Annotated in this window: 55 protein-coding genes and 1 other RNA gene (1 of these 56 cut by a window edge); 23 read left to right on the forward strand and 33 right to left on the reverse strand. The window is 58.7% G+C overall.

What is annotated here, in order from left to right:
* A non-coding RNA gene (locus tag ABLX76_RS11085) (RtT sRNA) lies at positions 1–134 on the forward strand.
* Between the two features lie 87 nt (positions 135–221).
* On the opposite strand, the gene ABLX76_RS11090 is transcribed toward ABLX76_RS11085, so the two are convergent.
* The gene (locus ABLX76_RS11090; protein ID WP_032453682.1) at positions 222–1,148 is read right to left on the reverse strand and encodes a LysR family transcriptional regulator; all 927 of its coding nucleotides are present in this window, start codon (positions 1,146–1,148) and stop codon (positions 222–224) included.
* An 88-nt stretch (positions 1,149–1,236) separates the two neighbouring features.
* Between ABLX76_RS11090 and ABLX76_RS11095 the strand changes: the two genes are divergently transcribed.
* Positions 1,237–2,235 (forward strand): bile acid:sodium symporter family protein, encoded by a 999-nt coding sequence (locus ABLX76_RS11095; protein ID WP_348874522.1) that lies wholly within the window; start codon positions 1,237–1,239, stop codon positions 2,233–2,235.
* Here the strand turns inward: ABLX76_RS11095 and ABLX76_RS11100 are convergent.
* The 3 genes from ABLX76_RS11100 to zipA form a co-directional block, all read right to left on the reverse strand.
* Positions 2,232–2,450 carry a DUF3820 family protein gene (locus ABLX76_RS11100; RefSeq protein ID WP_004202007.1) on the reverse strand — a complete coding sequence of 73 codons (219 nt, stop codon included), beginning with the start codon at positions 2,448–2,450 and terminating at the stop codon, positions 2,232–2,234. The two genes, ABLX76_RS11095 and ABLX76_RS11100, sit on opposite strands and share 4 nt — an antisense overlap.
* Position 2,451: 1 nt before the next feature.
* On the reverse strand, positions 2,452–4,467 hold the full coding sequence (gene ligA, locus ABLX76_RS11105) for an NAD-dependent DNA ligase LigA (RefSeq protein WP_049013914.1): 2,016 nt from the start codon (positions 4,465–4,467) through the stop codon (positions 2,452–2,454).
* 69 nt (positions 4,468–4,536) lie between these two features.
* Complete coding sequence (gene zipA / locus ABLX76_RS11110; RefSeq protein WP_348874523.1) at positions 4,537–5,649, reverse strand: cell division protein ZipA; 1,113 nt, start codon at positions 5,647–5,649, stop codon at positions 4,537–4,539.
* Between the two features lie 230 nt (positions 5,650–5,879).
* On the opposite strand from zipA, the gene cysZ reads away from it, so the two are divergent.
* From cysZ to crr, 5 genes are all read left to right on the forward strand, one after another.
* Positions 5,880–6,641 carry a sulfate transporter CysZ gene (gene cysZ, locus ABLX76_RS11115; protein ID WP_348874524.1) on the forward strand — a complete coding sequence of 254 codons (762 nt, stop codon included), beginning with the start codon at positions 5,880–5,882 and terminating at the stop codon, positions 6,639–6,641.
* Between the two features lie 173 nt (positions 6,642–6,814).
* Complete coding sequence (gene cysK / locus ABLX76_RS11120; RefSeq protein ID WP_023290592.1) at positions 6,815–7,786, forward strand: cysteine synthase A; 972 nt, start codon at positions 6,815–6,817, stop codon at positions 7,784–7,786.
* A 380-nt stretch (positions 7,787–8,166) separates the two neighbouring features.
* Complete coding sequence (gene ptsH / locus ABLX76_RS11125; RefSeq protein WP_002913505.1) at positions 8,167–8,424, forward strand: phosphocarrier protein Hpr; 258 nt, start codon at positions 8,167–8,169, stop codon at positions 8,422–8,424.
* 44 nt (positions 8,425–8,468) lie between these two features.
* Positions 8,469–10,196: a phosphoenolpyruvate-protein phosphotransferase PtsI gene (ptsI, locus tag ABLX76_RS11130; RefSeq protein WP_004201998.1), complete on the forward strand. Its 1,728-nt coding sequence runs from the start codon at positions 8,469–8,471 to the stop codon at positions 10,194–10,196.
* Positions 10,197–10,238: 42 nt separating this feature from the next.
* The gene (gene crr, locus ABLX76_RS11135) at positions 10,239–10,748 is read left to right on the forward strand and encodes a PTS glucose transporter subunit IIA (protein WP_000522253.1); all 510 of its coding nucleotides are present in this window, start codon (positions 10,239–10,241) and stop codon (positions 10,746–10,748) included.
* Between the two features lie 40 nt (positions 10,749–10,788).
* On the opposite strand, the gene ABLX76_RS11140 is transcribed toward crr, so the two are convergent.
* Both ABLX76_RS11140 and pdxK read right to left on the reverse strand, forming a co-directional pair.
* A complete protein-coding gene (locus tag ABLX76_RS11140) occupies positions 10,789–11,028 on the reverse strand; it encodes a hypothetical protein (protein ID WP_044524307.1) in 240 nt (79 codons plus the stop codon).
* Positions 11,025–11,891, reverse strand: coding sequence for a pyridoxine/pyridoxal/pyridoxamine kinase (gene pdxK, locus ABLX76_RS11145; RefSeq protein WP_023290594.1), 867 nt, complete (start codon positions 11,889–11,891; stop codon positions 11,025–11,027). Before pdxK ends, ABLX76_RS11140 begins: the two co-directional genes overlap by 4 nt.
* Positions 11,892–11,973: 82 nt before the next feature.
* Between pdxK and ptsJ the strand changes: the two genes are divergently transcribed.
* Positions 11,974–13,272 carry a transcriptional regulator PtsJ gene (gene ptsJ / locus ABLX76_RS11150; protein ID WP_285199248.1) on the forward strand — a complete coding sequence of 433 codons (1,299 nt, stop codon included), beginning with the start codon at positions 11,974–11,976 and terminating at the stop codon, positions 13,270–13,272.
* Positions 13,273–13,435: 163 nt separating this feature from the next.
* Positions 13,436–13,831: a nuclear transport factor 2 family protein gene (locus ABLX76_RS11155; protein ID WP_049013912.1), complete on the forward strand. Its 396-nt coding sequence runs from the start codon at positions 13,436–13,438 to the stop codon at positions 13,829–13,831.
* Here the strand turns inward: ABLX76_RS11155 and cysM are convergent.
* The 5 genes from cysM to cysP form a co-directional block, all read right to left on the reverse strand.
* Positions 13,828–14,739, reverse strand: a complete 912-nt coding sequence (gene cysM / locus ABLX76_RS11160) for a cysteine synthase CysM (RefSeq protein WP_044524311.1) — start codon at positions 14,737–14,739, stop codon at positions 13,828–13,830. The two genes, ABLX76_RS11155 and cysM, sit on opposite strands and share 4 nt — an antisense overlap.
* Positions 14,740–14,857: 118 nt before the next feature.
* Positions 14,858–15,952: a sulfate/thiosulfate ABC transporter ATP-binding protein CysA gene (gene cysA / locus ABLX76_RS11165; protein WP_004201991.1), complete on the reverse strand. Its 1,095-nt coding sequence runs from the start codon at positions 15,950–15,952 to the stop codon at positions 14,858–14,860.
* Entirely contained in the window at positions 15,942–16,817 is an 876-nt protein-coding gene (cysW, locus tag ABLX76_RS11170) for a sulfate/thiosulfate ABC transporter permease CysW (protein WP_004201990.1), read from the reverse strand. The genes cysA and cysW overlap by 11 nt, the downstream gene beginning before the upstream one ends.
* The gene (gene cysT / locus ABLX76_RS11175; protein WP_002913626.1) at positions 16,817–17,650 is read right to left on the reverse strand and encodes a sulfate/thiosulfate ABC transporter permease CysT; all 834 of its coding nucleotides are present in this window, start codon (positions 17,648–17,650) and stop codon (positions 16,817–16,819) included. The genes cysW and cysT overlap by 1 nt, the downstream gene beginning before the upstream one ends.
* Entirely contained in the window at positions 17,650–18,666 is a 1,017-nt protein-coding gene (cysP, locus tag ABLX76_RS11180) for a thiosulfate/sulfate ABC transporter substrate-binding protein CysP (protein ID WP_032444750.1), read from the reverse strand. Before cysP ends, cysT begins: the two co-directional genes overlap by 1 nt.
* Before the next feature lie 158 nt (positions 18,667–18,824).
* On the opposite strand from cysP, the gene ABLX76_RS11185 reads away from it, so the two are divergent.
* The gene (locus ABLX76_RS11185; protein WP_261902143.1) at positions 18,825–19,232 is read left to right on the forward strand and encodes a DUF559 domain-containing protein; all 408 of its coding nucleotides are present in this window, start codon (positions 18,825–18,827) and stop codon (positions 19,230–19,232) included.
* 10 nt (positions 19,233–19,242) lie between these two features.
* Here ABLX76_RS11185 and ABLX76_RS11190 read toward each other — a convergent pair whose 3' ends face one another.
* The 4 genes from ABLX76_RS11190 to ABLX76_RS11205 all read right to left on the reverse strand — a co-directional run bounded on the left by ABLX76_RS11190 (position 19,243) and on the right by ABLX76_RS11205 (position 21,735).
* Entirely contained in the window at positions 19,243–20,142 is a 900-nt protein-coding gene (locus tag ABLX76_RS11190; protein ID WP_048297987.1) for a Dyp-type peroxidase, read from the reverse strand.
* 94 nt (positions 20,143–20,236) lie between these two features.
* A complete protein-coding gene (locus ABLX76_RS11195; RefSeq protein ID WP_348874525.1) occupies positions 20,237–20,812 on the reverse strand; it encodes an RpoE-regulated lipoprotein in 576 nt (191 codons plus the stop codon).
* A gap of 61 nt (positions 20,813–20,873) precedes the next feature.
* Positions 20,874–21,323 (reverse strand): DUF2919 domain-containing protein, encoded by a 450-nt coding sequence (locus ABLX76_RS11200; RefSeq protein WP_032453690.1) that lies wholly within the window; start codon positions 21,321–21,323, stop codon positions 20,874–20,876.
* A complete protein-coding gene (locus ABLX76_RS11205) occupies positions 21,310–21,735 on the reverse strand; it encodes a GNAT family acetyltransferase (RefSeq protein WP_002913637.1) in 426 nt (141 codons plus the stop codon). Before ABLX76_RS11205 ends, ABLX76_RS11200 begins: the two co-directional genes overlap by 14 nt.
* 211 nt (positions 21,736–21,946) lie before the next feature.
* On the opposite strand from ABLX76_RS11205, the gene amiA reads away from it, so the two are divergent.
* Both amiA and hemF read left to right on the forward strand, forming a co-directional pair.
* Complete coding sequence (gene amiA / locus ABLX76_RS11210; RefSeq protein WP_004201984.1) at positions 21,947–22,819, forward strand: N-acetylmuramoyl-L-alanine amidase AmiA; 873 nt, start codon at positions 21,947–21,949, stop codon at positions 22,817–22,819.
* Positions 22,819–23,718 (forward strand): oxygen-dependent coproporphyrinogen oxidase, encoded by a 900-nt coding sequence (hemF, locus tag ABLX76_RS11215; RefSeq protein WP_032453691.1) that lies wholly within the window; start codon positions 22,819–22,821, stop codon positions 23,716–23,718. The genes amiA and hemF overlap by 1 nt, the downstream gene beginning before the upstream one ends.
* A gap of 54 nt (positions 23,719–23,772) precedes the next feature.
* Here the strand turns inward: hemF and maeB are convergent, their stop codons facing one another.
* Entirely contained in the window at positions 23,773–26,052 is a 2,280-nt protein-coding gene (maeB, locus tag ABLX76_RS11220; RefSeq protein WP_023290604.1) for an NADP-dependent oxaloacetate-decarboxylating malate dehydrogenase, read from the reverse strand.
* 294 nt (positions 26,053–26,346) lie between these two features.
* Here maeB and tal point away from each other — a divergent pair, with 294 nt between their 5' ends.
* On the forward strand, positions 26,347–27,303 hold the full coding sequence (tal, locus tag ABLX76_RS11225; RefSeq protein WP_023290605.1) for a transaldolase: 957 nt from the start codon (positions 26,347–26,349) through the stop codon (positions 27,301–27,303).
* Between the two features lie 16 nt (positions 27,304–27,319).
* Positions 27,320–29,314, forward strand: a complete 1,995-nt coding sequence (tkt, locus tag ABLX76_RS11230; protein WP_023290606.1) for a transketolase — start codon at positions 27,320–27,322, stop codon at positions 29,312–29,314.
* On the opposite strand, the gene ABLX76_RS11235 is transcribed toward tkt, so the two are convergent.
* The 3 genes from ABLX76_RS11235 to aegA form a co-directional block, all read right to left on the reverse strand.
* Positions 29,304–30,350 (reverse strand): DUF1176 domain-containing protein, encoded by a 1,047-nt coding sequence (locus ABLX76_RS11235; RefSeq protein ID WP_023290607.1) that lies wholly within the window; start codon positions 30,348–30,350, stop codon positions 29,304–29,306. The genes tkt and ABLX76_RS11235 overlap by 11 nt on opposite strands.
* A gap of 87 nt (positions 30,351–30,437) precedes the next feature.
* Entirely contained in the window at positions 30,438–31,010 is a 573-nt protein-coding gene (gene nudK / locus ABLX76_RS11240) for a GDP-mannose pyrophosphatase NudK (protein WP_132136431.1), read from the reverse strand.
* Positions 31,011–31,068: 58 nt separating this feature from the next.
* Positions 31,069–33,051, reverse strand: a complete 1,983-nt coding sequence (gene aegA / locus ABLX76_RS11245) for a formate-dependent uric acid utilization protein AegA (protein WP_348874526.1) — start codon at positions 33,049–33,051, stop codon at positions 31,069–31,071.
* Positions 33,052–33,427: 376 nt separating this feature from the next.
* On the opposite strand from aegA, the gene acrD reads away from it, so the two are divergent.
* On the forward strand, positions 33,428–36,541 hold the full coding sequence (gene acrD, locus ABLX76_RS11250) for a multidrug efflux RND transporter permease AcrD (RefSeq protein WP_032453700.1): 3,114 nt from the start codon (positions 33,428–33,430) through the stop codon (positions 36,539–36,541).
* 127 nt (positions 36,542–36,668) lie between these two features.
* Here acrD and ypfM read toward each other — a convergent pair whose 3' ends face one another.
* The gene (ypfM, locus tag ABLX76_RS11255) at positions 36,669–36,728 is read right to left on the reverse strand and encodes a protein YpfM (protein ID WP_100181659.1); all 60 of its coding nucleotides are present in this window, start codon (positions 36,726–36,728) and stop codon (positions 36,669–36,671) included.
* A 366-nt stretch (positions 36,729–37,094) separates the two neighbouring features.
* Between ypfM and ABLX76_RS11260 the strand changes: the two genes are divergently transcribed.
* From ABLX76_RS11260 to ABLX76_RS11270, 3 genes are read left to right on the forward strand one after another with little or no spacing between them, the layout of a single operon-like run.
* Positions 37,095–37,448 (forward strand): ArsC family reductase, encoded by a 354-nt coding sequence (locus ABLX76_RS11260; RefSeq protein ID WP_023290610.1) that lies wholly within the window; start codon positions 37,095–37,097, stop codon positions 37,446–37,448.
* A 3-nt stretch (positions 37,449–37,451) separates the two neighbouring features.
* Positions 37,452–38,579 (forward strand): succinyl-diaminopimelate desuccinylase, encoded by a 1,128-nt coding sequence (gene dapE / locus ABLX76_RS11265; protein ID WP_048336289.1) that lies wholly within the window; start codon positions 37,452–37,454, stop codon positions 38,577–38,579.
* A gap of 26 nt (positions 38,580–38,605) precedes the next feature.
* The gene (locus tag ABLX76_RS11270) at positions 38,606–38,809 is read left to right on the forward strand and encodes a YpfN family protein (protein WP_002913768.1); all 204 of its coding nucleotides are present in this window, start codon (positions 38,606–38,608) and stop codon (positions 38,807–38,809) included.
* 48 nt (positions 38,810–38,857) lie between these two features.
* Here ABLX76_RS11270 and ypfH read toward each other — a convergent pair whose 3' ends face one another.
* The 6 genes from ypfH to dapA all read right to left on the reverse strand — a co-directional run bounded on the left by ypfH (position 38,858) and on the right by dapA (position 45,506).
* Entirely contained in the window at positions 38,858–39,553 is a 696-nt protein-coding gene (ypfH, locus tag ABLX76_RS11275; RefSeq protein WP_023290612.1) for an esterase, read from the reverse strand.
* A 76-nt stretch (positions 39,554–39,629) separates the two neighbouring features.
* On the reverse strand, positions 39,630–41,633 hold the full coding sequence (locus ABLX76_RS11280) for a GNAT family N-acetyltransferase (protein WP_348874527.1): 2,004 nt from the start codon (positions 41,631–41,633) through the stop codon (positions 39,630–39,632).
* Between the two features lie 9 nt (positions 41,634–41,642).
* Entirely contained in the window at positions 41,643–42,515 is an 873-nt protein-coding gene (locus ABLX76_RS11285; protein ID WP_023290614.1) for a neutral zinc metallopeptidase, read from the reverse strand.
* Between the two features lie 119 nt (positions 42,516–42,634).
* The gene (purC, locus tag ABLX76_RS11290; RefSeq protein ID WP_002913801.1) at positions 42,635–43,348 is read right to left on the reverse strand and encodes a phosphoribosylaminoimidazolesuccinocarboxamide synthase; all 714 of its coding nucleotides are present in this window, start codon (positions 43,346–43,348) and stop codon (positions 42,635–42,637) included.
* Between the two features lie 228 nt (positions 43,349–43,576).
* Positions 43,577–44,611: an outer membrane protein assembly factor BamC gene (gene bamC / locus ABLX76_RS11295; RefSeq protein WP_023290615.1), complete on the reverse strand. Its 1,035-nt coding sequence runs from the start codon at positions 44,609–44,611 to the stop codon at positions 43,577–43,579.
* 16 nt (positions 44,612–44,627) lie between these two features.
* A complete protein-coding gene (gene dapA / locus ABLX76_RS11300) occupies positions 44,628–45,506 on the reverse strand; it encodes a 4-hydroxy-tetrahydrodipicolinate synthase (RefSeq protein WP_023290616.1) in 879 nt (292 codons plus the stop codon).
* A gap of 153 nt (positions 45,507–45,659) precedes the next feature.
* Between dapA and ABLX76_RS11305 the strand changes: the two genes are divergently transcribed.
* Positions 45,660–46,226: a glycine cleavage system transcriptional repressor gene (locus ABLX76_RS11305; RefSeq protein ID WP_002913804.1), complete on the forward strand. Its 567-nt coding sequence runs from the start codon at positions 45,660–45,662 to the stop codon at positions 46,224–46,226.
* Between the two features lie 3 nt (positions 46,227–46,229).
* Positions 46,230–46,700 (forward strand): thioredoxin-dependent thiol peroxidase, encoded by a 471-nt coding sequence (gene bcp, locus ABLX76_RS11310; RefSeq protein ID WP_004201935.1) that lies wholly within the window; start codon positions 46,230–46,232, stop codon positions 46,698–46,700.
* A 60-nt stretch (positions 46,701–46,760) separates the two neighbouring features.
* Here bcp and ABLX76_RS11315 read toward each other — a convergent pair whose 3' ends face one another.
* Positions 46,761–47,825, reverse strand: coding sequence for an AI-2E family transporter (locus tag ABLX76_RS11315; protein WP_004201933.1), 1,065 nt, complete (start codon positions 47,823–47,825; stop codon positions 46,761–46,763).
* A 54-nt stretch (positions 47,826–47,879) separates the two neighbouring features.
* Positions 47,880–47,996 (reverse strand): hypothetical protein, encoded by a 117-nt coding sequence (locus ABLX76_RS11320; RefSeq protein ID WP_032429201.1) that lies wholly within the window; start codon positions 47,994–47,996, stop codon positions 47,880–47,882.
* 51 nt (positions 47,997–48,047) lie between these two features.
* Here ABLX76_RS11320 and bepA point away from each other — a divergent pair, with 51 nt between their 5' ends.
* The 3 genes from bepA to ABLX76_RS11335 all read left to right on the forward strand — a co-directional run bounded on the left by bepA (position 48,048) and on the right by ABLX76_RS11335 (position 50,931).
* Positions 48,048–49,511 carry a beta-barrel assembly-enhancing protease gene (gene bepA, locus ABLX76_RS11325; RefSeq protein WP_065883051.1) on the forward strand — a complete coding sequence of 488 codons (1,464 nt, stop codon included), beginning with the start codon at positions 48,048–48,050 and terminating at the stop codon, positions 49,509–49,511.
* 9 nt (positions 49,512–49,520) lie between these two features.
* The gene (gene arsC / locus ABLX76_RS11330) at positions 49,521–49,880 is read left to right on the forward strand and encodes an arsenate reductase (glutaredoxin) (RefSeq protein WP_048297992.1); all 360 of its coding nucleotides are present in this window, start codon (positions 49,521–49,523) and stop codon (positions 49,878–49,880) included.
* A gap of 127 nt (positions 49,881–50,007) precedes the next feature.
* Complete coding sequence (locus ABLX76_RS11335; RefSeq protein WP_023290620.1) at positions 50,008–50,931, forward strand: Rpn family recombination-promoting nuclease/putative transposase; 924 nt, start codon at positions 50,008–50,010, stop codon at positions 50,929–50,931.
* Here ABLX76_RS11335 and ABLX76_RS11340 read toward each other — a convergent pair.
* The 5 genes from ABLX76_RS11340 to bglK form a co-directional block, all read right to left on the reverse strand.
* Positions 50,928–51,629, reverse strand: a complete 702-nt coding sequence (locus ABLX76_RS11340) for a DnaA inactivator Hda (protein WP_020947395.1) — start codon at positions 51,627–51,629, stop codon at positions 50,928–50,930. The genes ABLX76_RS11335 and ABLX76_RS11340 overlap by 4 nt on opposite strands.
* A gap of 98 nt (positions 51,630–51,727) precedes the next feature.
* The gene (gene uraA, locus ABLX76_RS11345) at positions 51,728–53,014 is read right to left on the reverse strand and encodes a uracil permease (protein WP_348874528.1); all 1,287 of its coding nucleotides are present in this window, start codon (positions 53,012–53,014) and stop codon (positions 51,728–51,730) included.
* Between the two features lie 86 nt (positions 53,015–53,100).
* Positions 53,101–53,727, reverse strand: coding sequence for a uracil phosphoribosyltransferase (upp, locus tag ABLX76_RS11350; protein ID WP_004201927.1), 627 nt, complete (start codon positions 53,725–53,727; stop codon positions 53,101–53,103).
* A 226-nt stretch (positions 53,728–53,953) separates the two neighbouring features.
* A complete protein-coding gene (locus ABLX76_RS11355; protein WP_023290622.1) occupies positions 53,954–55,384 on the reverse strand; it encodes a 6-phospho-beta-glucosidase in 1,431 nt (476 codons plus the stop codon).
* 9 nt (positions 55,385–55,393) lie between these two features.
* Positions 55,394–55,576: the end of a beta-glucoside kinase BglK gene (bglK, locus tag ABLX76_RS11360; protein WP_348874529.1), read on the reverse strand. 711 nt of this gene lie beyond the right edge of the window; the window shows 183 of its 894 coding nt (coding positions 712–894); its start codon lies off the right edge, out of view — the gene reads right to left on this strand; the stop codon is at positions 55,394–55,396.

Here is a 55,576-nt window from a genome sequence, read left to right on the forward strand (position 1 = left end):
CCTTTTTGCTATGCGCGGAACTCAACGATTCGAACCTGCAGCAGGTTCGGGTCGAACGCAGTGAGACAACGGAGCCGCTTGCGGCGACGGCCCGAAGGGCGAGGTGAAGCCGAGTCATCCTGCACGACCCACCAATGTAAAAAGGCGCCCTAAAGGCGCCTTTTTGCTATGCGCGGAACGCACGCTCTGGCCACGAGCCTCCCCGTGGCGATAAACCGCTATCAACGCTGATACAGCGGATCTTCAACCCTGGCGGCGGTGAGATTCTCCCCTTCTTCTCGCACGATTTCCCATAACGCCTGGGCGGCGGTCGACAGCGAGCGATTTTTCCGGCATGCCAGCATCAGCTGCCGCTCCATTATCGGAGTGAGTCGCTTCACCGCCAGATGGCTTCCCTGCGGTAACGGTAGCGCCAGCGCCGGCAGTACGCTGATGCCAATTCCCGACTCCACCATCGGAAACAGCGTTGCCGGATGGCCAATCTCCTGCACAATGTTCGCCCGGACAGCCAGCCTGCTGAGAGCCGCATCAATCAGCGGACGGCTGCCGGAGGCATAGTCCTGCAGGATCAGTCTCTCATCCTGTAGCGCCTGCCATGGCACTTCAGTCAGGCTGGCAAAAGGATGATCCTCCCGGCAGAGCAGCAAAAAAGGTTCCGCCAGGACCACTTCACATTGCAGGTCCGCCGCCGGGCCAGGATCAATCACAATGCCGAAATCCACTTCCCCCTGGCGAATACTCTCCAGCACCCACTGCTGAGGCCGGTCGTGCAGCACGAAATCGATATCAGGATAGCGACGATTGCTGTGGGCAATACACTGGGGAATAAGGTGGGCGGAAATCGTCTGACTGGCGGCAACCTTGACGGTGCCGCTCAGCTGCTGGCCTACCCGACCGGCATCGCGCAGCGTCACCGCCAGCTCATCGAGCAAACGCTCCAGCCTGCCTGCCAGCTGCTGACCCGCCTCGGTGAGGACCACCTCCCGGGTGGTACGGTCGAGGAGACGGACCCCGGTCTGATGCTCCAGCTCCTTGACGCTGTGGCTGACGGCCGACTGGCTTAAGCCAATCATCTCCCCCGCCCGGCTAAAGCTCCTGGCGCGGGCGACGGTAACAAATACTTTTAACTGACGCAGAGAGTAATTCATCTTTTTTATTCATGAATAGATGCAATAAATCAATTTTATTTCTCAAATCAAAAAAAGCACAATAACGCATCTCTTTTCAGGAGCGTTTATGAAACTTTTCCGCATTCTCGATCCGTTTACGGCAACCCTGGTCACCGTTGTCCTGTTGGCCTCATTCTTCCCGGCCCGTGGCGCTTTCGTCCCCTTCTTTGAACATCTGACCACCGCCGCCATCGCCCTGCTGTTCTTTATGCACGGCGCCAAACTCTCCCGGGAGGCAATTATCGCCGGCGGCAGCCACTGGCGTTTGCATCTCTGGGTGATGTGCAGCACCTTTATTCTCTTCCCGGTGCTGGGGGTCCTGTTTGCCTGGTGGGCGCCGGTGAAGGTCGATCCGATGCTCTACAGCGGCTTTATTTATTTGTGCATTCTGCCGGCCACCGTGCAATCCGCCATCGCCTTCACCTCGCTGGCCGGAGGCAACGTCGCGGCGGCGGTCTGCTCAGCCTCGGCCTCCAGCCTGCTGGGCATCTTTGTTTCACCGCTGCTGGTGGGTGCCCTGATGAACCTTCATGGCGCAGGCGGTAGCCTCGAGCAGGTCGGAAAGATCATGCTGCAGCTGCTGTTGCCTTTCGTGCTCGGCCATTTATCGCGGCCGTGGATCGGCAACTGGGTGGCGAAGCATAAGAAGTGGATTGGTAAGACCGACCAGACCTCGATTCTGCTGGTGGTTTACTCCGCCTTTAGCGAGGCGGTGGTGAACGGCATCTGGCATAAAGTGGGTCTGGGATCGCTGCTGTTTATCGTGGTGGTCAGCCTGGTGCTGCTGGCCATCGTCATGGCGGTCAATGTGTTCGTCGCCCGCCGCTGCGGCTTTAACAAAGCCGATGAAATTACCATCGTCTTCTGCGGTTCGAAAAAGAGCCTGGCCAACGGCATCCCGATGGCCAATATTCTCTTTCCGACCTCCATCCTCGGCATCATGGTGCTGCCGCTGATGATCTTCCATCAAATCCAGCTGATGGTCTGCGCGGTGCTGGCGCGGCGCTATAAACAGCAAACCGATGCGCGTCTCGCTCAGGAAAAGGCCAACGCCGCCAAAGCTTAACGCGCTTTCTTCAGGGGCTGGACCAGATCGCTCAGCCCCTCGCTTTTAATCAGCAGGGTCAGCGCCATCAGCTCGCCGAGATGGCCGGCAGGGAATTGATCCTTGCGCGCGAACCACAATAAATACTCCTCCGGGACATCGATTAAACGACGCCCCTTGTATTTACCGAACGGCATCTCAGTATTGGCGATCTCCACCAGCTGCGCTTTATCCACGTTATTCTCCCAGCAGACGCATCATTTCGGCTTCGTCAATCACCTCGATGCCGAGCTCCTGCGCTTTCGCCAGCTTAGAACCCGCCGCTTCGCCAGCAATCACTAGATCGGTCTTCTTCGATACGCTGCCCGCCACCTTCGCCCCCAGCGCCACCAGACGCGCTTTGGCGTCATCCCGCGACAGCTGACTGAGGCTGCCGGTCAGGACGACGGTTTTGCCTGCAAACGGGCTGTCAATCTCTTCCGCCTTCACCACCACCGGCGCCGGCCAGTGAACCCCTTCCGTCAGCAGCTGCGCGATGACATCGCGGTTGCTCTCTTCGGCAAAGAAGTTGAAGGTATGGGTGGCGACCACAATGCCGACATCAGGGACCTTCTGCAGCTCCTCAATGGAAGCCTGCTCCAGGGCCTCGAGGGTGCCGAAATGCGCCGCCAGGCCCGCCGCCGTCGCTTCTCCTACCTCGCGAATGCCTAAGGCGTAGAGGAAACGCGCAAAGGTTGTCTCTTTGGCTTTCTCGAGAGCGTTGACCACGTTTTGCGCGGACTTCGGCCCCATCCGATCCAGCCCGGTCAGTTTCCCTGCGGTCAGCCGGAACAGATCCGCCGGGGTATGGACGTACTCTTTCTCCACCAGCTGGTCGATGATCTTGTCGCCCATGCCGTCAACGTCCAGCGCGCGACGGGAGACAAAGTGCTTGAGCGACTCTTTACGCTGCGCGCCGCAGATAAGGCCGCCGGTACAGCGGGCTACCGCCTCGCCTTCCACTCGCTCAACGTCGGACTGACAGACCGGGCAGTGGGTCGGGAATTCAACATCCCGGGCATCTGCCGGGCGTTCGGAAAGCACCACGTTGACCACCTGAGGGATCACGTCGCCTGCCCGGCGAATCACCACCTTGTCGCCGATTTTCAAGCCTAAGCGTTCGATCTCATCGGCATTATGCAACGTGGCATTACTCACCAGCACGCCGGCGACATGGACCGGCTCCAGGCGCGCCACCGGCGTAATCGCCCCGGTGCGGCCCACCTGGAACTCCACGTCCCGGACGAAAGTCATCTGCTCCTGGGCGGGGAACTTAAAGGCCACGGCCCAGCGCGGCGCGCGGGCCACGAAACCTAACTGCTCCTGCAGCGCCAGCGAATCGACTTTGATCACCACGCCATCAATGTCAAAGCCCAGATGGGGACGATCTTCCTCGACTTTACGATAGTAAGTGAGCACTTCCTCGGGGGTATGACATAGGGTGACGCGATCGCTCACCGGTAATCCCCATGCTTTAAACTGCTGTAAACGGGCCGAGTGGCTGGCCGGCAGCTCACCGCCCTCCAGCACCCCAACGCCGTAGCAGAAGAAAGTAAGCGGTCGCTTCGCGGTGATGCGCGGGTCCAGCTGGCGCAACGAGCCCGCCGCCGCATTGCGCGGGTTAGCAAACACTTTTCCGCCGGTGCGTCGAGCTTCTTCATTGATTTTTTCGAACCCGGCCTGCGGGAGGAATACTTCCCCGCGCACTTCCAGGCGTGCGGGAATATTATCGCCATGCAGCCTGAGCGGGATGGTGCGGATGGTTCGCACGTTAGAGGTAATATCCTCGCCGGTGGTGCCGTCGCCGCGGGTCGCCGCCTGCACCAGCACGCCGTTTTCGTAGAGAATGCTCACCGCGAGGCCGTCGAGCTTCAGCTCGCAGCAGTAGATGAGAGGGTCAGTGCTTTTCAGGCGATCCTGCACCCGCTTGTTGAAGGCCAGAAAGCTCTCTTCGTCAAACACGTTGTCCAGCGACAGCATCGGCACTTCATGGCGGATCTGGCTGAAGGCGGTCAGCGGCGCCGCCCCCACGCGCTGAGTCGGTGAATCCGGGGTAATCAGCTCCGGATGCTGGCTCTCCAGCTCGCGCAGCTCGCGCATCAGCCGGTCATACTCCGCATCGGGCACTTCCGGTGCGTCCATAACGTGGTACAGGTATTCATGATGGCGAAGCGTGGTTCGCAGTTCAGTCAGTTGTTGTTCGATCGGTTCCATATCACACCATCAATGATAAAAAACCCCCGACAGGCGGGGGTTGAGAAGGAGTTGAGATAACGCGGGACGTCAGGCGTTCGCGTCTTTCACTTCGCGAATACGATCCTGGTATTCACGCAGTTTTTGCGGCGTCATCATGCGACGCTGATCGTCTAGCACCACGCCGCCCACTTCATCGGCGATATACTGCGCAGACTGCAGCATCAGCTTGAAGTTCTGCAGTTCATCACCGTAGGAAGGGACCTGCATAAAGATAGTCACCCCAGGGGTCATCATATCCGCCATGCTGTCGGGGTTGAAGGTCCCCGGCTTCACCATGTTGGCCAGGCTGAACAGTACCGGGCCGCTGCCGTCCGGGCTCAGATGGCGGTGGAAAATATTCATTTCACCAAACTTGAACCCGGCCTGCTGGATGCTATTGATAAGCACCTCGCCGTTAAGCTGCGCGCCATGGTGCGCGGCGACGTTCATCACGATGACCGTCTCTTTACGCTCTTTCGGCTGGGGCGCTGCAGGCTGCTGCGACTCTGTCGGCTGCGGTTCAGCAACCGCGGGCTGCGGCGCTGCAGGCTGCTGCGACTCTGTCGGCTGCGGTTCAGCAACCGCGGGCTGCGGCGCGGCAACAGGCTGGGGCGCAGGCTGCTGCGGAGCGGCCGGCTGCGGCTGGGCGACGGTCGGGGTCACCGGCTGCGTCGCGACAGGCTGTTGCACAGCAGGTTGCGGCTGGTGTTGCGGCTGCGCGGGCGGCTGCGCGGGTTGCGGCTGTTGCCAGCCAGGCTGCGGAGCCGCATGCGGCGCAGACGGTTGTCCCTGCGGTTGTACCGGGGCCTGGCGCGGCGGCGCCTGACGAACCGGTTCCTCAGGACGCACAGGCTGCTGCATCTGGCGCTCGTAAGGCGGCTGGTACTGGTGCTGCGGCGCCTGACGAGGGGCTTCATGCTCCCCATGCGCGCCGTGCGGAGCGTGAGTCACCGGATGAACGCGGACTTCACCTACGCCTTCAACATTATCATCAAAGTCGTCGTTTTCCGACTCATCGTCGCGCGACTTCATACGTTTCAGTGGGCGATCGCGAAACATCGAAGAACGTTCTTTACGGCTGGTCCAGAAACCATGTACCAGTAAAGCGATTATGGCGATCGCGCCAACAATGATTAATATCAGACGCAAATCCTGCATCATTATATTCTCTGTTGTTCTAACACCTTGCCACCACGGCAAACATTTACTCACTAAGAGTATTTGCCGATTACCTCAAGTGCAAGTGCGTCGGTCGCTTTCACCACATAAAGATGAACTAAATCGTGCTTTTTGCTGTTTTTTCGAACATTTCCTAACTGGTTATTGTCTGACGACCCGATAAAATAAGCGAGCATTCACACTGGATGTTCAAAAAGGAGCAATGCCTGGCTATGGTTTCATCATCCGCACCGACCCCGCGTAGCGGCGTATACTACTTTTCGCAGGGCTGGAAACTCATCAGGCTGCCGGGCATACGTCGTTATGTCTTCCTGCCTTTACTGGTTAACGTGCTGCTGATGGGCGGTGCTTTCTGGTGGCTGTTTACCCGTCTCGACAGCTGGATCCCTTCGCTGATGAGCCATGTGCCTGACTGGCTGCAGTGGCTAAACTACCTGCTGTGGCCGGTGGTGGTGCTGTCGATCCTGCTGGTGTTTGGCTATTTCTTTTCTACTATTGCCAACTGGATTGCCGCCCCGTTCAGCGGCCTGCTGGCGGAACAGCTGGAAGCGCGTCTGACTGGCGCCACCCCGCCTGACGTCGGCGTCTTTGGCATCATGAAGGATATTCCGCGCATCATGAAGCGTGAGTGGCAGAAGCTGGCCTGGTACCTGCCCCGCGCCATCGTGCTGTTGCTGCTCTACTTTATACCCGGCGTTGGCCAGACGGTGGCCCCGGTACTCTGGTTCCTGTTCAGCGCATGGATGCTGGCGATTCAATACTGCGATTACCCCTTCGATAACCACAAGGTCCCCTTCAGGATCATGCGCGAAGCGCTGCGCAGCCGCAAGGTGATGAATATGCAGTTTGGCGCGCTCACCAGCCTGTTCACCATGATCCCGGTGTTAAACCTGGTGATCCTCCCGGTGGCTATCTGCGGCGCCACCGCCATGTGGGTCGATTGCTATCGCGACAGACACGCCAGCTGGAAGTAACAGCAGCACCTCCCCTGGAGCGGCGAGAGCCGCTCCTTATATCTCACTTATTCCTTCTTGATCATCATTATTTCCCTTCCGCATATAGATATGCTAAATCCTTACTTCCGCATATTCTTTAAGCGGGTATGCTGATGCCGTACCCCCAAATTTCATACAGTTAAGGACGGGCCATGAGTAAGATTTTTGAAGACAACTCCCTGACTATCGGTCATACGCCGCTGGTACGCCTGAACCGCATTGGTAACGGCCGTATCCTGGCAAAGGTAGAATCTCGTAACCCGAGCTTTAGCGTAAAATGCCGTATCGGCGCCAATATGATCTGGGATGCTGAAAAGCGCGGCGTGCTGAAACCGGGCGTGGAACTGGTCGAACCGACCAGCGGCAACACCGGTATCGCCCTCGCCTACGTGGCGGCGGCTCGCGGCTACAAGCTAACGCTAACCATGCCGGAAACCATGAGCATCGAGCGTCGTAAGCTTCTGAAAGCGCTGGGCGCCAACCTGGTGCTGACCGAAGGTGCCAAAGGCATGAAAGGCGCCATTCAGAAAGCGGAAGAGATTGTCGCCAGCAACCCGGAAAAATTCCTGTTGCTGCAGCAGTTCAGCAACCCGGCTAACCCGGAAATCCATGAAAAGACCACCGGCCCGGAAATCTGGGAAGACACCGACGGTCAGGTGGATGTCTTCATCTCCGGCGTAGGTACCGGCGGTACGCTGACTGGCGTCAGCCGCTACATTAAAAACACCAAGGGCAAAAAAGATCTTTTCACTGTCGCGGTTGAACCGACCGATTCGCCGGTTATCTCCCAGGCGCTGGCGGGTGAAGAGCTCAAGCCGGGCCCGCACAAAATTCAGGGCATCGGCGCCGGCTTCATTCCTGGTAACCTGGATCTGAAGCTGGTGGACAAAGTGATCGGCATTACCAATGATGAAGCGATCTCCACGGCACGCCGCCTGATGGAAGAAGAAGGCATCCTCGCGGGTATCTCTTCCGGGGCCGCCGTTGCCGCGGCGCTGAAGCTGCAGGAAGATGAAGCCTTTACCAACAAGAATATTGTGGTTATCCTGCCTTCCTCGGGTGAGCGTTATTTAAGCACCGCGCTGTTTGCCGATCTCTTCACCGAGAAAGAACTGCAACAGTAGTGCCAGCTTGTAAATAATGTGTAAAAAAGCACCTTTTCAGGTGCTTTTTTGTGGCATACGTCAAAGTTTTACCCCTCCTGGCATTGATTCACCTCGTAGGGTCTGGTATTTAACCAGCACATTTATTTTGATGCGCGAAATTATTCAGAAGAGGATTTCCGCCAGCTGAATCGATTTTATGATTTGGTTCAAGTCTTCCTTTCGCGGCATAATGTTTAATGACGTGCTAGACGTCAATGGCCCGCAGGTCTTCGCAGCGCCAGGCGCTGCCGACGCCAAGGCCGGAAACGTAACGCCGGCGCTAACAATACAGGCTAAAGTCGAGTCGTTAGACTAGACTTTAGGTCCACAACACTAAACCTATAAGTTGGGGAAATATAATGTTCCAGCAAGAAGTTACCATTACCGCTCCGAACGGTCTGCACACCCGCCCTGCTGCTCAGTTTGTTAAAGAAGCTAAAGGCTTCACTTCTGAGATCACTGTAACCTCCAACGGCAAAAGCGCCAGCGCCAAAAGCCTGTTCAAACTGCAGACTCTGGGCCTGACCCAGGGCACCGTAGTAACCCTCTCCGCGGAAGGCGAAGATGAACAGAAAGCGGTTGAGCATCTGGTTAAACTGATGGCTGAACTCGAGTAAGTTCACGGGTTCTTTTTCATATCAGTCACAAGTAAGGTAGGGTTATGATTTCAGGCATTTTAGCATCCCCGGGTATCGCCTTCGGCAAAGCACTGCTGCTGAAGGAAGATGAAATTGTCATCGACCGGAAGAAAATTTCTGCCGATAAGGTTGATCAGGAAGTCGAACGTTTCCTGAGCGGCCGCGCCAAGGCCTCCGCCCAGCTGGAGGTCATCAAAACCAAAGCTGGTGAAACTTTCGGTGAAGAAAAAGAAGCCATCTTCGAAGGGCATATTATGCTGCTGGAAGATGAGGAGCTTGAGCAGGAAATCATAGCCCTGATTAAAGATAAGCATATGACTGCCGACGCGGCAGCCAATGAGGTTATCGACGGTCAGGCCACTGCCCTGGAAGAGCTGGACGATGAATACCTGAAAGAACGTGCGGCTGACGTACGTGATATCGGTAAGCGCCTGCTGCGCAACATCCTTGGTCTGGCCATCATCGATCTGAGCGCGATTCAGGATGAAGTCATTCTCGTCGCCGCCGATCTGACCCCGTCAGAAACCGCACAGCTGAACCTGAAAAAAGTGCTGGGTTTCATCACCGACGCGGGCGGCCGTACCTCCCACACCTCCATCATGGCGCGTTCCCTCGAACTGCCGGCCATCGTGGGCACCGGCAGCATCACGGCGCAGGTGAAAAACGGCGACTATCTGATTCTCGACGCGGTGAACAACCAGGTTCTGATCAACCCGTCTAACGAGCAAATTGAAGCGCTGCGTAATCTGCAGGCTCAGGTTGCGGAAGAAAAAGCCGAACTGGCGAAACTGAAAGATCTGCCGGCGATTACTCTCGACGGCCATCAGGTTGAAGTGTGCGCCAACATTGGTACCGTTCGCGACGTCGAAGGTGCTGAGCGCAACGGCGCCGAAGGCGTAGGCCTGTATCGTACTGAATTCCTGTTCATGGATCGCGACGCGCTGCCAACCGAAGAAGAGCAGTTTGCGGCTTATAAAGCGGTGGCTGAAGCCTGTGGCTCTCAGGCCGTTATCGTGCGTACCATGGACATCGGCGGCGACAAAGAGCTGCCGTACATGAACTTCCCGAAAGAAGAGAACCCGTTCCTCGGCTGGCGTGCTGTGCGTATCGCGATGGATCGTAAAGAGATCCTCCGCGATCAGGTTCGCGCCATCCTGCGTGCCTCCGCTTTCGGTAAGCTGCGCATTATGTTCCCGATGATCATCTCTGTTGAAGAAGTGCGTGCGCTGAAGAAAGAGATCGAAATCTACAAACAGGAACTGCGTGACGAAGGTAAAGCATTTGACGAATCCATTGAGATCGGCGTGATGGTGGAAACACCGGCTGCGGCGACTATTGCTCGTCATCTGGCCAAAGAAGTTGATTTCTTTAGTATCGGCACCAATGATTTAACGCAATATACTCTGGCAGTTGACCGTGGTAATGATATGATTTCACATCTTTACCAGCCGATGTCACCGTCTGTACTGAATCTGATTAAGCAAGTTATTGATGCTTCTCACGCTGAAGGTAAATGGACTGGCATGTGCGGTGAGCTTGCGGGCGATGAACGTGCTACACTTCTGTTGCTGGGTATGGGGCTGGACGAATTCTCTATGAGCGCCATTTCCATCCCGCGCATCAAGAAGATTATTCGTAACACGAACTTCGAAGATGCGAAAGTATTAGCAGAGCAGGCTCTTGCTCAACCGACAACGGACGAGTTAATGACGCTGGTTAACAAGTTCATTGAAGAAAAAACAATCTGCTAATCCACGAGATGCGCGGCCCAAATTACTGCTTAGGAGAAGATCATGGGTTTGTTTGATAAATTGAAATCTCTGGTTTCTGATGACAAGAAAGACACCGGAACTATTGAGATTGTTGCTCCCCTCTCCGGTGAGATCGTCAACATTGAAGACGTGCCGGATGTGGTTTTTGCGGAAAAAATTGTGGGCGATGGGATTGCCATCAAACCGACCGGCAACAAAATGGTCGCGCCGGTAGACGGTACCATTGGTAAAATTTTCGAAACCAACCATGCGTTCTCTATTGAATCTGATAGCGGCATCGAGCTGTTCGTTCACTTCGGTATTGATACCGTTGAACTGAAAGGCGAAGGCTTCAAGCGTATCGCTGAAGAAGGCCAGCGCGTGAAAGTCGGCGACCCGGTTATCGAATTCGATCTGCCGCTGCTGGAAGAGAAAGCCAAGTCGACCCTGACTCCGGTGGTTATCTCCAATATGGACGAGATCAAAGAGCTGATCAAACTGTCCGGTAGCGTGACCGTGGGTGAAACCCCGGTAATCCGCATCAAGAAGTAATATCTGCTGCATAAAAATGGCGCCGAAAGGCGCCATTTTTTTATATCGCGTGGGTCACCGGCTGATAGCATTTTTCGCGGGATAAGATACGCAATCCTTCCGGAGTGCTCTCCAGAATTCGCCGCTCGCTGTCAGAGACCAGCAGTTCACACTGATATCCACCGGCCAGGCCGAACAGCGACCGCGCCACGCAGGCATCCTCCAGCGCCGCCTCCCCTGAAGTATCAAAATGACCAACAATGCGTCCCTGCTGACGGATCACTAACCGATAGCTTTTCATCTCTGTTTCTCCAGCGGCGGCAGGATCAGTTCGTCACATCCCTGCGCGGCAGTCCAGTTCATCACCTCCAGCACGCGCTGGGCGGCTGCCTCCGTCGCAGCACCCAGCGCCAGGCCGGAAAGCAACCCGCTCACCAGCTCGGCGCAGAACAGATCGCCGGTACCCTTTAAATCCGTCTCCACCCGCGGGTGAACCACCACCTCCACCGCATCGGCCGTCACCACCAGCACATTGATCGTCGAATCAGCTTCTCCCGGCGCGCTGGTGATCACCACCCATTTGAGGCTGTCCGACAGCAGGCTACGCGCCGCGGCGACCGCCTCCGGCTGATTGCGACAGCGCTGGCCGCTCAGCGTCTCCAGCTCAAACAGATTAGGGGTGATCCCTTGCGCCAGCGGCAGCAGGTGCTGACGATAGGCGTCCGGGATCTCGGCCTTGACGTAGATGCCGCTGTCGACATCGCCAATCACCGGATCCACCAGAATACAGAGATCGGGATGGCGGTCGCGGACCCGCGTCAGCCACTGCGCCAGACGTTCAATTTGCACGGCGTTGCCCATATAACCGGTCGTCACCGCACGCAGTTCGCGCAACGCGTCGCGCTCCTCCAGCGCCTGCAGGTACCCGACAAACCACTCCTCCGGGATAATGCCGCCATAGAACGTCTCATAATGGGGCGTATTGCTGAACAGCACCGTCGGTACCGCCAGCACGCGCAGACCGTGCTGTTTAATCGCCGGTACCGCGATGCTGTTGCCGACGCTGCCGTAGACTACCTGCGACTGCACGGCGACGATATCGACTTCCGACGCCCGGCTTTTGTCGTGAAAGAGCACTGATTGTATGTCATCTTGCTGGCCCATCTTTTCTCCCCCCGCTGGACAGCGGGTCACGCTCTGATTATGATTCGTCCTATGCTAAATTTCATTTTGTCATAGGTCAATAATGTTTGCCGGAAAAACCGCCAGCGATATCTTCGATCATATCCGCCATCTGGTGCAGAGCGGTGGCTTGCAGCCCGGAGAGGTTCTGCCGCCGGTCCGCGAGCTCGCCAGCCAGCTTGCGGTGAATCGCAATACCGTCGCCGCCGCCTATAAACGGCTGGTCACCTCCGGGCTGGCCGTCAGCCAGGGACGGAACGGCACAGCTATCAAAGCACGGGATCCGCTGCCGGCGCTGGAAGGCGGTGACCCCACGACGCCGCTGAACGATCTTTCCAGCGGCAATCCGGACCCCGCCAGGCTGCCTGATTTACCACGCTATCTGGGCCAAATTGCCCGCACGCCCCGCCTGTATGGCGATGCCCCCATCGAGCCGCGGCTAGGAGAATGGGCTGAGGCATGGTTTGCCAGGGAGATAACCGTTCCCTTTGCCCTGAATCTCGCCAGCGGGGCGATTGACGCGCTGGAGCGCCTGCTGTGCGCCTTGCTGCTCCCCGGCGACGGCGTGGTGGTTGAAGATCCCTGTTTTCTCAGCAGCATCAATATGGTGCGTTACGCTGGCTTTACCCCTTGCCCGGTGGCGGTGGATGCGGAGGGGATGGATCCAGACGGGCTGGAGGAGGCGTTACGCAACGGCGCGCGGGCGGTGATCTTGACCCCGCGCGCGCACAATCCTACCGGCTGTAGCCTGACGGAAACCCGGGCGCATGCCCTGCGGGAGGTGCTGGCCCGCTATCCGCAGGTACTGGCGATCGTCGATGACCATTTTGCCCTGCTGTCGGCCACGCCCTGGTTTTCTCCTCTGCCAGCGAGCACCCAACGCTGGGCGGTGGTGCGTTCGATGTCAAAAACCCTCGGGCCAGACCTGCGGCTGGCTTTTATCGCCAGCGATGTCGACACCTCCTCCGCGCTGCGTCTGCGGCTTAACGCCGGCAGCCAGTGGGTCAGCCATCTGCTGCAGGATCTGACGCTGGCCTGTCTCACCGATAAGGCGTTTATCGCCTCGATGACGGAGACCCGCCGTCACTATCGGCAACAGAATGAGAAACTGGCGGCAGCGCTGGCCCGGCACGGCGACAGTCATGCTGCGCCTGGCGATGGCCTCAATTTCTGGCTGCCGCTGCCAACGGCGAGCCAACCCTACGCCTTACGCCTGGCCCGGGCCGGCTGGCTGGTCCGCGAGGGGGAGGTGTTTGGCATCCGTACGCCCTCCCACGGGCTACGCCTGTCGCTGGGCCACCTGAGCGACGCTGAGATTGCCCGCCTGGCGGCCGATATAGCCCAGGTGTTAGACGCCCCCTGACGCAGGCAGTGCGCCGAACGCATCGGGGAGGGATGGAAGCTGTCGACAAGTTACTGAAAAATTAGACGAAAACAGGCGTAGTCTTACCTGCATGACCGGAACGTTGAGACGGATACAACACTCTCGGTGGCTGATAAATCGCTCACAATAAGGAGCACCAGAGATGCATCACATTGACCTGACGCTAAAAACAGTCATTGAGGCCTGCGACCGCGCTATCTCGCAGGAAGATTACGATACCCTGATGGGCTATTACGCGGAAGACGCCGCGCTGGTCGTCAAACCGGGCATGGTGGTCAGAGGGAAAGAGAATATCCGCAAAGCGTTTATCGCCATTGCCGACTATTTCCAGCACCGGCTGATCGTGACTCAGGGGAAAATGGAGATCATCGAGGGCGGCGGCAATGCGCTGGTGATTATGGAGACCCGGCTGGATATCCCGACGGCACAGGGGATAACACAGGTTACGCGACGCGCAACCTATGTCTTTCAGAAGCAGGGCGAGCGCTGGCTGTGCACCGTCGATAACTCCTACGGCACCGACCTGCTCGATGATTAAATACCCGCCCCCTGGCTAAAGTGTTCCTCGCCGAAAACGCCGGTGGAGAGGTAGCGATCGCCGCGATCGCAGACGATCGCCACCACCACCGCGCCTGGGTTTTCGCGAGCGATACGTAACGCCCCGGCTACCGCGCCGCCAGAGCTGACGCCGCAGAAAATGCCTTCCTGTACCGCCAGCTGACGCATGGTGTTCTCGGCATCCTGCTGATGAATATCCAGCACCGCATCCACCAGCGAAGCGTTAAAGATCCCCGGCATATACTCTGCCGGCCAGCGGCGTATCCCGGGAATACTGCTGCCCTCCTCCGGCTGCAGGCCGACAATGGTCACCGGTTTACTCTGTTCGCGCAGAAAACGTGACACGCCGGTAATGGTGCCGGTGGTCCCCATACTGGAGACAAAGTGGGTGATACGCCCCGCGGTCTGCTGCCAGATTTCCGGCCCGGTGGTAGTGTAGTGGGCGTAGGGGTTGTCCGGGTTGTTGAACTGATCGAGCAGTTTGCCCTCCCCGCGCTGAGCCATCTCCAGGGCCAGGTCGCGGGCCCCCTCCATCCCCTGCTCTTTGGTGACCAGGATCAGCTCGGCGCCATAGGCGCGCATCGCGGCCCGGCGCTCCTGGCTCATGTTGTCGGGCATCAGCAGCTTCATCCGGTAGCCTTTCAGCGCGGCGATCATCGCCAGCGCGATACCGGTGTTGCCGCTGGTCGCTTCAATTAGCACGTCGCCGGGCTGAATTTCGCCCCGCTTTTCCGCTTCAACGATCATCGACAGCGCAGCGCGATCTTTCACCGAACCGGCTGGATTATTGCCTTCAAGTTTGACCCAGATTTCGCTGCCATTGTCCGGCCCCAGACGCTGAAGCCTGACCAGAGGGGTATTGCCGATGGTGTGTTCGAGTGTATTCACGATTTTTACTCAATAAAAAAGCCGGGCGGCGCTTCGCTTACCCGGCCTACCAGACGCGTGATAATTCCAGACCGGGTAAACACAGCGTCACCCGGCAAAAGCACATGGATTTAAGCTATCAGGCCGACTGCGCCAGAGCAAGCTCGCCGCGCGGCTCGATACGCTCGGTACCGTTGTACAGGCGCGCGTTTTGCAGCCCGACGAACAGCCGTTCGCCGCGGGACGGCGCCTCATCGCCCGTTAACACCACGCTCAGCGGTTCGTCATACCACCCCAGAGGCTGGACGACTAATTGGGTGTAGTGACCTTTCGGGCTGGCCTCCAGGACCTGCACCGGCAGCGGCGAATCCAGGCTGGTTCGGCGGCTGATGTCCACTTCCCACGGACGCAGGAACAGATCCACCGGCCCCTGGTAAGCCGGGGTATAGCCTAACGGCCAGCGGTGAGCGCCAACGTGGAACTGTCCGCCGCGGATAACCCCCTGCAGGCGATTCACTTCCCCCATGAACTCCAGCACGAAGCGGGTCGACGGCTCACGCCACACGCGTTCAGGCGCATCGGCCTGTTCGATGTTGCCCTGGCTCATCACCACCACCCGGTCGGCAACTTCCATCGCCTCTTCCTGATCGTGGGTGACGAACACGCTGGTAAATTTCAGCTCTTCATGCAGCTGACGCAGCCAGCGGCGCAGCTCTTTACGCACCTGCGCATCCAGCGCGCCGAAAGGTTCATCCAGCAGCAGAATTTGCGGCTCTACCGCCAGGGCGCGCGCCAGCGCCACGCGCTGTTTCTGACCACCGGACAGCTGCGCCGGATAGCGATCCGCCAGGTGGGCCAGTTGCACCATCTCCAGCAGTTTGGTCACTTTGGCTTTAATCGCCGCGGCGTTGGGTCGTTCGCGGCGCGGCAGCACGGTCAGGCCAAAGGCGATGTTATCGAACACCGTCATATGGCGGAACAGCGCATAGTGCTGGAAGACGAAGCCCACTTTACGGTCGCGGGCGTGCATCCGGCTGACGTCGGTACCGTGGAAGCGGATATGACCGCTGGTCTGATGTTCCAGCCCGGCGATAATCCGCAGCAGGGTCGTTTTCCCGGAGCCGGAAGGCCCCAGCAGCGCAACCATTTGTCCGGAAGGGATATCCAGCGAGATATCATTCAGCACCTGGGTGCGACCAAACGATTTCTTAATATTGGCAATCTCAATGCTCATGATTTCCCTCCTGTTGCGCGCGTTTTTCCTGATTGGCCAGACGCCATTGCAACATACTCTTTAAAAACAGGGTCAGAATAGCCATTAACGTCAGCAGGGCCGCGGCGGTAAACGAGCCGACGGTGTTGTAATCCTGCTCCAGTAATTCAATTTGCAGCGGCAGCGACAGCGTTTCTCCGCGGATCGAACCGGAGACCACCGACACCGCGCCGAATTCGCCGATGGCGCGGGCGTTGGTCAACACCACGCCGTACAGCAGCGCCCAGCGAATATTGGGCAGCGTCACCCGGCGGAACATCTGCCAGCCGGAAGCGCCCAGCAAGACCGCCGCCTCATCTTCATGACTGCCCTGACTCATCATCACCGGCACCAGCTCACGCACCACAAACGGACAGGTGACAAAGATCGTCGCCAGCACCATGCCGGGCCAGGCGAACATGATTTGCAGGTTATGCGCATCAAGCCAGCCGCCCAGCGGACCGTTAGAGCCGTAGAACAGCAGATAAACCAGACCGGCTACCACCGGCGAGACAGCGAACGGGATATCCAGCATCGTCAATAGCAGCTGGCGTCCCGGGAACGTAAAACGCGTGACCAGCCAGGCCAGCAAGGTCCCGAACACCAGGTTCACCGGCACGGTAATCAAGGCGATCATCACTGTCAGCCAGATGGCGTGGAGCATGTCCGGATTGGCCAGGTTTTCCAGTACCGGCATTAACCCTTTGCTGAAGGCCTGGATAAAGATGTAAAGCATCGGCACCACGAGGATGAAGGCGGAGACCAGCATCCCGACGCCAATCAGAAACCATTTTCCCCAGTTGATGCGGGGCGCGTCGTAGCGTTTCAATTGAGTAACTTCCGCCATTAGTGACCTACCACGCGTCGACCAAAGCGACTCTGCAGGGTATTGATGGAAAACAGCAGCAGCAGTGAGGCGGCCAGGATCACCGAGGCGATGGCGCTCGCCGCCGGATAGTCAAACTCCTGCAGTCGAATAAAGATCATCAGCGACGTCACTTCCGTCTTCCACGCGATGTTGCCGGCGATAAAAATCACCGCGCCAAATTCGCCGAGGCTGCGGGTAAACGACAGGGCAATGCCCGCCAGCAGGGCTGGCGACAGCTCCGGCAGCACCACCTTGCGGAAGCTCTGCCAGCGCGTAGCGCCCAGCGTTTCCGCTGCTTCTTCATATTCCGGACCCAGCTCTTCCAGCACCGGCTGCACGGTACGTACCACGAAGGGGATGCTGGTGAACGCCATCGCCACGGCGATACCGAGCCAGGTATAGGTCACTTTAATATCGAACTTCGCCAGCCATTCCCCGTAAATGCCGTTAACCGAAAACAGCGAAGCCAGGGTCAGGCCGGCCACCGCCGTCGGCAGCGCAAACGGCAGATCCATTAAGGCATCCAGCAGCGTGCGGCCCGGAAAACGATAGCGGGTAAGGATCCACGCCATCAGCAGGCCGAAGACGCCGTTAAAAATCGAGGCCACGAACGCCGACAGCAGCGTCACCTTATAGGCCGCCACCACCTGCGGGTTGGTGATCACATCCCAGTACTGCGCCCAGCTCATCTGCGCCAGCTGCATCACCAGCGCGCTGAGCGGTAATAACAGAATCAGACAGACAAACAGCAGGCTGGTGCCGAGGCTCAGGGTAAAGCCCGGCAGCACGCGCTTGGACGACACAGCAAACATTACTTACGCCCCGCCGCCAGCAGTTTGTCCAGTTCGCCGCCGCTGGCGAAGTGGGTTTTCATCACCTCAGGCCAGGAGCCAAACTTGTCCTCCACGCGGAACAGTTCGGTCTGCGGGAATTTATCCTTCAGCGAATCCATCACTTTCGGGTTGTTTACCCGATAGTAGTAGTCGGTAATGATGGTCTGCGCCTGCGGACTGTAGAGCCAGTTCAGGTAGGCCTTCGCCGCCTTTTCCGTGCCGTTGGCTTTGACGTTTTTATCCACCCAGGCCACCGGGAACTCCGCCAGAATGTTGGTTTTCGGGATCACCACTTCAAATCCCTGCGCCTCATACTGCTTGCGAATATTGTTCACTTCCGACTCGAAGCTGATCAGCACATCGCCCAGGCCGCGCTCGGCGAAGGTGGTGGTCGCCCCGCGTCCGCCGGTGTCGAAGACTTCGACGTTCTTCAGGAACTGGGTCATAAACTGTTCGGTTTTGGCTTTATCGCCGCCGTCGGCTTTATCCGCCGCGCCCCAGGCCGCCAGGTAGGTGTACCGCGCGTTGCCCGAGGTTTTCGGGTTCGGGAAGATCAGCTTAACGTCAGAGCGGACCAGGTCATTCCAGTCATGAATGTTTTTCGGGTTGCCTTTGCGCACCAGGAAGCCCATCGTCGAATAGAACGGCGAGCTGTTGTTCGGCAGGCGGCTTTGCCAGTCGGCCGGGATCAGGTTGCCTTTGTCATGCAGGATCTGCACGTCCGTCACCTGGTTGTAGGTCACCACGTCCGCCTTCAGGCCCTGCAGGATCGCCAGCGCCTGCTTGGACGAGCCAGCGTGCGACTGCTTGATGGTCAGCTTGTCCCCGCCATTGTCCTTCGCCCACTGCTGCTCAAAAGGCGGGTTAAGGGCGGCAAACAGCTCGCGGGAGACATCATAGGAGCTGTTCAGCAGCTCCGTCGCCTGCGCCTGCGCCACCAGCAGCATGGAAGCCGCCAGCGCCAGATATCCTTTTTTCAGTGATTTAACGGCCATTGCGCACCCTTATCAAAAATGATCATTTACTGATGATCATCATATTTATAACGGGTACGAAAGGAGTAACGGTTTTATATACCGTTTGGCGATTTGGAAGTCGAAAAGGGAATAAGCACCTGGCAAAGCTTAGCTGAAAACGGCTGGCAAATAAGGTGATGAAATCGGACGAGGAGCGAACAGCGTGGCACACTTTGTTAATGGAAAACAGCACAAATGACGCCCGGCAGTTGCTCCGCCACCTGACGCCGCAGGAGCGCCGCCTGTGGCACCAGCTGCGCGATCGCCGTTTTGCCAGCTACAAGTTTCACCGCCAAGCATCCCGCCGGACCCTATATTCAAGATTTTGCCTGGTGATTGAGCTCGCCGGCGGCCAGCATGACAACCGGACTGAATACGATGCCCGGCGCACAACATGGCTTAAGCAGCAAGGCTGGACCGTTTTACGCTTCTGGAATATCGAGTATGACCGGAACGAAACCGGCGTGCTGCAGGTGATCCTGCGCACGCACGAGGAACTCTCCCCCTCACCCCGGCCCTCTCCCTCACGGAGAGGGTTAGGGTGAGGGGAAAGCATTACAGCGCCTGAATACGCTCCAGGGACGGCGCGAAGTAATAGCCGCCGGTCACCGGTTTGGTGAAGCGCAGCATCGCGTCGCGTTTGCCGTCGGTATCGCCGAACATGCTCAGCAGCTGCTGCTCGATGTTGTACAGACGCGCGCAGTAGGCGCAAAAATAGAGGCCATGGGTACCGCTGGCGGTGCCATACGGCAGGCTCTGGCGGACGATTTTCAGCCCTTTGCCATCTTCTTTTAAGTCAACGCGGCTCAGGTGAGACGTGACCGGACGTGCGTCGCCATCGATCTCTTCGTTGGCTTCTTTGGTGCGGCCAATCATCATCTCCTGATCCGGCACGCTCATGCGGTTCAGCTGTTTGAGATTATGCTCCCAGCGCTGGACGAATACGTAGCTGCCGCCCGCATCCACGCCGTCTTTGATCACCGCCACTTCACGACGGGTTTCTTCCCCCGCCGGGTTTTCGGTGCCGTCGACGAAGCCGCTGAGGTCACGCTCTTCCACCCAGCGGAAGCCGTGGATCTCTTCTTTCACCTCGATAGCGTCGCCAAAGGCGGCCAGCGCGGCCTGCGCCACCGAGAAGTTCACTTCATGGCGGGCGGATAAAATATGAATCAGCAGGTCATACTGGGTGGATGGCGCCAGCCCTTTGCCGTAGACCGGAAAATCTTTTAACTCCTCCGCCCCTTCGCCGCCGCTCAGCTGACGCCAGACGGTATTGCCGAACGCCACCACCGCACCGAGTTTAGCGTCGGGGAATTTAGCCTGGAAGGTGGCCACGTTATCGACAAAATTTTTGCTCGCTTCGCGCAGGGCGTTAACGTCCCCTTTGATATTGGCTTCAATCCAAATCGCCGCGCGGCAATGTTCCGGCAAAATGCCGCTCTGAACCTGAGACATCGCTCCTCCTGAAATGATGCAACTACAACGCTCTCGCGTTGCTAACGCGCCATTGTAACCGTTTTTCAGGGCCATCGTGTCTCTTCAGATCAATTTAGCGACGCCAGATAATTTTGCTGACCTTCCAGTTTTTCAGCGTATCGTCGGAGGGCATCAGCTCGTCCGGGCCGCTCCAGTGACCGGTGAAGGCGTAACTGATATGCTGGCTCCCCTCGGCCTGACACTCGACGACCGCGCCATTGTCATTGCTGCCTTTCTGGCAGTTGCCGAAGGCTTTGCTGTACAGGTCGCTGAACGGTGTGCCGATTTTCACGCCGCTGGCGGTTTTGATTTCGGCATCGCGGACGTCAATCCGGCTGATGGCGCCGTTGTCGCCATTGATGGTCAGCGCCACGCTGTTTTCTTTCAGCGCTTCAAAGTAGTGGACGATATTCCCCTTATCGGTCTTCATTCCGCTGCGCAAACGGTAGTCGCTCCCCAGCGCATCGCTAATGGCCTGTTCGTTGAGCGGCGTGGACGCCGTCAGTTTCCCCACCCCCTGCTCGGTCACCTCGGTGGAAGAACCAAACCAGTTCCACGGATAGGCCGCCGACCAGTTGACCGCGCTCATCGTTGAGCAGCCGGTCAGCGCCAGCGGAAGCGCGCAGAGCATTACACGTAGCGATTTCATATCACAATCCTTTCTGAGTCATTCAACGCATGTTGGAGTTCACGATCGGCAAAAAGTGCCATTAAAAGGTGGTCTGGCGAAAACAGGCGCCGAGGCGACGGCTGGTCGCCAGCCACCACAGGGCATAACCATCCGCCGCCAGCAGTCCGATGGTCAGCGAGGAGGGAGATTCGCCGCTCAGCCATAGCATCGGCTGCCACAGCAAGAGCAGCACTTGCGATAACACCAGCAGCCAGCGCATCGCCCGCCACAGGCGCGGCAGGCGCTGACGATAGCCGCTAAGCAGAAAGGCCAGCACCGCCGGCACGCCGGGGAGTAGACCGAGCCAGAAGCGGTCGTGATCGGGATAGAACAGATTTAGAATCGCGTCGCCCTGCTGACGCGACGCGCCGGCCATCAAGAACAGCACCCAGGTGCGGGCCTGTAACAACAGCACGCACCAGAAAAGGAAAGGCAGACGCAGACGGCCATGGGCATCAAAATCGGCGGGGATAAACTCAGTATTCTTCATCTTCAATCAGGCGTTTGCCCAGGGTCAGGACATCGGCGTACTCATAGCCCAGCCGCTCGTACATCCCCTGCACCACGTCGTTGTCCTCGCGGACCATAATATTGATTTTCGGGCAGCCGCGAGCAATCAGCTTTTTCTCCAGACGGTTGAGCAGCGCGTTCGCGATCCCCCGACCGCGATATTCCGGATGGACGCCCAGATAGTAGGCCGACCCGCGATGGCCGTCATATCCGCCCATCACCGTACCGACGACTTCGCCGTTCACTTCCGCCACCAGGAACAGGCTGACATCGTGATTCAGCTTGCGCTCAATATCCATCTCCGGATCGTTCCAGGGACGCAGCAGATCGCAACGCTCCCACAGCGTCACAACCTCTTCGAAATCCTGCTGGCGAAAAACGCGAATCTCCATGGTATTCCCCACCATTGACGGTTAAAAACAGTGATTATGGCGCGAATATGACTGATAGCCAATATCAGGCGAAATCAGCGACAAAAAATGGCATAATATGACTTTGTCATGTATTGAAATGAAAAGTAAAACAATTCTTATTTTGAATGGTCGTAACGGCAAACGCGATACGATATAACATTGGACATCACTTGTTTACAATTCAGGCCGAATGAGCACTTTTAAACCCTTAAAAATACTTGCTTCGCGCCGTCAGGTGCTGAAAGCCGGGCTGGCTGCCATGACGCTGAGCGGCGTCACTGCACAGGTCAGCGCAAAAGAGCAGCCACTGAAAACATCAAATGGACACAGCAAACCCGCCGCCAAAAAGGCCGGCGCACGCCGCATTGTGATGCTCGACCCGGGCCACGGCGGCATCGACACCGGGGCTATCGGCCATAATGGCTCGAAAGAGAAGCATGTGGTGCTGGCGATCGCTAAGAACGTGCGCAGCATCTTGCGCAGCAACGGCATTGACGCCCGCCTGACCCGCACCGGCGATACCTTTATCCCGCTGTATGACCGCGTGGAGATTGCCCATCAGCACGGCGCCGATCTGTTTATGTCGATCCACGCCGATGGCTTCACCAACCCGAGCGCTGCCGGCGCCTCGGTGTTCGCTCTGTCAAACCGCGGCGCCAGTAGCGCCATGGCGAAATACCTCTCCGATCGCGAAAACCGCGCCGACGAGGTCGCCGGTAAGAAAGCGACGGATAAAGACCATCTGCTGCAGCAGGTGCTGTTCGATCTGGTACAGACCGACACCATTAAAAACAGCCTGACGCTGGGCTCGCATATCCTGAAAAAGATCAAGCCGGTGCATAAGCTGCACAGCCGCAATACCGAACAGGCGGCGTTCGTGGTGCTGAAGTCGCCGTCCATACCGTCCGTGCTGGTGGAAACCTCGTTCATTACGAACCCGAACGAGGAAAAACTGCTCGGCACCACCGCCTTCCGGCAGAAAATCGCCACCGCGATTGCCAACGGCATTATCAGCTATTTCCACTGGTTCGATAACCAGAAAGCCCATTCGAAGAGACGTTAATGAAACCCGATGCCGCGCAGGTTAAAACTTTTCTGCTCCAGCTGCAGGACAGCCTCTGTCAGCAGCTAAGCGCCGTGGATGGCGCGCCGTTTATTGAAGACGCCTGGCAGCGGGAAGGCGGCGGCGGCGGACGCAGCCGGGTGCTGCGCGACGGCAATGTGTTCGAGCAGGCGGGGGTCAACTTTTCCCATGTCCATGGCGACGCCATGCCAGCCTCCGCCACCGCCCACCGCCCGGAGCTGGCCGGACGCAGCTTTGAAGCCATGGGCGTCTCGCTGGTGGTCCATCCGCTGAACCCCTATGTGCCCACCAGCCACGCCAACGTGCGGTTCTTTATTGCCGAAAAGCCTGGCGCCGAGCCGGTGTGGTGGTTCGGCGGCGGCTTTGATTTAACCCCCTACTACGGCTTTGAAGAGGATGCCGTCCACTGGCATCGTACCGCCCGCGATCTGTGTCTGCCTTTCGGCGAAGCCGTCTATCCGCGCTATAAAAAATGGTGCGATGATTATTTCTATCTGAAGCACCGCCAGGAACAGCGCGGGATTGGCGGTCTGTTCTTTGACGACCTGAACACCCCGGATTTTGACCACTGCTTCGCCTTTATGCAGGCAGTGGGTAACGGTTACGCTGACGCCTATTTACCCATCGTCGAACGCCGAAAAGCCACGCCGTACGGCGAGCGTGAGCGCCATTTTCAGCTCTATCGCCGCGGCCGCTACGTCGAATTCAATCTGGTCTGGGACCGTGGCACCCTGTTCGGTCTGCAGACCGGCGGTAGGACGGAATCTATTCTGATGTCGATGCCGCCGCTGGTGCGCTGGGAATATGATTACCAGCCGGAGGCCGGCAGCCCTGAGGCGGCGCTGAACGAGTTTATTAAAGTGAAAGCCTGGATCTGAGCGACGCCAAATCAGACCAAAAAGCCCCGGAGTACCGGGGCTTTTTTATGACGTTTACAGCGGTTCGGTTTGCGCTTCGACAACCGCCAGCGCCACCATATTCACGATGCGACGCACAGAGGCGATCGGCGTCAGGATATGCACCGGCTTCGCTACCCCCATCAGCACCGGCCCGACGGTGACCCCTTCCGAACTGGAGACGCGCAGCAGGTTATAGCTGATCCGGGCGGCTTCCATATTCGGCATCACCAGAATATTGGCCGACCCCTTCAGCGGGCTGTCCGGCATGCGATCGTTGCGAATGCTTTCCACCAGCGCGGCGTCGCCATGCATTTCGCCATCGATCATCAGCTCCGGCGCGCGCGCCTTCACCAGCTCAAGGGTTCTGCGCATCTTGCTGGCGGACGGGCAGTCGGCAGAGCCAAAGTTGGAATGCGACAGCAACGCCACCCGCGGTTCGATACCAAAGCGACGCACGCTTTCCGCCGCCATCAGGGTGATCTCCGCCAGCTCTTCCGGCGATGGATCGTGATTGACATAGGTGTCGGCGATAAAGGTGTTGCCGCTCGGCAGCAACAGCGCGTTCATCGCCCCGGCGGTGCTGACGCCATCGCGATAGCCGAACAGCGGCTGCACCACGCGGTAGTGGTCGTGGTACTCGCCAATGGTGCCGCAGATCATCGCATCCGCTTCGCCACGGTGAACCATGATGGCGCCAATCACCGTGGTGTTGCTAATCACCGCCCGCTGCGCCTGCTCCTGGGTAATGCCGCGGCGTTTCATCAGCTGGTAGTACTCGCTCCAGTACTCTTTAAACCGCGGGTCGGATTCATTATTGACGATCTCGAAGTCAACGCCGGCCTTGATCTGCAGGCCCAGCTTCTGGATGCGCATTTCAATCACGCTCGGGCGCCCCACCAGAATCGGTTTGGCCAGCCCCAGCGACACCAGCTCCTGGGTGGCGTGCAGCACCCGGGTCTCCTCCCCTTCCGCCAGCACCACGCGCTTCGGCTCTTTGCGCGCCTGAGAGAAGATAGGCTTCATAAACAGGTTGGTCTTATAGACGAACTCGCTCAGCTTCTCGATATAGGCGTCAAAATCGGCGATCGGGCGCGTCGCCACGCCGGAGTCCATCGCCGCCTTCGCCACCGCGGGGGCGATCTTGACGATCAGCCGCGGATCGAACGGTTTCGGAATAATGTAGTCCGGGCCAAAGCTTAAATCCTGATCGCCGTAGGCGGAGGCGACCACTTCGCTCTGCTCGGCGTGGGCCAGCTCGGCAATGGCATGCACCGCCGCCAGCTTCATCTCTTCGTTGATCGCCGTCGCGCCGACGTCCAGCGCGCCGCGGAAGATGAACGGGAAGCAGAGGACGTTGTTGACCTGGTTAGGGTAGTCGGAGCGGCCGGTGCAGATGATGGCGTCATCACGGACCTGCTTCGCCAGCGGCGGCAGAATTTCCGGCTCCGGGTTGGCCAGGGCGAGGATCAGCGGCGCGCGCGCCATCTTCTTCACCATCTCCGGGGTCAGCACTTTCGGACCGGAGCAGCCGAGGAAAATGTCCGCGCCGTCGATCACGTCATCAAGGGTGCGTTTGCCGTCGTCTTCCACCGCGTAGGCCGCTTTGGTTTCCGCCATGTTCGGCTCACGATCCTTATAGATAACGCCTTTCGAATCGCAGACCACGATGTTGTGCTTTTGCATCCCCAGCGCCACCAGCAGGTTCATGCAGGCGATAGCCGCCGCCCCCGCGCCGGAGACCACCATCCGCACGTCGGACAGATTCTTCTCAACGACGCGCAGGCCGTTGAGGATCGCCGCGGTGCTGATGATCGCCGTGCCGTGCTGATCGTCATGGAACACCGGAATATTCATCCGCTCGCGCAGCTGCTGCTCAATGTAGAAACACTCCGGCGCTTTAATATCTTCGAGGTTGATGCCGCCGAAGGTCGGCTCGAGGGCGGCGACGACGTTAATGAATTTGTCCGGGTCCAGCTCATCGACTTCGATATCAAACACATCGATGCCGGCAAATTTCTTAAACAGGACGCCTTTGCCCTCCATTACCGGTTTGCCGGCCAGGGCGCCGATGTTGCCAAGCCCCAGCACCGCAGTGCCGTTGGAGACGACCGCCACCAGGTTGCCGCGGGCGGTATATTTGTAAGCCGCCAGCGGATCTTTTTCGATTTCCAGACAGGGGGCCGCGACGCCCGGCGAGTAGGCCAGCGCCAGATCGCGCTGGGTGGCGAGAGGTTTGGTCGGCGAGACCTGGATTTTTCCGGGAACCGGAAATTCGTGGAAGTCGAGGGCGCTCTGTTTTAACTGCTCATCCATTTTATATTCCTTTCTTTCACGTATCGTTCGTAGGGAAAAAGCGTGATGACCATCCTGTCGTTCACCTTTCAGTGGCAGACAGTATCCCTCCTGGCGGGGCGATAAACTTTGAACACCGCCAAACTCTGGCCATCGCTATGATCTGGTTGTTATCAATTTATAGCGGTTATGTTACCCGGATTCGCCGCCAATAATAGCCCCGTCTGCTATGCTTTTTGGTTATGTACCTCATCAATATTTATACCGCATACCGGCAAGCACTCATGTAACACCTTGTTCCAGGAGGACTTATCCATGAATCAGCTAGACAGTATTAAGCAGTTCACCACCGTGGTCGCCGACAGCGGCGACATCGAATCCATCCGCCACTACCATCCGGAAGATGCCACCACCAACCCCTCCCTGCTGCTGAAGGCCGCCGGGCTGGCGTCCTATAGCGGACTCATCGACGACGCGATCGCCTGGGCCAAAAAGCAAGGAGGCAGCCGCGAAGCGCAGGTAACTCACGCCTGCGATAAGCTGGCGGTCAATTTTGGCGCGGAGATACTCAAAAGCATTCCTGGCCGTGTCTCCACCGAGGTGGACGCCCGGCTCTCCTTCAACCGGGAGAAGAGTATCGAGAAGGCGCGCCATCTGGTGGCGCTGTATCAGGAGATGGGCATTGATAAGTCACGGATCCTGATCAAGCTGGCCTCCACCTGGGAGGGGATCCGCGCCGCCGAAACGCTGGAAAAAGAGGGGATCCACTGCAACCTGACGCTGCTGTTTTCCTTCGCCCAGGCCCGGGCCTGCGCCGAAGCCGGGGTCTATCTGATCTCCCCTTTCGTCGGGCGTATTTATGACTGGTATCAGGCGCGCAAACCGCTGGATCCTTACGTGGTTGAGGAAGATCCAGGGGTGAAATCCGTGCGCAATATCTATGACTACTTCAAACAGCATAAATACAACACCATCGTGATGGGCGCCAGCTTCCGCCGCACCGAGCAGATCCTCGCCCTGGTCGGCTGCGACCGCCTGACCATCGCCCCGCCTTTATTAAAAGAGCTGCAGGCCAGCGACGCCCCGGTGGTGCGCAAACTGATCCCTGCCAGCCAGATCCTGCCGCGCCCGGTGCCGCTCAGCGAGGCGGAGTTCCGCTGGGAACATAATCAGGATCCTATGGCGGTCGAAAAGCTGGCGGAGGGTATCCGCCTGTTCGCCGTCGATCAACGCAAACTGGAAGATCTGCTTGCCGCCAAACTGTCACTTTAGTCTCACGGAGAAAACTATGTCCCGAAGAGAGCTTGCCAACGCCATCCGCGCCCTGAGTATGGACGCGGTGCAGAAAGCCAATTCCGGCCACCCCGGTGCGCCAATGGGGATGGCAGATATTGCCGAAGTGCTGTGGAACGATTTTCTCAAGCACAATCCGCAAAACCCTGGCTGGGTGGACCGCGACCGCTTTATTCTGTCCAACGGCCACGCGTCGATGCTGCTCTACAGTCTGCTGCACCTGACCGGCTACGATCTGCCGCTGTCAGAGCTAAAGCAGTTCCGCCAGCTTCACTCTAAAACGCCGGGTCACCCGGAGCATGGCTATACCCCCGGGGTGGAGACCACCACCGGCCCGCTGGGCCAGGGGCTGGCGAACGCCGTCGGTATGGCCATTGCCGAACGCACCCTGGCGGCGCAGTTTAACCGCCCCGGTCATGAGATTATCGACCATCACACCTGGGTTTTCATGGGCGATGGCTGTCTGATGGAGGGGATCTCCCATGAAGCCTGTTCGCTGGCAGGCACGCTCGGACTGGGCAAGCTGATCGGTTTTTACGATCACAACGGCATCTCCATCGACGGCAAAACCGAAGGCTGGTTTTCCGACGATACAGCGGAACGCTTCCGCGCCTACCACTGGCATGTGATCGGCGATATCGACGGCCACGATCCGCAGGCCATCAAACAAGCCATTACGGAAGCGCAGGCGGTGAAAGATAAGCCGTCGCTGATCATCTGTCGGACCATCATCGGCTTCGGTTCGCCCAACAAAGCCGGCTCAGAGGAGTCGCACGGCGCGGCGCTGGGTGAAAAAGAGGTGGCCCTGGCCCGCCAGCAGCTGGGCTGGAAATATCCGCCCTTTGAGATCCCGAAAGAGATCTATCAGGGTTGGGATGCGCGGCCACGCGGCGAAAAAGCCGAGCACGCCTGGAACGAGAAATTCGCCGCCTACCAGCAGCAGTTCCCGGAACTGGCCGCTGAGCTAACCCGTCGCATGGCAGGCGCCCTGCCGGAAGATTTTGCCGCGACGGCGCGTGACTACGTGGCGAAGCTGCAGGCCGAGCCGGCGAAGATCGCCAGCCGTAAAGCCTCGCAGAATGCGCTGAACGCGTACGGCCCCCACCTCCCGGAGCTGCTGGGCGGTTCGGCGGATCTCGCGCCGAGTAACCTGACCATCTGGTCCGGCTCGACATCGATTAAAGAGGATGCCGCCGGCAACTATATTCACTACGGCGTGCGCGAATTCGGCATGACCGCGGTGGCTAACGGCATCGCCCTGCACGGGGGCTTCATTCCCTATACCTCGACCTTTCTGATGTTTGTGGAATACGCCCGCAACGCCGCGCGCATGGCGGCCCTGATGAAGGCCCGGCAGATCATGGTCTATACCCATGACTCCATCGGTCTTGGGGAAGACGGTCCGACCCACCAGGCGGTGGAACAGCTGGCCAGTCTGCGGCTGACGCCCAACTTCAGCACCTGGCGCCCTTGCGACCAGGTGGAGACCGCCGTCGCCTGGCAGGCGGCCATCGCGCGTCAGGGCGGACCGACGGCGCTGATCCTGTCGCGACAAAACCTGGCGCAGATGCCGCGTACCCCGCAACAGGTTCAGGATATCGCCCGGGGCGGCTACGTGCTGAAGGATGCCGGCGGCAAACCCGACCTGATCCTTATCGCCACCGGCTCGGAAGTGGAAATCACCGTCCTGGCGGCGGAAAAACTGTTGGCCAACGGAGTGAATGTGCGGGTGGTTTCGCTCCCCTCCACCGACGTGTTTGACGCTCAGGACGAGGCCTGGCGCGAGTCGGTGCTGCCGTCGGACGTCAGCGCCCGGGTGGCCGTCGAGGCCGGGATAGCGGACTACTGGTATAAATATGTCGGCTTAAAAGGCAAGATCGTCGGCATGACCGGCTACGGTGAATCCGCCCCGGCGGAGCAGCTGTTCCCGTTCTTTGGCTTTACGGTCGACCATATCGTCGCCACCGCCGAACAGGTGCTTAACGGGTGATCCACAGCGTGGGCCAGGCATCTGGCCCCTGCCAGTTGTCGCACGTCGGCTGCTGTGCGTAACGGGAGAGGCTGAACCGCTGGCCGTCAAAACGCCAGCGGGTCTGGATCCCGCAATCGCCAGACGCGCGCCCCTTGTCCAGGGTCACCAGCTCATGACGACGGTCATCATAGCTGGCGTTAATCAGCTCAATCTCCCGCGGCGCCTCGCCGGGCGGCTGAAATGGCAGCGTCAGCCGCACCTGACGGGCGACATACGGGCGCTGGCGGGAGACCAGCCAGGCCAGCCAGACGGTGTTGTACGCCCCGGATTCACAGCTGGTCATCAGCAGCACTTTGTCATCCGTCAGCGCAGTGACGCGAATTTCGCGGCGGAACGGATCGAGGGAGCAGTTGCTGTTGCTCATCCGCTCATTGCCGTAATCCATCAGATCGTTGAGTTCATCACGTCCCAGCGGCGACTGCGCCGTGACCGCGCTCGCCACCGCGCGCAGCGCCGGCGCCGGCGGTACGCTGAGCGGCGGCTCCTCCCCTTTGCCGACCCAGGCCGTTTCGCTGCCCACCCGCTTTTGCCGGGCATCGATAAATAACAGGGCCGCTTTCAGCCCCTGCAGGGAGATGGTCTGCAGGCCGTTGGCCAGCGAGAGGGTTTTTCCCTCCTGGACCCGCTGAAGGAAGGCATCGATCGTCACGCTGTCGTCGGTTTTAATGAGTTTATCTTCAATGCGCCAGCGCTTGTCGGTCAGGGACAGCGGTTTACCATCCAGCAGCAGGCGCGGCGCTATCGGCGCGAGCGTCGCCACCGGATTGCCGGTGCCGCCCAGTTCGATACGCAGGCTGGCGTCAGTAGCCGCCCCGGCGCTGCGGCTGAGGGTCATCACCAGACCATAATGCAGCCCCACGTTGCGGGTGACGCAGAAATTTTGGTTATTACAGGTGACCTGCCAGTCGTTGAAGCGCTGCTGCGCCGGTGCCGACCATGCCTGTGAGCAAGGCAGCACCGCCAGAAAGAGGAAAAAAATGATGCGAAAAAGCATGAACCGCCCGACCCCAGATAAACCCGACCACGGCGCCTATCCTGGACAACGGCAGCCGCTGACTCAATCGGATTTGTCAGAGTTCCCCTACATCAGGCCGGAGGTTTGCAGATACTGCAGCAGAATGACCGCTTTCCCGTCGCGGATCTCCCCATCAGCGACCATCTGTAGCGCCTGGCTAAAGGGCAGCTCCAGCACCTCGATGGCTTCGTCATCCACCCCGCCGCCGCTGGTGGTTCGCTGGGCGTCGCTGTACTCGGCGATAAAGAAATGCACCACTTCGGTGACGCCGCCTGGCGACATAAACAGCTCAAACAGCTTTCGCACCTCGCCCACTTCATAGCCGGTCTCTTCCACCGCCTCTTTCCGAATGCAGGCCTCCGGCTCGTCGTTGTCCAGCAGCCCGGCGCAGGTTTCAATCAGCATGCCGTCATGATTGCCATTGACCCAGGTGGCGACCCGGAACTGACGCACCAGGACCACCGTCTGCTTATGGCGGTTATACAGCAGCACGGTGGCGCCATTGCCGCGATCGTAGACCTCGCGTTTGTGGCGCACGACGCTGCCGTCCGCCCGCGTCAGCTCATAGGTCATGTTGCGTAGTACGAACCAGTTCTCAGAGAGGATTTTATCTTTAATGACGTGAATATTGAGTGACATACCGACCCCACAGCGTAAAAGGACGCCCTCATACTACGCTGCGGAGCCGGGTTTGTCGTCAGTGAAGCGGCGTCGTTTTCAGCCCCAGATAGTCAAGGATCCCCTGCGCCGCATGACGGCCTTCCGCCATCGCCGTTACCACCAGGTCGGCGCCGCGCACGGCATCGCCGCCGGCGAAGATCTTCTCCTGACTGGTCTGATAACGGTAACGGCTCTCCACTCCGGCTTTAATCCGCCCCTGGCTGTCCAGCGCCACCCCGGCCGCTTCCAGCCAGGGCATGCGGTGCGGGTGGAAGCCAAAGGCCATGATCACCGCCTCTGCCGGCATAACAAACTCGCTGCCGGGGATCGGCGTCGGGCGGCGTCTTCCGCCGGCGTCCGGCGCGCCAAGCTCGGTGCGCAAAAAGCGAACCCCGTTCACCCGTCCGTTCTCGTCCAGCTCAAGCGTCACCGGCTGGACGTTAAACTCAAAGAGCGCCCCCTCTTCGCGGGCGTTTTTGACCTCTTTTTTCGAGCCCGGCATGTTGGCTTCATCCCGCCGATAGGCGCAAGTCACCTCGCGGGCGCCATGGCGCAGCGCGGTGCGCACGCAGTCCATCGCCGTATCGCCGCCCCCCAGCACCACCACGTTCAGCCCGGCGGTGTTGACATAAGGCTCCAGCGCCGATTCCGTCAGCCCCATCACCTGTTTGGTGTTGGCGATAAGAAACGGCAGCGCGTCGTAGACCCCGGGCGCCTCTTCATTCGGCAGGCCGGCCTTCATGGAGCGATAGGTTCCGGCGCCGACGAACACCGCGTCATACTCAGCCAGCAGCGTCGCCAGGGGGATATCTTTCCCCACCTCGCAGTTGAGCTCAAAGTGGACGCCCATCTCGCAGAAAATCGCCCGCCGCCGGGCCAGCAGTGACTTATCCAGCTTGAACGCCGGAATGCCGAAGGTCAGCAGGCCGCCGATCTCCGGATGACGGTCAAAGACCACCGGCTGTACGCCGTGGCGCACCAGCACATCGGCGCAGGCCAGCCCGGCCGGTCCGGCGCCGATAATCGCCACCCGTTTGCCGCTCGGCTTAACCTGCGAGAGGTCCGGACGCCAGCCGCTGGCCAGCGCCTGGTCGGATATAAATCGCTCAATATTGCCGATGGTGACCGCGCCGCTTTCATCGCGCAGGGTGCAGGCGCCCTCACACAGCCGGTCCTGAGGGCAGACGCGGCCGGTGATCTCCGGCAGACAGTTGGTCTGATGGGACAGGGCGACCGCGGCGGCGATATCCCCTGCCTTCACCAGCTCGACCCACTGCGGAATGTGGTTATGCAGTGGACAGGTCCATTCACAGATGCTGTGTTCTCCACATTTCAGGCAGCGGGCGGCCTGCTGCCGTGCCTGCGTCGGGGTGAACGGCTGATAGATCTCCTCAAAGTGGCTCTTACGCGCCTCCGCCGCCAGCTTATCCGGCTCTCCGCGCGGCGGCGTCATCGCCATTTGCCTGGCCTTCTCGCCGGCGTCGGGCTGCCTGGCGGGGGCCGCGCCGCGCTGCCACGGCTGCGCCTCCTGGCAGGCCGACCGCAGACGCCGCTGCCTGGCCAGCGTGGTCAATGTCTCATCGTCGGCGAGGCTCAGCGCCTGCGCCGGACAGTTTTCCACACAGGCCGGTCCCGCCTCGCGGCCCGCGCACAGATCGCATTTTTGCGCGCTGGCTTTCACCTGGCCTGCGGCCTGCGGCGTGACCACGACCTGCATCACCCCGAACGGGCAGGCCACCATGCAGGATTTACAGCCAATGCATTTCTCCTGACAGACCTGAACGCTGTCGACAGTCTGGGCGATGGCGCCGTTGGGGCAGCTGCGGAGGCAGGGGGCATCTTCGCAGTGGCGGCAGGTGATGGCGTTACGCTGCCCTTCTGCTTTAATCACGGTGATACGGGGCAAAAAGCGCTGCGGGGTCAGCGCATGTTGCTCCTCGTTATGCGCCATTACGCAGGCCACTTCGCAGGCCTGGCAACCGATACATTTTCGGCTATCGCTCAATATAAAGTGGTTCATGGCTTCCTTTTGTCTTATTGGTGAATAACCCCTTAATGCGCATGCCTATTTATTACCCGACAAGACGAGGCCGGAACAATGTTCATTTGCCCAGGATACCCTTTTTCTGGAAAGAATCCGTTTTGGATCAATTTTTTTGACTTAAATGAAATCAGGTTTCACACCGGCAAGGAATAATGCGTCCCCGGGTGCTGCGGGCGAAGCGGAGTGGCCGACCCGGCGGCAGGAAAGTTCGATGTTTCTTTACGATACGGCAAAAGCAACATGATAAATTACACTATCTCCTTAATTTCTCCACGATTGCCGGAGGCGCTGGGGCTAAAGTGGCACAGGCTGTGCAATAACAAGAACATGTGCATATGAGGTTTTTATTCTGATGGCGAATTTCTTTATCGATCGCCCCATTTTTGCGTGGGTGCTGGCAATCCTGTTATGCCTGACGGGCACCCTTGCCATTTTGTCGCTGCCGGTTGAACAGTATCCCGATCTGGCCCCGCCGAATGTGCGGGTCACGGCCAACTATCCCGGCGCCTCCGCGCAAACCCTGGAGAATACCGTCACCCAGGTTATCGAACAGAATATGACCGGCCTCGATAACCTGATGTATATGTCATCCCAGAGCAGCGCCACCGGCCAGGCGACCATCACCCTCAGTTTTACCGCCGGTACCGACCCGGACGAAGCCGTGCAGCAGGTGCAAAACCAGCTGCAGTCGGCGATGCGTAAGCTGCCGCAGGCGGTGCAAAACCAGGGGGTAACGGTGCGCAAGACTGGCGATACCAATATCCTGACCCTCGCCTTCGTCTCCACCGACGGCAGTATGGATAAACAGGATATCGCCGACTACGTCGCCAGTAACATTCAGGACCCGCTCAGCCGCGTCAACGGCGTAGGGGATATCGACGCCTACGGCTCGCAATACTCAATGCGCATCTGGCTCGATCCGGCAAAGCTCAATAGCTTCCAGCTGACCACCAAGGATGTTACCGACGCCATCAGTTCGCAGAACGCCCAGATTGCCGTCGGCCAGCTCGGCGGCACGCCTTCCGTCGATAAGCAGGCGCTGAACGCCACCATCAACTCGCAATCTCTGCTGCAAACCCCGGAACAGTTTCGCAATATCACCCTGCGCGTCAATCAGGATGGTTCAGAAGTGACCCTCGGCGATGTCGCTACCGTGGAGATGGGGGCGGAGAAGTACGACTATCTTAGCCGCTATAACCGCCAGGCCGCCTCTGGCCTGGGAATTAAGCTCGCCTCCGGCGCCAACGAAATGGCCACCGCGGAGCGCGTGATCGCTCGCCTCAATGAGCTGTCGCAGTATTTCCCGCACGGGCTGGAATATAAAGTCGCCTACGAGACCACCTCCTTCGTGAAGGCTTCCATTACCGACGTGGTGAAAACCCTGCTGGAGGCGATCCTGCTGGTTTTCCTCGTGATGTATCTGTTCCTGCAGAACTTCCGCGCTACCCTGATCCCGACCATCGCCGTGCCGGTGGTGCTGATGGGCACCTTCGCGGTGCTTTATGCCTGTGGCTACAGCATCAACACCCTGACGATGTTCGCGATGGTGCTGGCTATCGGCCTGCTGGTGGATGACGCCATCGTGGTGGTGGAAAACGTTGAGCGCATCATGAGCGAGGAAGGCCTGTCGCCGCGGGAAGCCACCCGCAAATCGATGGGACAAATTCAGGGCGCGCTGGTGGGGATCGCGATGGTGCTGTCGGCGGTGTTTGTGCCGATGGCCTTCTTCGGCGGCACCACCGGCGCTATCTATCGCCAGTTCTCAATTACTATCGTCGCGGCGATGGTCCTCTCGGTGCTGGTGGCCATGATCCTCACCCCGGCCCTTTGCGCCACCCTGCTCAAACCGGTTAAGCCAGGTGAATCTCATGAGAGAAAAGGCTTCTTCGGCTGGTTCAACCGCACCTTTAACCGCAGCGCCAGCCGCTATGAAACCTTCGTCGGCAAAATTCTTCATCGCTCGCTGCGCTGGATGCTGATCTACGTCGTTCTGCTCGGCGGGATGGTGTTCCTGTTCCTGCATCTGCCCACCTCATTCCTGCCGCTGGAGGATCGGGGGATGTTCACCACCTCGGTACAGTTGCCGAGCGGCAGCACCCAACAGCAGACGCTGAAAGTGGTGCAGAAAGCGGAAGATTACTTCCTCAATAACGAGAAGCAAAACGTGGAGTCGGTGTTCGCTACCGTTGGCTCCGGCCCCGGCGGCAACGGGCAGAACGTAGCCCGTATGTTCGTGCGCCTCAAAGACTGGGACCAGCGCGATCCGCAAACCGGCTCCTCCTTTGCCATTATTGAACGCGCCACCAAAGCGTTTAATCAGATCAACGAAGCCCGGGTCATCGCCAGCAGCCCGCCGGCGATCAGCGGCCTCGGCAGTTCGGCAGGCTTCGATATGGAGCTGGAAGATCACGCCGGTAAGGGGCACGATGCGCTGATGGCGGCACGCGATACGCTGCTTGAGCTGGCGGGTAAAAACCCGCTGTTGACCCGCGTCCGGCATAACGGGCTCGACGACAGCCCGCAGCTGCAGGTCGATATCGATCAGCGTAAAGCTCAGGCGCTGGGCGTCTCCATTGACGACATCAACGATACGCTGCAAACCGCGTGGGGGTCGAGCTACGTCAACGACTTTATGGATCGCGGGAGGGTGAAGAAAGTCTACGTCCAGGCGGCGGCGAAATATCGAATGCTGCCTGACGATATCAATCTCTGGTACGTCCGCAACAGCAGCGGCACGATGGTGCCGTTCTCGGCCTTCGCCACCTCGCGCTGGGAGACCGGCTCGCCGCGTCTGGAGCGCTACAATGGCTATTCGGCGGTGGAGATCGTCGGTGAGGCGGCGCCGGGCATCAGTACGGGTACCGCGATGGACATGATGGAGAAACTGGCCGCGCAGCTGCCAACCGGCTTTGGCCTCGAATGGACCGCCATGTCCTATCAGGAACGCCTCTCCGGCGCTCAGGCGCCGGCCCTGTACGCGATTTCTCTGCTGGTGGTGTTCCTGTGCCTGGCGGCGCTGTACGAGAGCTGGTCGGTGCCGTTCTCGGTGATGCTGGTGGTCCCACTCGGGGTGATTGGCGCCCTGCTGGCGACCTGGATGCGCGGCCTGGAGAATGACGTTTACTTCCAGGTGGGCCTGTTGACGGTGATCGGCCTGTCGGCGAAAAACGCCATTCTGATCGTCGAGTTCGCCAATGAGCTCAACGAGAAAGGCCAGGATCTGCTCAGCGCCACGCTGTCGGCCTGCCGTCAGCGCCTGCGCCCCATTCTGATGACCTCGCTGGCGTTTATCTTCGGCGTCCTGCCGATGGCCACCAGCACCGGAGCCGGCTCCGGCAGCCAGCATGCGGTCGGTACCGGGGTGATGGGCGGGATGATCTCCGCCACCGTGCTGGCCATCTTTTTCGTACCGCTGTTCTTTGTGCTGGTGCGCCGCCGCTTTCCGCTGAAGGAGCGTCCGCAATAAACCGTCGGGCGTCGGCGGCGAGCCGGAATAACAGAAAAGGCGACCTGGATGGTCGCCTTCTTTATGTGTTCAGAACCATGACGCGCTTATTTACGTCGCGTTATTCCCCTGCTCACATTGCGGAAATTTATTTACGAAGCATGCCTTCAATAAAATCTTTCCAGTTCCCCAGTTCATGTTCAATCATAATAGCCTCTCTTATTATTATGGTCGATTCTATATAACTTCATTGCTGATGGGAAGTTGTGCTCCCCTATTGCTCTGATTGTCTTGTGGACCGCTGACAGAGATAAAACCTCTGGTTGCCGCCACTATGCCGTCTCGTATGTAAAAATTATGTGACGCAGAGCACCATCAGGCAACATTTTCATAATATTGTTAGTGCCCTCACATCATGCCCGCGACTGGGCAAATTTTAATCACCCGAATACATGGCACAAGATACCCGGTAAAAAGTTATATTTATTCATCTGAATCACGTATTATTTCAATAAGGCTTATATATTCGGAAATATCTGAGTTAACCGCTTAATTGAATGTTAAAGGTTTATCTATGCTCACCATGTACGGAATTAAAAACTGCGATACCATTAAAAAAGCCCGCCGCTGGCTGGAAGCGCATCAGATTGACTATCGCTTCCATGACTACCGCGCCGATGGCCTCGACCGCGCGCAACTGGATACCTTTATTGCCGAACTGGGCTGGCAGGCGCTGCTGAACACCCGCGGCACCACCTGGCGCAAGCTGGACGAATCGCTGCGCAACAGCATCGATAATGCCGATGCCGCCGCCGCATTGATGCTGGAAATGCCGGCGATTATCAAACGCCCATTGCTCTGCGCGCCCGGTCGTCCTATGCTGCTGGGTTTTAGTGAAGCAAGTTATCAGCAGTTTAACGAGGTATAGTCTATGTCTTGCCCGGTCATTGAGCTGGCTCAGCAGCTTATTCGCCGCCCTTCCCTTAGCCCCGATGATGCGGGATGCCAGGCGTTAATGATTGAACGCCTGCGTGCGATCGGCTTTACCGTTGAACCGATGGATTTCGGCGATACGCAGAACTTCTGGGCCTGGCGCGGCCACGGCGAGACGCTGGCCTTCGCCGGCCACACCGACGTGGTCCCGGCAGGCGACGCCGACCGCTGGATCAATCCGCCGTTCGAACCCACCATCCGCGACGGGATGCTGTTTGGCCGCGGGGCTGCGGATATGAAAGGCTCGCTGGCGGCGATGGTGGTTGCCGCTGAGCGTTTTGTCGCGCAGTACCCGAACCACCGGGGCCGGCTGGCGTTTTTGATTACCTCTGATGAAGAGGCCAGCGCCAAAAACGGCACCGTCAAAGTGGTGGAGACGCTGATGGCGCGTAACGAGCGTCTGGACTACTGTCTGGTCGGCGAACCCTCCAGTACCGAAGTGGTCGGCGATGTGGTGAAAAACGGCCGTCGCGGCTCGCTGACCTGCAATCTGACCATTCACGGCGTACAGGGCCATGTCGCCTATCCGCACCTTGCCGATAACCCCGTCCATCGCGCGGCGCCGATGCTGGCGGAGCTGGTCAATATCGAGTGGGATAAAGGCAATGAATACTTCCCGCCGACCAGCATGCAGATTGCCAACGTGCAGTCCGGCACCGGCAGCAACAACGTGATCCCTGGCGATATGTTCGTCCAGTTCAACTTCCGATTCAGTACGGAACTGACGGATGAGATGATCAAAGCCCGGGTGGTCGCCCTGCTGGAAAAATACCAGCTGCGTTACAGCGTGGAGTGGTGGCTCTCCGGCCAGCCGTTCCTCACCGGACGGGGCAAGCTAGTGGATGCGGTCGTCAACGCGATTGAGCACTATAATGAGATCAAACCGCAGCTGTTAACCAACGGCGGCACCTCAGACGGACGGTTTATCGCGCGCATGGGGGCGCAGGTGGTAGAGCTGGGCCCCGTGAACGCCACGATTCACAAAATTAATGAATGTGTGAACGCCGCCGACCTGCAGCTGCTGGCGCGGATGTATCAACGCGTAATGGAACAGCTGGTCGCCTGACGTACTGACGTAAAGAGGAAGCGCGCATGGAATGGCTTATTAAACACTGGTGGATTCTGGTGCTGGTCTTTTTGGTGGGGGTAATTATCAACGTGATTAAAGATCTGAACCGCGTTGACCACAAAAAATTCCTCAACAACAAACCCGATCTGCCGCCGCACCGTGATTTTAACGATAAATGGGACGATGACGACGACTGGCCGAAGCACGACCAGTCGAAGAAACCGTAAGTTTGCCTTTATCGCGGTACCGCCCGCCTGTAACCCCGCCCGCCGGGGTTACAGCATTTCGATGATATCGTCCCCTTTCGGCGTACTGCCGCTCAGCGCCTCATCAAAATAGTGCTTCGGCACGGTATAGCGCAGTCGCTCAATCGCAAACTGCATGCTGCGATCGTCAATGGCATGCCCCAGATCGTCAACAATATCTAAGGTCACGTCGCCCCCCGCCTGCAACAACGCCTCCTGAGCCGACACCGCCCATGCCAGATCGATAACCCGATCGTCACCACCGTGGATCAGGTGAATGGTGGTGGCCGTCGTTGCGGTGACCGGCAGCGTCGCGTAGCGGCCATTAAAGGCGATCACCCGCGAAGCCAGATCCGGCGCCGCTTTGATGCTCTCCAGCGACATGATCGCCCCCTGAGAGAAGCCGATCAGCGCGGTGGCCAGCGGGCTGACGCCGCTCTTTTCCTGCCAGTAGCGCACAATGTCAATAAAGGTCGGCATAATGGCGTCGATACGCTGCTGACGATTCTCTTCCGTCACTCCCTGCACCGAAAACCACTGCCGGCCGTTGGGACCGCAAGGCTCAACCCCGCCAATGCTAACGATCAGCGCATCAGGAAACTGCGGCGCGAACCAGCTGCCAATTTGCCCCATGGAGACCGGGTTATCCCCCACGCCATGAAACAGCAGCAACAGCTGTTGCGCAGGCGTCGCAGGGCTTTGAACAATAAAATGATCGTGTTTCATGGCTGTCTCCTTTGTGTATGCGGGCAGTGTACGCCGCTCGCCAAATATGACCATGCCATTTAACTGAATGAGTTAGTTAAAAAAATTGCAGGTGCGCTACCTGCTGACGCAGCGCCTCAGCGCGCGCTGCATCGAGGAAGCGCAAGGCGTCCGCGGCCTCCTGACGCCATCTCGCCAGCAGAGCTTTACGCCCTGTTAGCTGCAGCGCGGCGCAGAGTTCGGCCTCTTCTTCCCCCTGCAGGCGCCCGCGCAGCGCCGGCAACGGCATGTCGACCTGCATCAGCAGACGATTGAGGCAACCCAGCGCCGCAGCCAGCGGGCGATGGGCGAAGGCAAAGCTGGCCGCTTCCAGCCAGTCCTCCTCACTAAGCATAGCCCCTGAAACGGCCGGCAGCGGCGCGGGCGCGTCCCGCCACGGGCGCAGCCAGTATTCATCGCGTTGTAGCCGCTGCGCCTCCCGCTGCGCGAGCTGATGCCCCGCTGCAGTCAGCGGGAACAGAGCCATCGCGGTATAGCATCCGCTGCTGGCCTCGCGATGAGTACCCAGCCGCACGAGGATAAACCCGCAGCGTTGCCAGAAGCGCCACAGCTCAGGGGTATAGCCAAAGCTGACGGAGAGATAGTCATAACCTGCGGCATCGGCGGCGATATCCGCGATCATCTGCTGCCCCAGCCCTTCGCGCTGGCGGGCGGGGTGGACGGCGATCCGACTGACCCGCAGCCCGCGCAGCGTCGCCGCGAGGGGACTGCCGCCATGCGCCGCCAGCGACTGGGCGACCAGGTTCCCTCGCGGCCGGCGAAAACCCGCCCACACCGCCCGGCTGAGTTCAGGAGAAAGTCCCCCCTCGGCCACCAGCCACAGGGCGCCCGCCACCGCGCCGCCGGCGCGTGCGCAGCGGAAAGCCTGGCCCGGCGCGTCCATCATGCGCCGCAGATCGAGAGGAGAAGTGCGGTAATGCGCCCCGGACAACAGCTGGTACATCGCCTCCGGCAGCGTCGGCCGCGTTTGCCAGCTGGACTGATCGACCTCTTCCACGGAAACCTCCCCCGTCGGCGCATCGCGAAATGCCTCATCGCTGAAGATCAGCAGCTGACTGATGGCTGACTCCAGCGGACAGCCCGCGGCCCAGCGGATCGGCGCGCTCAGGCTAAACGACTGCAGATGGGGCAGGCTGGCGCAAAATTTCAGCAGGAACCCGCGCCCGGTGCCTTCATAACCCTGCACCGTCGTGGTGAGTAGCGTGCGGGGAAAACGGCTTACCAGCTGCCGGAGAAGCGGAGCCGGAATGGCCGCGGCCTCATCGACAATCAGCCAGGACGCCGTTTCTTTCGATGACAGCAGCGCATCAGGCGCCATAAAGCGAAACGCCTCGCCGGCAAAGCTCGCCAGCACATCGACAGCGCTGCGGGTCGGGGCGGTAACGATGGCCTCGCCCGCGAGCTGGCGCAGCAACATGCCCGCGAGGGCGGATTTGCCTCGCCCTCGTTCAGCCGTCACCGCCGCGATACCGGGCGGTAGACGCAACAATTGCGCAAGGATCGCCGCCTGTTCGGCCAGCGGGTGACCCTCGGCGGGATGCCAGTCAGGGCGCGGGACGGCCAGCGGGAGCCGCGGCGAGTCCGACTGCCGCCAGAGCAGCACATCGGGGTCGGCGATAAACTGCCGACAGCAGCGGAGAACAAAGTGGGGGGTAGAGATCGGGTCGGGCGTATCGCTCCAGCGCAGGGAGTCCTCATCCACCCGGGACGGCCAGTCGGCGAAGGGGGGCGTCAGCAGCACCAGCCAGCTTCCCGCCCGCAGGGTACCGCTCAGGGCCGCCAGGGCGGCTACATCAAATCCGCGCCGGGCATCGAAAAAGGCGTGCATGACTTCCCGCCCCAGCAGCGTCTTCAGGGCGCCAGGCGCCACCCCGGGCGCGAAAACCGGCTCGGGGCCCACCCACAGGCCATCGCCGGCGAGCCTCTCCCGCAGCGCCTGCGCCTGCTGCAGCGTCCAGGCCTCGTCGCCGCTGAGTACCAGCAGGCGGCGAATTCCCTCCCGCGCCATCTGCGCGGTGAGGTCAAGCAACGCGTCCATCATCGGTGGCGATTACAGGGCGCTGCCGAAGGTGTTGCACTGCGCCGGGTCGCCGCTGTCGAAACCGCGTTTGAACCAGGTGTAGCGCTGTTTTGACGTGCCGTGGGTAAAGCTGTCCGGTACCACCCGCCCCTGGCTCTGCTGCTGCAGACGGTCGTCGCCGATGGCCTCGGCGGCGTTCAGCGCCTCCTGCAGATCGCCGGTTTCCAGAATATCCTGCTGCTGCATATTATGGCCCCAGACGCCGGCGAAGCAGTCTGCCTGCAGCTCCATCTTAACCGACAGCCGGTTGGCTTCGGCCTCGGTGGCATGCTGCTGTTGCTGGCGGACCTTCGGCTCAATGCCCAGCAGTTTTTGCACGTGATGACCCACTTCATGGGCAATGACGTACCCCTGGGCAAAGTCGCCGTCGGCGCCCAGTTTATTTTTCATCTCATCGTAGAATGACAGGTCGATATAGACCGTGCTGTCGGCAGGACAGTAGAACGGCCCCATCACCGACTGGCCGGTACCGCAGCCGGTACGGGTCGCGCCGCGGTAGAGCACCAGCTTTGGCTGGGGGTACTGGCGGCCCATCTTTTCAAAGATCGGTCCCCAGGTATCTTCGGTGGTGGCCAGGATCACCGAAGTAAACTTCGCCGCTTCATCGTCTTTCGGACTGATGGAGCGCTGCGTGGAGGTCTGCTGCTGCGGCATCGGTTCGCCGGTCAGCATGCCGGTCAAATCCACGCCGTAATAGCCCGCCACCAGCACAATAATCAGCAGCACAATGCCGCCCTTCCCGCTCGGCAGCCGGAAGCCGCCGCCCCCGCCGCCAAACGGCGAGCCCGATTGACCGCGTCGATCTTCAACATTGTCGCTTTCGCGACGCCCTTGCCAGCGCATAAGCACCTCATTCCCTGTTATGTATCAATAGCAGAGATCGTAGGCGGTTCAGCGCAGGATTACCACAGGAAACAGCAAGAGACGCCAGAAGATGAGACCATCTTCTGGCGGCGGGCGAGTTAGTCGAGCTTAACGCCCAGGCGGTGAGCCACTTCTTCGTAGGCTTCGATCAGGCCGCCAAGGCTCTGGCGGAAGCGGTCTTTGTCCATTTTATCAAGGGTGTTTTTGTCCCACAGGCGGCTGCCGTCCGGCGAAAACTCATCGCCCAGTACCACTTCGCCTTTGAACAGACCAAACTCCAGCTTAAAGTCCACCAGAATCAGACCGGCGTCATCGAACAATTTTTTCAGCACGTCGTTGGCTTTGTAGGTCAGCTCGCGCATCCGCGCCAGATTCTCTTTGCTCACCCAGCCGAAGGTTTCGCAGTAGGAGTCGTTGACCATCGGATCGTGCATGGCATCGTTTTTCAGGAACAGATCGAACAGCGGCGGATTCAGCTCGATACCTTCTTCAATGCCTAAACGTTTTACCAGCGAGCCTGCCGCACGGTTACGCACCACGCACTCCACCGGCACCATATCCAGTTTTTTCACCAGGCATTCGGTATCGGAGAGCAGCGCTTCCATCTGGGTAGGGATGCCCGCTTCTGCCAGTTTGCTCATAATGAAGTGGTTGAACTTGTTATTCACCATGCCTTTACGATCGAACTGCTCGATGCGCGCGCCATCACCTGCTGACGTATCGTTACGGAATTCCAGTACCAGCAGGTCCGGATTATCGGTGCTGTATACTGTCTTCGCCTTACCACGATACAACTCAGCTTGCTTTTTCATCTTTCACTACTCCAGTGATATTGAGCCTAAAAATACGTTTCCACCTATACACAAAATCATTCAAAGTGCATCGAGGCGGCAACTGAGCGAATCCCCAGGAGCTTACAAAAGTAAGTGACTGGGGTGAACGAAGGCGGCCAACAAAGAGGCAATTTGAAGGATGATGTGTATACGCACACGTTTGCGTCACTATATATTAAAAGGGCCGGATTGCTCCAGCCCTTTTGATTACTTGTTAAATGCGGCCTGGAATACGGCTACCAGAGCGTCATTTTGCGACTGCGTCAGGGTGTGGCCTTTCGGGTCGATGAACTGCAGGCTACTGCGGTTATCGAGGTCGCCGACCTGAAGTTTGTAGTCACCGGAGACCAGCTGCGGGTCGCGTGCGCCCAGCTCCTGCCAGCTGCTGTCAGACAGCGGCTTGTAGGTCAGCGCCATGCTGCCCTGAGAGCGCGTGCTGTCGGTCACTTTCATCCCCACTTTCTCGAGGGCGCCCGGCAGACGCTGCCACACCATGTTAAACGGCGCGCGAACGACGAGCATTGGCAGGCCAGTATCGTCGGCAGCGCTCTGCACGTCGAAAGTAGCGCCCGCGCTGCGCTGAGCGGCGTTCTGGGCGCTGGTGGCGTTCATGTCCAGGCCTTCCGAAATGACGTTCAGCATGGCGGTGCTGTAGCGCTGCAGTGACGCCGGATCGGCAACCGGTTTACCCGCCTGCTCCAGATTCACCAGCTTGACCACAACCGCTTGCTGATAGCCCTGCGGTTTGACGGAGATTTGATAACGACCGCGATACTGCTGATCTTCATCAAGACGGTTCCACTCAACCCAGTCGGTGTTCAGCGTCTGGCTCGCATCATCGCGCTTGGCGATAACGTAGTTCTTCGACTGAAGAATGCTGGTAACCTGCGCCCACAGCGAACCGCTGCGGCCGTTTTCGACCATCAGCGTCGCGGTATCGCCGTTGAACTGGGTGCGGGCGCCGCTAACCAATGCCAGCGGCTGCGCCGGCGGGCGAATGTCCAGCGCCTTGCCGACCGCGCCGGTGCTGTTGGCCACCGGAATGTTGTAATCACCCACCTGAATCGGCAGGATCATCCCCGCCGGCGCGTGAAGTTCGCTCAACGGTGACGCCTGTAAATAGGCCTCATCACCGCTCACCTGACGCTTATAGCGCGAGTCGGAACTACAGGCCGCGAGGAGTAGAACCAGCGAAACACCCGCAACCTTCGCCAGGCGCGACTTCTGTACTGAGTAAGCCATCAAATCTCCCTAAACTTTACAGCAAACCGGCATGCTTCAGCGCGGCGGTAACGGCTTCACGACCCTGGTCGGTGATAGGCGTCATCGGCAAGCGCAGCGTATCGGTCGCCACAAGACCCAACGCCTTGCATCCCCATTTCACCGGGATAGGATTGGGTTCGACAAATAATTTTGTATGCAATGGCATCAGACGCTGGTTAATCGCCCGGGCTTCGGCAAATTGACCCGCCAGCGCCAGACGGCACATGTCGGCCATTTCGCGCGCCGCCACGTTGGCGGTAACGGAAATCACGCCCACGCCGCCGAGCTGCATAAAGTCCATACCGGTCGCATCGTCACCGCTCAGCAGAATAAAGTCGTCTGAAACCAGCTCTTTGATCTGGTGAACACGACTTAAGTTCCCTGTTGCTTCCTTAATACCGACAATATTTTTAATTTGCGCCAGACGGCCAACGGTTTCCGGCAGCATATCGCAACCGGTACGGGACGGCACATTATACAGAATTTGCGGCAGGTCAGTATGTTCGGCGATAGCTTTAAAGTGCTGGAACAGGCCTTCCTGGGTCGGACGGTTATAATAAGGAGTGACCGTCAGGCAGCCGACTACGCCGCTGTCGTTAAAACGTTTGGTCAGGCTAATCGCCTCTGCGGTTGCATTGGCTCCCGTTCCCGCGATAACCGGGATACGCCCGTCAGCCAGTTCCAGCGTCATCATCACCACGTCGCCATGCTCTTCATGGCTCAGCGTTGCGGATTCACCGGTAGTCCCTACCGAAACGATCGCCGAGGTTCCGTTGGCGACATGGTAATCAATCAGTTTTTTCAGGCTTGTCCGGCAGACATTACCGTTTTCATCCATCGGCGTGACAAGCGCTACAATACTTCCCGTGAACATGGGCCATCCTCAGAGCAGAAGTGCGACAAGATTCTCAATGTTACGTTTGGAGCTGCAATAAAAGCAAGAGACCCGACGCCATCAGGGATGTTGTATGGCGGTTTTTTTTATGCTTTCCTAATGTTACCTCACCTTTTTAAAGGAAGAACAGGTTTGACAGCCTCATTACAACACTATCTGGTTATTACCGCCCTGGGGGCTGACCGTCCCGGCATCGTGAATACGATCACTCGCCACGTCAGCAGCTGCGGTTGTAATATCGAAGACAGCCGGCTGGCCATGCTCGGTGATGAGTTTACGTTTATCATGCTGCTTTCCGGTTCGTGGAATGCGATTAACCTGATCGAATCAACCCTGCCGCTGAAAGGCGCGGAGCTGGAGCTGTTGATCGTGATGAAACGCACCACCGCGCGCCCGCCGCAGGCCATGCCAAACACCGTCTGGGTCCAGGTTGAGGTGCCGGACTCACCGCATATCATCGAGCGCTTCACTGCCCTGTGCGATACATGGAATATGAATATCGCGGAACTGGTGTCCCGCACGCAGCCGGGAGACGGCGATTCCGCGCAGCTTTTTATCCAGATAACGGCTCACAGCCCTGCGACGCAAAATGCAGCAAATATCGAACAAGCGTTCAAAGCCCTATGTACAGAACTCAATGCACAAGGCAGTATTAACATCGTTAATTATTCACAGCATGATGAACAGGATGGAGTTTAACCCATGACCCCACTGAAAGCCGGTGATCTTGCACCGAAATTTAGCTTACCGGACCAGGACGGCGAGGAAGTAAATTTAACCGACTTCCAGGGACAGCGTGTCCTGGTTTATTTTTACCCGAAAGCCATGACCCCGGGCTGCACCGTCCAGGCGTGCGGCTTGCGCGATAATATGGACGACCTGAAAAAAGCCGGTGTGGAAGTGCTGGGCATCAGCACCGATAAACCGGAAAAGCTCTCCCGTTTCGCCGAAAAAGAGCTGCTGAACTTTACGCTGCTGTCTGATGAAAACCATCAGGTTTGCGAGCAGTTTGGCGTCTGGGGCGAAAAATCTTTTATGGGGAAAACCTACGACGGGATCCACCGTATCAGCTTCCTCGTCGATGCCGATGGCAAAATCGAACACGTCTTTGATGACTTCAAAACCAGTAATCACCACGACGTGGTGTTGAACTGGCTGAAAGAAAACGCCTGATGCAAAGCAAGACGCCGGGGGAGAGAACCTCGCCCGGCGTCTTTTTTTATCCTCAATGCCTTAGTCGTCGTCGACGACCAGGCCATCCGGCCAGGCATGCACCACCGCTTTAATTAACGTGGCCAGCGGAATGGCGAAGAAGACGCCCCAGAATCCCCACAAACCGCCAAAGATCACCACCGACAGGATAATCACCAGCGGGTGCAGATTCACCGCTTCCGAGAACAGCACCGGTACCAGCAGGTTACCGTCCAGTCCCTGAATAATCAGATAGACCGCGAACAGACTCCAGAACTCGGTGCCTGCGCCAAACTGAAACAGCGCCACCCCTACCACCGGAATGGTCACCACAAACGCGCCGATATAGGGGATCAGCACCGAGAAGCCCACCAGCACCGCCAACAGCAGCGAGTAGTTGAGGCCGAAAAGGATAAAGCCTATCCAGGTGGCGACGCTGACGACAATCATCTCCAGCACCTTACCGCGAATGTAGTTGGTGATTTGCTGGTTCATCTCCTTCCACACCTGCCCGGCCAGACCGCGGTTTCGCGGCAGCACGCGGCGTACCGCGTTGAGCATCTGCTCTTTATCCTTCAGCAGGAAGAAGACCATCAGCGGCACCAGCACCAGATAGACCGCCAGCGTGAGCAGCCCCACCAGCGAGGCGAGAGAATACTTGACCACCGAGTCGCCCACCGTCAGCATCCGGGTACGCATATTTTCCGCCATCGCGTCGATGATGCCGGCATCCATCAACGCCGGATAGCGCCGCGGCAGCGTGGCGGCGAAATCAGAGAGCTTGTTAAGCATGCCCGGCATATCGCGGATAAGGTAGATCCCCTGCTGCCAGGCCACCGGCAGCACCACAAAGGCCAGCAAGAGCAGAATACCCACAAAGAGGATTAGCACCAGCGAGGTCGCCCAGGTGCGCGACAGGCCGATGCGCTCCAGGCGAACGGTCGGCCACTCCAGTAGATAGGCCAGCACGATAGCCACCAGTAACGGGGCCAGCAGGCCGCTGAAAAAGAACATGATGCCGAAACCGGCAAGCAAAATAACCAGCAGCGCTATCGCCTCAGGGTCGCTGAATCGACGGCGGTACCACTGCATTAACATCTCGAGCATAAAACCTTCCCTGAAGCGCAACGCGGCGACAAACGGGGGAATTGTATCGAAATGTCACAAAAAAGACTTCGCTTTTTGATGCGCAGCAGACAAACCCGTCTCCGCCGTGAAGAACCTATTTTCAATGCGTCTAACGCCAGCTAAACTCGCTGGGATGCGGCCAGGGAACATTGCGTCGCACAATCGGTCAAACTGGCACACCCACATTACAGGACAGAGGTTATGTTCAGGCAGTTGAAGAAAACGCTGGTGGCGACCATGATCGCGTCGCTGACGCTGGGTTCGTTAGGCCCTGCTTTTGCTGACTCCGCAGATACCCTGCCGGACATGGGGACCTCCGCAGGAAGCACGTTATCGATTGGTCAGGAAATGCAGATGGGGGATTACTACGTCCGCCAGCTGCGCGGCAGCGCGCCGCTGATCAACGACCCTCTGCTGGTGCAATATATCAACGGGCTGGGCATGCGTCTGGTCTCGCATGCGAATTCGGTGCGCACCCCGTTCCACTTCTATTTGATTAATAACGACCAAATTAACGCCTTCGCCTTCTTCGGCGGCAATGTGGTCCTCCACTCCGCCCTGTTCCGCTACTCCGATAACGAGAGCGAACTGGCCTCTGTCATGGCGCACGAAATTTCCCACGTTACGCAGCGGCATCTCGCCCGCGCAATGGAAGATCAGAAACGCAATGCGCCGCTGACCTGGGTCGGCGCGCTGGGTTCAATTCTGCTGGCGATGGCCAGCCCGCAGGCCGGGATGGCGGCGCTGACCGGGACGCTGGCCGGCACCCAACAGGGCATGATCAGCTTCACCCGTCAGAACGAAGAAGAGGCCGACCGAATCGGTATTCAGGTTCTGCAACGCTCAGGATTCGACCCGCAGGCCATGCCGATGTTTATGGGTAAACTGCTTGATGAGTCGCGCTACTCAACGCGGCCGCCGGAAATGCTGCTCACCCACCCCCTGCCGGAAAGCCGGCTTGCCGATGCCCGTAACCGCGCCAACCAGATGCGCCCGGTTGTCGTACAGTCCTCAGCGGACTTCTATCTGGCGAAGGCGCGTACCCTCGGAATGTACACCAACGGCGACAATAAGCTAGGCACCGATCTGCTCAATGCCTGGGATAAAGGCAATATCCGCCAGCAGCATGCCGCGCAGTATGGCCGCGCCCTGCTGGCGATGGAAAGCAACAACTTTGACCAGGCGCGCAAAACGCTGCAGCCGCTGCTCAGCGCCGATCCGCAAAATCCCTGGTATCTCGATCTGGCCACCGATATCGACCTCGGACAGAAGAAAACCGGCGACGCCATCAACCGTCTTAAAAACGCTCGTGAACTGCGCACCAATCCGGTGCTGCAGTTGAACCTGGCCAACGCCCTCCTGCAGGGCGGACAGCCCGGGGAAGCGGCGACCATCCTGAATCGTTATACCTTTACCTATAAAGAGGATGGCAACGGCTGGGACCTGCTGGCGCAGGCGGAAGGCGCCCTGGGCAATCGCGACCAGGAGCTGGCGGCGCGGGCAGAAAGCATGGCGCTGGTCGGCCAGCTGGAACAGGCGATTTCCCTGCTCAGCAGCGCCAGCTCGCAAGTGAAACTCGGTAGTCTGCAGCAGGCCCGCTACGATGCCCGCATCGACCAGCTACGTGAGCTACAGGCCCGCTTCCGCCCCTACCAAAAAATGTAAGGAGACCCCATGACCGACGCGGTAAAAATTTACCATAACCCACGCTGCTCGAAGAGCCGCGAAACGCTGAGCCTGTTGAAGAGCCACGGCATCGATCCTGAGGTGGTGCTTTATCTTGAGACGCCACCGGATGCCGGGACGCTGCGTCAACTGCTGCAGCTGCTGGGTATGGAGAGCCCCCGCGAACTCATGCGCCAGAAAGAGGATCTGTATAAATCGCTCAATCTTGCCGACCCGGCGCTCAGCGACGCCGCGCTGATACAGGCGATGGTCGACAACCCTAAGCTCATCGAACGCCCAATTGTCGTCAGCCGCGGCCAGGCGCGTATTGGCCGACCGCCGGAGCAGGTCCTTGAGATCGTGAGCTAAGCCACCCGCGCCGCGCTTACGCGGCGCTTTTTTTACGTAGCTGATTCCAGATCTTCCACGCCAATCCCTCCCGCCCGTCTTGCAGTGCTACTGTTCATCTAACGCTCAATCCACTGGACGGATGAACATGAAAAAACCAACCTCAACGCCTCACGATGCCGTATTTAAGACCTATCTCTCCCACCCAGATACCGCCCGCGATTTTCTGCGGCTGTACCTGCCCGAGACGCTGCTTAAAGTGTGCGATCTGCGTACGCTGCATCTCGAGTCCGGGCATTTTGTCGAAGACGATCTGCGTCCCTTTTACGCCGACATTCTGTATTCCCTGAAAACCACGGCGGGAGACGGCTATATTTATGCGCTTATCGAACACCAGAGCACGCCCGACCGGCATATGGCCTTTCGTCTGATGCGCTACGCCATCGCCGCCATGCAGCGCCACCTTGATGCCGGCCACGATCGGCTGCCGCTGGTGATCCCTGTTCTCTTCTACCACGGTCTGGTAAGCCCCTACCCGTTCTCACTGCGCTGGCTCGATGAATTCGTCGCTCCGGAGCTGGCCGGCCACCTTTATCACGGGGCGTTTCCGCTGGCGGACATTACCGTCATTCCGGATGACGACATTGCCACCCATCAGCGCATGGCGACGCTGGAGTTACTGCAAAAACATATTCGACAACGCGATCTGGCGCAGCTCCTCGACAAACTGAGCGAATTATTATTGACTGGTCTGGCGACGGAATCGCAGGTACAAGCCCTGATGCACTATCTGGTGCAGGCAGGCAACGCGCGAGAGCCGATCAAGTTCATTCGCGAGCTGGCGTTACGTACGCCGCAGCACAAGGAGACGTTGATGACAATTGCGGAATATCTGGAACAGCAGGGTCTGGAGCGGGGCCTGGCGCAGGGACTGGCGCAGGGCCGTCAGGAAGGCCGGAAAGAAGAGGCGCAGCGTATCGCCGCCGCTATGCTACACAGTGGCCTGGCGCGCGACCTGGTCGCCCGGTTGACCGGGCTGACGGAGGAGGAACTGACTCCGCAGGCGGACTAGAGTTTAAGGATCTCTTTCACGAAGGGGATCGTCAGCTTGCGCTGAGCGGTAATCGAGGCATGATCCAGCTGATCGAGGGTCATAAATAGCGAGCGCATCTCGCGATCCAGCCGCTTCAGCAAGAAGCGGCACACGTCCTCCGGCATCTCAAAGCCGCGCAGTCTGGCGCGCAGCTGCAGGGCCTGCAGTTTGTCTTCATCCGACAGCGGCTGCAGCTTATAGATCTGCCCCCAGTCAAGCCGCGAGGCAAGATCCGGCAGACCAAGATTCAGTTGCCGCGGCGGCCGGTCGCCGGTGATCAGCAGCCGGGTTTTACCTGATTCCAGGATCCGGTTGTAGAGATTAAAGATGGCCATTTCCCAGGGCTCATCCCCTGCGACGCACTCGATGTTATCGATGCAGACCAGGGCCAGCTGTTCCATCCCCTCCAGCACCTCCGGCACAAACCAGGTGCGTTTATCCAGCGGCACGTAGCCCACGGCATCCCCGCGCTGGGAAAGCTCGGCGCAGGCGGCGTGTAACAGGTGGCTGCGACCCGCCCCTTCACGTGACCAGATATAAATATACCCGCTGTGTTCCTGGCGCAGTACGTTCTGGAGGGCAGCAAGTAGAGAAGGATTATCACCCGGCCAGAAACTCGCGAAGGTTTCGTCGTCAGGAAGATACAGTGGCAAAGAGAGCTGTGCCGGTGCGTTCAGATGGACCTCAACATAGGCTTACAGAAAAACGCGAAGAGTTTATCACAGATTTAGGTCAGGAGAGAACCGGGCGGGATCGCCGCCCGGTCAGGCGATCGTTATTTAACCTCTTCGCTATCCACGGCGTCGAGAACCACCTCTTCCGGACGCAGGACGCTGATAAGCTTGAAAATCAGGCTGAGCGCGATACCGACGATGGTGGCCAGCGCCATCCCTTTCAGCTCAGCGGCGCCGATGTGCACTTTGGCACCGCTGACGCCGATGATCAGGATCACGGAGGTGAGGATCAGATTCTGCGCTTTGCTGTAATCCACCTTCGATTCAATCAGTACGCGGATCCCCGAGGCGCCGATCACCCCGTACAGCAGCAGCGACACGCCGCCCATCACCGGCACCGGGATGATCTGGATCGCCGCCGCCAGTTTGCCGACGCAGGAGAGCAGAATCGCAATGATCGCCGCGCCGCCGATAACCCAGGTGCTGTAGACGCGGGTAATCGCCATCACGCCGATATTTTCCCCGTAGGTGGTGTTAGGCGTCGAGCCGAAGAACCCGGAAATGATCGTCGACAGGCCATTGGCAAACATCGAACGATGCAGGCCCGGGTCGCGGATCAGATCGCGTTTGACGATATTGGCCGTCACCACCAGGTGACCGACATGCTCGGCAATCACCACCAGCGCAGCGGGCAGAATGGTGAAGATGGCGAACCATTCAAAACGCGGCGTGTAGAAGGTTGGCAGCGCGAACCAGTGCGCTTCGGCGATCGGGGTGGTATCAACCACGCCCATCACAAACGACAGCGCATAGCCCACCATAACGCCAATCAGGATCGGGATAATCGCCAGGAAGCCGCGGAACAGGACCGAACCAAACACCGTCACCGCCAGGGTTACCATCGAGATAATAATGGTTTTGCTGTCCGGTGACTGGCCGTCGGCTGGCAGCAGCCCGGCCATATTGGCCGCCACGCCTGCCAGCTCCAGACCGATAACCGCCACGATGGCCCCCATCGCCGCCGGGGGGAACATCACATCCAGCCAGCCGGTACCGGCTTTTTTGACAATAAAGGAGACGAGGCAGAACAGCACGCCGCACATAATGAAACCGCCCAGCGCCACTTCATAGCCCAGCGGCAGCAGGAGCAGCACCGGAGAGATAAAGGCGAAACTCGATCCCAGATACGCCGGGATTTTGCCTTTACAGATAAAGAGGTACAGCAGCGTACCAATACCGTTGAACAGCAGCACGGTGGCCGGGTTGATGTGGAACAGGATTGGCACCAGCACCGTTGCGCCGAACATGGCAAAGAGGTGCTGCAAACTAAGCGGGATAGTCTGTAAAAGCGGCGGTCTTTCACTCACCCCGATAGCACGGCGCGTCATAGTGTTTTCCTCTGAGATGGTTAGTTATGTGTGTTTTATTCAAAAAAAAGCCGACTCTCAAAGTCGGCTTGTTTATCGTTATTCGATTATTTCGTACCAAAGATCTTGTCGCCGGCATCGCCGAGACCGGGAATGATGTACCCGTGCTCGTTCAGTCCCTTATCGACAGAGGCGGTATACAGCTCAACGTCCGGGTGCGCTTTCTCCAGCGCGGCAATCCCTTCCGGCGCCGCCACCAGCACCAGCACCTTGATGCTGGTGCAGCCGGCGTTTTTCAGCAGATCGATAGTGGCGATCATCGACCCACCGGTGGCCAGCATCGGGTCAACCACCAGCGCCATACGCTCATCGATGTTGGACACCAGCTTCTGGAAGTAAGGTACCGGCTCAAGGGTTTCTTCATTGCGATAAATACCCACCACGCTGATACGCGCGCTTGGCACGTGCTCAAGCACCCCTTCCATCATGCCGAGGCCTGCGCGCAGGATAGGCACGACGGTAATTTTCTTGCCCTTGATCTGCTCAACTTCCACCGGGCCGTTCCAGCCTTCGATGGTCACTTTCTCGGTTGCCAGATCGGCGGTGGCTTCATAAGTCAGTAAGCTGCCCACTTCTGAGGCGAGTTCACGGAAGCGTTTGGTGCTGATGTCGTGCTCGCGCATCAGGCCCAGCTTGTGTTTGACGAGTGGGTGTTTGACTTCCACAATCTTCATTCTCTTTCTCCTCTGAGGGGCAGCCACAAAAAAAATCGCGGGATTATACCGCTTTTTTCGGATTAGGCCATACCCATCTTGCTTGACGTATATCAAGCAAAGTGATTTAGAGACAAAAAAACCGGAGACGAGGCTCCGGTTTTAGCGCGGGGTTCTGCCGGGCGGCGCTAACGCTTACCCGGACTGGAAACCACGCAGGCTCGATAAGCGCAGCGCCATCGGGAAATTATAGCTGCTCCCCGTTGCTGGCAATCACCTTCTTATACCAGTCGAACGACTTCTTCTTACTGCGGTCCAGCGTGCCGTTGCCTTCATTATCTTTATCCACGTAGATAAAGCCGTAGCGTTTTTTCATCTCCCCCGTGCCGGCGGAAACCAGATCGATACAGCCCCACGGGGTATAGCCCATCAGGTCAACACCGTCTTCGACCACCGCCTTTTTCATCTCCGCGATATGGGCGGAAAGATAATCGATACGGTACTGGTCATCCACGCTGCCGTCCGCTTCACGAACATCGATCGCGCCAAAACCGTTTTCGACAATAAACAGCGGTAGCTGATAGTGATCCCAGAACCAGTTCAGCGAATAGCGCAGGCCGACCGGATCTATCTGCCAGCCCCAGTCCGACTTTTTCACGTACGGGTTGGAGACCAGGCTGGTGGTTTCATCATAATCGAGCAATGGGTTATCTTCGGTGGCTTTGGTGGCGAAGGACATATAGTAGCTAAAGCCGATGTAGTCGACACAGCCTTCGGTTAACGCCTGACGATCGGCTTCGGTCATGTCCAGGCTAAAGCCGCGGCGGGCAAAATAGTTGAGCAGATGCTGCGGATAGCGGCCGCGCACGTGGACGTCGGTGAACCAGTACCGGCGGTGCATGGCGTTCATCGCCATCATCATATCGTCCGGCGCGCAGGTCAGCGGATAGATGGGACACATGGCGATCATGCAGCCTATCTGCAGAGCAGGGTTGATCTCGCGCGCCGCTTTCACCGCCAGGGCGCTGGCCACCAGCTCATAATGTGCGGCCTGGTACATCACCGGTTCCCGATCTTCACCCGGCACATACTTCAGACCGGAGTTGGTGAAGGGGGCAAAGTCCTCATGGTAGTTGGCCTGGTTGTTGATCTCGTTGAAGGTCATCCAGTACTTCACTTTATGCTGGTAGCGGGTGAAGACGACCCTGGCGAAGCGCACGAAAAAGTCGATCAGCTTGCGGTTACGCCAGCCGCCGTACTCGGTGACCAGGTGATAGGGCATTTCAAAATGCGACAGCGTAATGACCGGTTCAATACCGTGTTTCAGACATTCGTCGAACAGATCGTCATAAAACTGCAGGCCAGCCTCGTTCGGCTCCTGTTCATCGCCCTGCGGGAAAATACGCGTCCAGGCAATCGAGGTGCGGAAACATTTAAAGCCCATTTCGGCAAACAGCGCCAGGTCCTGCGGGTAGCGATGATAAAAATCGATCGCCTCATGGTTCGGGTAGTTTTTCCCCGCTACCACGCCGTCGGTGATTTCCCGCGGCACCCCGTGGGCGCCGGCGGTCATGACATCCGCCACGCTGACCCCCTTGCCCCCCTCCTGCCAGCCGCCCTCTAACTGATGCGCCGCCACCGCGCCGCCCCACAGAAAACCTTCTTTAAATCCGGACATAATCTCTCCCTAAGGTCGATCGTCGCCAGGCGAACGATAGTGCTGATTGAAATGGTAAACCGCGCCAATCAGGCCGGCATCATTGCCGTGACTGACGGTATCGAGATAGTCGGCAATGCCGAACCAGGCCAGATGCTGGCGCAGCAGCGTCAGAAATCCAGGGCGTTCCACAATGCCGCCGCCGATAAAAAT

The organism is Klebsiella sp. JB_Kp004 (assembly GCF_040065795.1).
In the GTDB taxonomy this organism is placed as follows: Bacteria; Pseudomonadota; Gammaproteobacteria; order Enterobacterales; family Enterobacteriaceae; genus Klebsiella; species Klebsiella quasipneumoniae.

What these genes read in the sequence shown, in the direction of transcription:
- ABLX76_RS11090 (WP_032453682.1), bottom strand. Translation starts at nt 1,148, where the DNA reads ATGAATTACTCTCTGCGTCAGTTAAAAGTATTTGTTACCGTCGCCCGC.
- ABLX76_RS11095 (WP_348874522.1), top strand. Translation starts at nt 1,237, where the DNA reads ATGAAACTTTTCCGCATTCTCGATCCGTTTACGGCAACCCTGGTCACC.
- ligA (WP_049013914.1), bottom strand. Translation starts at nt 4,467, where the DNA reads ATGGAACCGATCGAACAACAACTGACTGAACTGCGAACCACGCTTCGC.
- zipA (WP_348874523.1), bottom strand. Translation starts at nt 5,649, where the DNA reads ATGATGCAGGATTTGCGTCTGATATTAATCATTGTTGGCGCGATCGCC.
- cysZ (WP_348874524.1), top strand. Translation starts at nt 5,880, where the DNA reads ATGGTTTCATCATCCGCACCGACCCCGCGTAGCGGCGTATACTACTTT.
- cysK (WP_023290592.1), top strand. Translation starts at nt 6,815, where the DNA reads ATGAGTAAGATTTTTGAAGACAACTCCCTGACTATCGGTCATACGCCG.
- ptsH (WP_002913505.1), top strand. Translation starts at nt 8,167, where the DNA reads ATGTTCCAGCAAGAAGTTACCATTACCGCTCCGAACGGTCTGCACACC.
- ptsI (WP_004201998.1), top strand. Translation starts at nt 8,469, where the DNA reads ATGATTTCAGGCATTTTAGCATCCCCGGGTATCGCCTTCGGCAAAGCA.
- crr (WP_000522253.1), top strand. Translation starts at nt 10,239, where the DNA reads ATGGGTTTGTTTGATAAATTGAAATCTCTGGTTTCTGATGACAAGAAA.
- ABLX76_RS11140 (WP_044524307.1), bottom strand. Translation starts at nt 11,028, where the DNA reads ATGAAAAGCTATCGGTTAGTGATCCGTCAGCAGGGACGCATTGTTGGT.
- pdxK (WP_023290594.1), bottom strand. Translation starts at nt 11,891, where the DNA reads ATGGGCCAGCAAGATGACATACAATCAGTGCTCTTTCACGACAAAAGC.
- ptsJ (WP_285199248.1), top strand. Translation starts at nt 11,974, where the DNA reads ATGTTTGCCGGAAAAACCGCCAGCGATATCTTCGATCATATCCGCCAT.
- ABLX76_RS11155 (WP_049013912.1), top strand. Translation starts at nt 13,436, where the DNA reads ATGCATCACATTGACCTGACGCTAAAAACAGTCATTGAGGCCTGCGAC.
- cysA (WP_004201991.1), bottom strand. Translation starts at nt 15,952, where the DNA reads ATGAGCATTGAGATTGCCAATATTAAGAAATCGTTTGGTCGCACCCAG.
- cysW (WP_004201990.1), bottom strand. Translation starts at nt 16,817, where the DNA reads ATGGCGGAAGTTACTCAATTGAAACGCTACGACGCGCCCCGCATCAAC.
- cysT (WP_002913626.1), bottom strand. Translation starts at nt 17,650, where the DNA reads ATGTTTGCTGTGTCGTCCAAGCGCGTGCTGCCGGGCTTTACCCTGAGC.
- cysP (WP_032444750.1), bottom strand. Translation starts at nt 18,666, where the DNA reads ATGGCCGTTAAATCACTGAAAAAAGGATATCTGGCGCTGGCGGCTTCC.
- ABLX76_RS11185 (WP_261902143.1), top strand. Translation starts at nt 18,825, where the DNA reads ATGAAATCGGACGAGGAGCGAACAGCGTGGCACACTTTGTTAATGGAA.
- ABLX76_RS11190 (WP_048297987.1), bottom strand. Translation starts at nt 20,142, where the DNA reads ATGTCTCAGGTTCAGAGCGGCATTTTGCCGGAACATTGCCGCGCGGCG.
- ABLX76_RS11195 (WP_348874525.1), bottom strand. Translation starts at nt 20,812, where the DNA reads ATGAAATCGCTACGTGTAATGCTCTGCGCGCTTCCGCTGGCGCTGACC.
- ABLX76_RS11200 (WP_032453690.1), bottom strand. Translation starts at nt 21,323, where the DNA reads ATGAAGAATACTGAGTTTATCCCCGCCGATTTTGATGCCCATGGCCGT.
- ABLX76_RS11205 (WP_002913637.1), bottom strand. Translation starts at nt 21,735, where the DNA reads ATGGAGATTCGCGTTTTTCGCCAGCAGGATTTCGAAGAGGTTGTGACG.
- amiA (WP_004201984.1), top strand. Translation starts at nt 21,947, where the DNA reads ATGAGCACTTTTAAACCCTTAAAAATACTTGCTTCGCGCCGTCAGGTG.
- hemF (WP_032453691.1), top strand. Translation starts at nt 22,819, where the DNA reads ATGAAACCCGATGCCGCGCAGGTTAAAACTTTTCTGCTCCAGCTGCAG.
- maeB (WP_023290604.1), bottom strand. Translation starts at nt 26,052, where the DNA reads ATGGATGAGCAGTTAAAACAGAGCGCCCTCGACTTCCACGAATTTCCG.
- tal (WP_023290605.1), top strand. Translation starts at nt 26,347, where the DNA reads ATGAATCAGCTAGACAGTATTAAGCAGTTCACCACCGTGGTCGCCGAC.
- tkt (WP_023290606.1), top strand. Translation starts at nt 27,320, where the DNA reads ATGTCCCGAAGAGAGCTTGCCAACGCCATCCGCGCCCTGAGTATGGAC.
- ABLX76_RS11235 (WP_023290607.1), bottom strand. Translation starts at nt 30,350, where the DNA reads ATGCTTTTTCGCATCATTTTTTTCCTCTTTCTGGCGGTGCTGCCTTGC.
- nudK (WP_132136431.1), bottom strand. Translation starts at nt 31,010, where the DNA reads ATGTCACTCAATATTCACGTCATTAAAGATAAAATCCTCTCTGAGAAC.
- aegA (WP_348874526.1), bottom strand. Translation starts at nt 33,051, where the DNA reads ATGAACCACTTTATATTGAGCGATAGCCGAAAATGTATCGGTTGCCAG.
- acrD (WP_032453700.1), top strand. Translation starts at nt 33,428, where the DNA reads ATGGCGAATTTCTTTATCGATCGCCCCATTTTTGCGTGGGTGCTGGCA.
- ABLX76_RS11260 (WP_023290610.1), top strand. Translation starts at nt 37,095, where the DNA reads ATGCTCACCATGTACGGAATTAAAAACTGCGATACCATTAAAAAAGCC.
- dapE (WP_048336289.1), top strand. Translation starts at nt 37,452, where the DNA reads ATGTCTTGCCCGGTCATTGAGCTGGCTCAGCAGCTTATTCGCCGCCCT.
- ABLX76_RS11270 (WP_002913768.1), top strand. Translation starts at nt 38,606, where the DNA reads ATGGAATGGCTTATTAAACACTGGTGGATTCTGGTGCTGGTCTTTTTG.
- ypfH (WP_023290612.1), bottom strand. Translation starts at nt 39,553, where the DNA reads ATGAAACACGATCATTTTATTGTTCAAAGCCCTGCGACGCCTGCGCAA.
- ABLX76_RS11280 (WP_348874527.1), bottom strand. Translation starts at nt 41,633, where the DNA reads ATGATGGACGCGTTGCTTGACCTCACCGCGCAGATGGCGCGGGAGGGA.
- ABLX76_RS11285 (WP_023290614.1), bottom strand. Translation starts at nt 42,515, where the DNA reads ATGCGCTGGCAAGGGCGTCGCGAAAGCGACAATGTTGAAGATCGACGC.
- purC (WP_002913801.1), bottom strand. Translation starts at nt 43,348, where the DNA reads ATGAAAAAGCAAGCTGAGTTGTATCGTGGTAAGGCGAAGACAGTATAC.
- bamC (WP_023290615.1), bottom strand. Translation starts at nt 44,611, where the DNA reads ATGGCTTACTCAGTACAGAAGTCGCGCCTGGCGAAGGTTGCGGGTGTT.
- dapA (WP_023290616.1), bottom strand. Translation starts at nt 45,506, where the DNA reads ATGTTCACGGGAAGTATTGTAGCGCTTGTCACGCCGATGGATGAAAAC.
- bcp (WP_004201935.1), top strand. Translation starts at nt 46,230, where the DNA reads ATGACCCCACTGAAAGCCGGTGATCTTGCACCGAAATTTAGCTTACCG.
- ABLX76_RS11315 (WP_004201933.1), bottom strand. Translation starts at nt 47,825, where the DNA reads ATGCTCGAGATGTTAATGCAGTGGTACCGCCGTCGATTCAGCGACCCT.
- ABLX76_RS11320 (WP_032429201.1), bottom strand. Translation starts at nt 47,996, where the DNA reads ATGTTCCCTGGCCGCATCCCAGCGAGTTTAGCTGGCGTTAGACGCATT.
- bepA (WP_065883051.1), top strand. Translation starts at nt 48,048, where the DNA reads ATGTTCAGGCAGTTGAAGAAAACGCTGGTGGCGACCATGATCGCGTCG.
- arsC (WP_048297992.1), top strand. Translation starts at nt 49,521, where the DNA reads ATGACCGACGCGGTAAAAATTTACCATAACCCACGCTGCTCGAAGAGC.
- ABLX76_RS11335 (WP_023290620.1), top strand. Translation starts at nt 50,008, where the DNA reads ATGAAAAAACCAACCTCAACGCCTCACGATGCCGTATTTAAGACCTAT.
- uraA (WP_348874528.1), bottom strand. Translation starts at nt 53,014, where the DNA reads ATGACGCGCCGTGCTATCGGGGTGAGTGAAAGACCGCCGCTTTTACAG.
- upp (WP_004201927.1), bottom strand. Translation starts at nt 53,727, where the DNA reads ATGAAGATTGTGGAAGTCAAACACCCACTCGTCAAACACAAGCTGGGC.
- ABLX76_RS11355 (WP_023290622.1), bottom strand. Translation starts at nt 55,384, where the DNA reads ATGTCCGGATTTAAAGAAGGTTTTCTGTGGGGCGGCGCGGTGGCGGCG.